We start from the raw sequence: 57,671 nt of genomic DNA, 5'->3' as shown, positions 1-57,671 counted from the left end.
TTCAATACATTCTAGAAGGAAACGGCATGATGATCGGGGCGTTTATACAAAACGAGCTCATCGCATTTCGTGCCCTACTAGTCCCTCCTATCGACGATGAACATTTAGGGCTTGATATTGGTCTACCAGAAAGTCAGCTACACCGCGTCATCTATCAAGAAATCTCAAACGTTCATCCAAACTGTCGAGGAAATGGCATGCAAAAAATATTAGCCACAGTCATCATGGATGAATTACAAAAAGAAGACAGCCAGTACGACTATGTTTGTTGCACCGTTGCACCTTTTAACATTCCGAGTTTAAAAGATAAATTTGCGCAAGGGATGGAAATTGCTGCACTGAAGGAGAAGTATAGTGGTAGTATGCGGTATGTTTTTGTGAAGGAATTGCTTGGGGATAAGGAAAGAGATTGGTCGGATGTTAAGAGCGTTCCGATGAGTGATGCTGGTGGACAGCAGGCGTTGCTTTCGGAGGGGTATCGTGGGTATGCGATGGAGAGAATAGACGATACTTTCACTGCGAAGTTTGGACGATAATCTATGTACAAAGAGAACCCTAATTCATTAGGGTTCTACTTTATTTCATTCCACAATCTAAAGTAATAACTAAACCGTCATCTTCCAACTAGATAACGCTAACCAGTTTTCCATTTCCTTATAATCAGGCATTATCTTCCCGACAAGACGCCAAAAAGAGCGATCATGATTTAAATGAACCATATGACACATTTCATGAACAACTACATAATCAATTACCCTCTGAGGTGCCATTGCTAGCTTCCAATTAAACGTTAACTGTAAATTTGAATCACAAGTTCCCCACGTACGACTACTATCTGTAATACGAATAGAACGTGGTTTTGTTTTAAAATTACTTTGATGCGCTTTAATACTCTTCTCTACTAATGCCTTGCACTGCTTATAGTAAAATCGTTTTAAAGCCTGCTGGATTTTCTCATCCTTAAGCTCATTCACATAAATGTGTAGCTTATCCCCTTCAAAAACTGCATTGTCTTGCGTAATACTTGCATCTTGAGAAATCTGTATCGGATACGTATTCCCTAAATACAGAAAGCCCTCGCCTTGATCATAATCCTTTTCCTTTGGACCAAGCGCTCGCTCCTGCATTTCCTTACGTGTTTTCTGAATCCAATCCCATTTCTCCTCTAGCAGCTGGACTAAGTATTCAACAGGTGTTCCCTTTGGAGCTTGCACTTCCACATTTCCGTACGAATCTACAAAAAGACGCACCGACTTTTTCTTCTTATAAGTTATATGAAAATTAATTGTCTCACCTAAATATGTATGTACCATTTCATCACCTAGTGTATTATTTTACAAATAAAAAAGAATAGGACACAAACGCCCTACTCTATCTATTATATCATTTACTGCTTTAACAAACTTATTATCCTCTATACTTTACAGCCAATCCCTTAATGAAATTCCTTGCGTATCTATCGCCGCACTCTTTGTAATGCTTATGGCCTTTCTTTCTTAATAAAGCGCCTAACTCTCCTTTTGTTACGATGACGCCTACGCTGTCTAATATATCAAGCACATCTTCACTCGTTAAAGATAGTGCTATTTTCATTTTCTTTAAAAGAAGGTTATTGGCACTCTCCTTGCTCTGTACAGGTGCCGGTTGCCCTGGTTTCGGATCTTGCTTCCCTCTTTTTAAAGTAATAAATCCATTTAAAAATGCCTCTAGCATCATCATGTCGCATGTTAATACGTACTCATCTTCGATTACATCATCATTTTCAGCTTCATGTTGTGGACTTCTCTTTACTTTTGTAAGCATATCAAGTACGTCCTCTTTCGTTACTTCCATCCCGCCAAGTTCAAAGATTTCTACCATATCTATATCTCTTATATCTAAAGCGTATCTTACTCTTTTTAATATATCGTTGTTGCTCATTGCCATTGTATTTCCTCCTGAAATGTTGATTATAGTAATGCTTTTAGCATGTATAAATTAATATCGTTAAGTTATTACTTTAACATTTTAGAGGTAGGTTTTGTAGTCTTAGGTGGATTAATGCTTTTGGGGATGATTTTAAAACAGCAAAAAAGGATGGGATAATCGCGCAAAATTACGGATGGGGATTTACTATTAATTAACACACTTAAAAATGGACTAACCTGATATAGGTTAGTCCATTTTTATGCAACTCTAATTTAGTGGGCAACTCAAACATGAATGTTACGCAAAATTCAGGTGAAATATATTGATTGTGTTTACTTAGGTTTTCCTTTTTATTTGTGGTACGGTTCACCGTAACTAATCTAAATGAGGTTATTGTTCATTATTTTCATAATTAAATTTAACAAAAAAGGTAGTGCCTTCCGAGCCTGTTTGAATTTCTATTTTCGCATTATGCCGGGTAGCAATAGCATAACATACGCCTAATCCCAATCCAGTTCCATTATCTTTGGTCGTGTAAAATGGAGTACCCAGTTTCTCTAATACTTCAGGCCTGATACCTTTTCCTTGATCCCGCACTGCAAGCACCACACAATTTTGACATTCCTTGTAGGTGCTAATGGTTAGAATTTTCCCTGTGCTCATCGCTTCTAAGCCATTACGGTATAGGTTTATTAATAATTGCCGTATCTCATTACGATTTAAAAGTAATTCTGGAATGTCATTTGTATCGACTTGAATATATTTATTTTGATTATACGTATCAATCTTTATTAAAGGAATAATATCGTGGATAATTGAATTTAAATCTAACATCTGCAAATCCGATTTCTTTGTATTACCCATTGAGAGAAATTCAGTAATAATAGAATTGGCACGGTCAAGTTCTTCAATCATTAATTTAAAGTACTTATTATGTTTCTCATAGGTGTGCTCTTCTTTTAATAACTGCAAAAACCCTCGTACTGTTGTCATTGGATTTCTGATCTCATGGCTGATACCTGCTGCCATTTGTCCTATTAAATCTATGTTGGATAACCTTTTCAATTCCTGCTCATATTGCTTTTTTTCCGTTATGTTTTTAAAAATACAACAAATACCATCATCATACGGGTATGCAATAACTTCGTGCCAATATTCATCAGAGATAGAAAAAAATTCGAAATGAACTGTAATTCGCTCTGACATTGCACGATGAAATTCCTTATACATAACTGCGTCGACGCTACTCGGGAAGACCTCCCATATATTCTTACCTAATACATCTTTTGCTGTTTTTCTTTGTGGAAAATATTGATGCTTATTTACGTACGTGAATTCCCATTTATTATTCAAAGTAAAGAATCCATCCGTAATAATTTCAATCACACTTGTAACTTTTTCATTAGCAGCAGCTAGTTCCCTCGTTCGCTCTTCCACCATGCTTTCAAGTTGATCCATATATAACAAGTTTGAAAACGTAGGAGCTGTGGCATCAACGATAGATTTTGCCAGTTGAATTTGGGAATTATCGTAATTGTGAGCTTTTCCCTCTTTGCCCACGACGATTACCCCTAATACTTCTCCCATTGAAACCAATGGAATCATCAGTAGACCCTTACTATCTATATTTTTTGTTTGAATAACCTCTTGGATCTTGGCTTCATAGCTTTTCTCCATCCAATCCGCTTCTGTCCAATCACAGTCCTTGCTTAACTTCGTTGTTTTAATCGTTGTTTTGTCTATCGGGTCTAAAAGGTGGGCAGCCATGTTTTTACTCTCTAAAATCTGTCCTAAGTAAAAAAAACATTTATCAAAACTCTCCTGTATCGAGGAACACATTGATAACTCACGGGTAACATCTAGTAACAGCTGCTTCTCGGCAATAAGGTTTTCCTTTTGTGTTAAATTATTTGCGTTTTGAATTGCGACCGCAGCCATATTTACATAAGCTTCAACACTTTGAATTTCTGAATCTGTTAAGTTCATTGGAGCTCCATAATCAAATAAAAAAACCAGACCAAATAACTCTTGCCCAAATGAGATAGGCAGGGCTAATAAGGACTTAATTTTGAACGCATCAACTGGTCTCGGATCCGGCCGATGATCCTTTGAGGTATCAGGGATAGAGATGGTTTTTTTGGTTTCAATAACTTCTTTTGCCAGTAAGTCTATTTCAGGATCAATTACCTGAGTATCGAGCGTTACGCCATTTATGGTCTCTGGTTTTCCTGCAAACCCTCTAAATGTTCCATCTTCCTGGGGTAAATAAATTCCAACAGCGTTGCACCTAACAATCTCCTCTGATATCGCCATTGTTACACGCTGCAATACTTCACGTAGTTCTAATTTTGTATTTATTATTTTTGTTATATTCGCGAGCCTAGAATATCTCGTCTGATCACTTAACATTCACATAGCCTCCAAGTTATAGGCATAATAAAATAAACATGATAATATCAGTGAAAATCAAGACCAACCTGCCATTTTCAATTTTCTCCTGTATTCTTTTCTTACCCTTGTTTTACATAGAATACCTCACTTACTTATGATACGGTTCACCTTAATTAAAATGGAACAAACACTCATAAAATCGCTACACCCTATCCCCTCTAACTTTCAAAAGTTACACTGTTTCACTATCTCCATCCTTATCAACACTCGCCTCAAACTTATCAAGCAACGCACGCACTTCATCAGTTGATTTCGTGTTCATCAATTGATTTCTTAGTTCAGCAGCTCCAGGGAATCCTTTTACATAAATTTTGAAGAAGCGATGAAGCCCTGTGATTGAACGTGGTAGTACTTCTGCATATTGATCTTGAAGGTCAAGCTGCAGTCTTAAAAGGTCAAGGTGTTCTTGACTGCTATGCTCTCTCGGTTCTTTTTCAAAGGCAAACGGATTTTTAAAGATTCCTCGTCCAATCATAACGCCATCAATACCGTATTTTTCAGCAAGTTCCATTCCAGTTTGACGGTCAGGAATGTCTCCATTGATTGTTATTAGCGTATTTGGTGCGATACGGTCACGTAATTTTTTAATTTCCGGAATTAGTTCCCAGTGCGCATCTACTTGGCTCATTTCTTCTCTTGTACGTAAGTGAATAGAAAGGTTCGCAATATCTTGTTTAAAAATGTGCGTTAACCAATCCTCCCACTCGCTTAACTCTTTAAAGCCAAGTCGTGTTTTTACGCTGACAGGTAGTCCGCCCGCTTTTGCTGCTTGAATAAGTTCTGCCGCAACGTCTGGACGTAGAATAAGACCACTACCTTTTCCTCTTGATGCTACGTTCGGTACAGGGCAGCCCATATTAATATCAATACCTTTAAATCCTAACTCTGCCATACCAATACTCATTTGACGGAAATATTCAGGATTATCTCCCCAAATATGCGCCACTATCGGTTGCTCATCTTCTGTAAAAATTAAACGGCCACGTACACTTTTCATACCTTCTGGATGACAATAGCTATCCGAGTTTGTAAACTCTGTGAAAAATACATCCGGTCGCCCAGCTTCACTTACTACGTGACGGAAAACAACATCTGTCACATCTTCCATTGGTGCAAGTACGAAAAATGGTCGTGGTAAATCATTCCAAAAATTATCTATCATTTCAAATTCAAATCCTCTCAATATGAATACAATTTCAAACTCTCAATTTAAAAATATAAAGCCAAATAGCAAAAGTACATTTGGACATTTATATTTTGTGAAAATCAGCAATATTCATTTTAACTAAAATCGTTGCTGAATGGTATTTTTATAAACCAAAAAGCAGATGGTATAGATTTTTCTATATCAACTGCTTTTTTATTATACCAACTTAAGCCAAGTCACACACTCTACATGAGTCGTATGCGGGAACATATCAACAGGCTGTACTTCCTGTGTTTTATATCCGCCTTCTTCTAGCACTTTTAAGTCGCGTGCTAATGTTGCTGGGTTACACGATACATATACGACGCGCTTTGGCTTCATGTCGATGATTGTGTTTAGTAATGCTTCATCACAGCCTTTACGCGGTGGGTCTACGACCATTGTGTCGGCGATTACGCCTTCTTTGTACCATTTTGGAATGACTACTTCTGCTTCTCCTACGCCAAATTCAGCGTTTGTCATGTTGTTTAGTGCTGCGTTTCGGTTTGCGTCTTCGATTGCTTCTGGGACGATTTCAACGCCGTACACTTTTTTCGCTTTTTGTGCTAGGAATAAGGAGATTGATCCAATTCCGCAATAGGCATCAATTACTGTTTCGTTACCATTTAATTTTGCGTATTCTAACGTTTTATCGTATAGCACTTTCGTTTGTTCTGGGTTTACTTGATAGAATGAACGTGCTGAAATCGCGAATTTAATGTCACCGATAAAGTCATAAATATATTCTGATCCGTACAGTACTGTCGTTTTGTCTCCGAAAATAACGTTTGTACGTTTCGTGTTTACGTTTTGAACGATTGATTTTACTTCTGGGAATTTCGCTGCGATTTCTTCAATGATTGCTTCTTTATTTGGCAATTCAGCTGTACGTGTAATAAAGACAAGCATAATTTCCCCTGTTACTTGTCCGTAGCGAGCCATTACGTGGCGAAGTGTTCCTTTGTTACGCTCTTCATTGTAAGCCGAAATACCGTGCTTTTCACAAATACGTTTTACTTCTTGAATTAATGTATCGTTTTCTTCCGCCTGAATTAAGCATGATTCCATATTAATGATGTCATGCGTTCCTTGACGATAGAAACCAGCTACAAGTCCACCTTCACGTTCTCCAATTGGCACTTGTGCTTTATTGCGGTATACCCACGGGTTTTTCATTCCAAGTACAGGATGAACAGGAACATCACTTAATCCACCGATGCGCTGCATAACGTCACGTACTTGTTTTTCTTTCGCTTTTAATTGTCCTTCATATGTTAAGTGCTGAAGTTGACAACCTCCGCACTCGTTGTACACGGGGCATTCTGCATCTTTACGATATGGACTTTCTTGATGAAGCTTCATTAAACGACCGAACGCGAAGTTTTTCTTCACTTTAATAATTTTAATTTGCGCTTCTTCACCTGGTAATCCGTTTTTTACGAAAATAGGATATCCCTTCACTTTCGCAACACCGGCACCATCATGTGTTAAATCTTCAAACACTACATCTATAAACTCGTTTTTTTCAACTGGTGGCGTCATTTTTATACTCATTTTCCGACCTCTCTTTTTCATAACACTGCGTTACATTTTATCATACTTATATGGTCTATTTCTATTGGAAGAAAAAAAGCTATTGACGATAGTTCTCTAGTAATGTTACGCTACTACTAATTTAATACGGACGATGTTACCTCATATATAGTCGATAATATGGATCGAGAGTTTCTACCCGGCAACCTTAAATTGCTGGACTATGGGGAAAACTAATGAATATTAGCCTATGTATAAAAAAGACTCCTATTGATTAGCTTTCTCTCATAGATGAAAGTGAATCCATAGGGTCTTTTTTTTATTTTTCAAAAAGGTCAGACATCTTACGTATGACATGAAACTTCCATTACTTTATTTTTAGTAATATAACGAGCGTTTTATGTAAAAACTTTATACGAACTTCTGAAAGGGGCAACTACATGCAATATGTAATGAGCATTATCGGTATTCTTGTCGTTTTAGGTTTATGCTTTGCTTTGTCAAACAACAAAAGTAAAATCAACTTCCGTGCAATTGCTATTATGATTGGTTTCCAAATTTTAATCGGTTGGTTTATGTTTGGCACAAAAATTGGTCAACAAATTATCATCTTCATTAGTAAAGTTTTCAACAAACTAATTAAACTCGGTACGACAGGTGTCGATTTTCTCTTTAATGGAATTCAAAGAGATTTTGTCTTTTTCTTAAATGTATTATTAATTATCGTATTTTTCTCAGCACTACTTTCTATCTTTAGTTATTTAGGTGTTTTACCATTCATCGTTCGCGTTGTCGGCGGTGCAATTTCAAAAATTACTGGTTTACCACGCGTTGAATCATTCCACGCAGTAAACTCTGTATTCTTCGGTTCAAGTGAAGCGTTAATCGTTATTAAAAACGATTTACAGCATTTTAATAAAAACCGTATGTTTATCATTTGTTGTTCTGCGATGAGCTCAGTTTCTGCTTCTGTTACAGCATCATACGTAATGATGTTAGATGCGAAATATGTACTAGCAGCTCTTCCACTAAACTTATTCTCAAGCTTAATCGTTTGTTCGTTATTAACACCAGTTGATACGAAAAAGGAAGATGAAGTGATTCAAAAATTTGATAGAACTCTATTCGGAGACAGCTTTATCGGCGCTATGATTAACGGTGCGCTTGATGGTTTAAAAGTAGCTGGTATCGTTGCCGCATTAATGATCGCCTTTATCGGTGTTATGGAAGTTGTAAACTATGTAATCAGCGCTGCTTCAGGTGCAATGGGATATGCTGTTACTTTACAACAAATCTTCGGTTATATACTTGCTCCATTCGCATTCTTAATGGGTATCCCAACTCATGATATTATCCCAGCTGGTGGTATTATGGGTACGAAGATTGTATTAAACGAGTTTGTAGCAATCCTTGATTTAAAAGGCGCTGCCGCAACATTAGATCCACGTACAGTTGGAATCGTTACTGTATTCTTAATTAGCTTCGCAAGTATTAGCCAAATTGGTGCAATCGTTGGTACAATCCGTGCCCTTTCTGAAAAGCAAGGAAGCATCGTATCAAAATTCGGTTGGAAAATGCTATTTGCATCAACACTTGCTTCTATTTTATCTGCAACAATCGCTGGATTGTTTATTTAATAAAAAATCACCTTCGCTTAGACAGCAAGGTGATTTTTTTATTATCATCATTTAAGAAACTGAAGAAAACTCTAATGCCTCTTCCTTATTAATAATTTCTCCCTTATATTCACCTTTCACCGAAATATCAATAATTGATTTATTTCCTGTTTCCATTTTCCCTAAAGAAAACATATATATTAAGTCATCTTTTTTTAACATCCATTGTTTTCCGTGCCAAGGACCAGTTAACTTCTGTTCTGGCGATGCCAGTATTTCTCCAAAATATTCACATTCGCCTAGAGATGTTTTTACTGTATTCTTCTCCGTATCAATAACTATATATTTAAGAAGTTTTATACTTTCACTTGAAAAAATCTCTACTTCATGGTCACTTTTTTTCTTGAATTTCAGCTTTCCATCCTTTGTATTAACCAATTTACTTTGATCAATTGCATTTAGTACAAACTCATACTCTTCTTTTGTAACACCGAAATTAGGATGATATGGAAAACTTTTTTTCTCTGCATGCTCTTCTACGTATTTTAAATACCATTCCATATTATTCACTAGATGCTCTCTCATTCTTTGACCAATATTCCCTACCTTTTTAAGAGCATCTGGATCCATCTCTAATGTCATAATATCCGCCGTCACTTCCGCATTCATAAGATGCGGCGGAATATACTCTTCCACACTATTCGCTTTACTCGTTTCACTTTGACAACCGACTATGAATAGCGATATGAGAAGGATATATACTATTTTTTTATATTTCATTTCTATTCTCCACTCCATACATCATTCTTACTTAAATTTATAGCGGTTTTATTATAGTCCAAAACCCTTATATTTTAATATAAACTACTCTACATATGCAAAATTGCATATTAATAAACCTTTCTCTTACTTTAAAATTAACTTAAATCTTTTACCAAAATATACAAATTACAAATGAACAATGTTATAATTTGTAAAAAAATACATTGGAGGATATTATGAAAGCTCACGCCCTTTTCGACTTCTTACACTTACTAGTTTTAAGCATGAAAAGCTATTATGTATGGGGAATACCTATCTATGTCTTTATTATTCCTCTCATTTTTGTAGTAGGTTATATTATTATCAATTCCAATAAGAAACGAAAGAATACATCGATTCAAAGTCATTAATCTATCGCCTAATAGCTCCTCCTAAAAATCATATTCCCCTCATTTTCTTCAAATGATATGATGAACAAGGGTATATCCCCACCTCTCTTATAGCGGTGGGGATTTTAATGTAAGCATGCAACATAATACACAATAGAAGGTGATTTTATGAGAAAATACGCAGCGATTGCTTTATGTACATCTGCCATTCTAGCAGGATGTAATACTAGCAATGTAGAGCCTAAAAAAGAAAAAAAGGTTCAAGAGGTTAAGAAACAAGAAGAGACGGTGCGGGAACAAGGTAAAATTTCTTATAATCTAATTACGCACGAATCTACAAACGCAAATATTCATATTACAGACATAAAAGATTCTTTAACCGAAGTACAATATAAAATTTGGCGCACTGCTGATGGAAAGGAAAGTGCCAAATCCTTTTCTTCTAAAGAGAAAAATCAACAATTTACACTTCCCTTTGATATAAAAGAATTTGAAGGAAAACGCGGTGAATATCAAATTGAAGCTACAGGAACAACAGAGGGCGGAAAAACTATTCCACTTACGAAATCTACTATTACTTTCGAGCAAAAAGTTCCTGTTCTTATGTACCACGCAATTGACGATTATCATGGACAAGGTATTAAAGATTTATTCGTATCACCCGCTAACTTTGAAGCACAAATGAAGTATTTAAAAGACAATGGTTATACATTATTAACATTTGAACGCTGGAGCGATATAAATAAAGTAAACAAGCCGATTTTCGTTACATTTGATGACGGTATGAAAAATAATATGAATGCATTTCGCATTTTACAAAAGCTAAAAGATGATACTTTTAAACCAACGGCAACGGAATATATGATTGTTGATAACGTTGATGTAGAAGGTGCCCTTTCTACATCTGAAATAAAAGAAATGGTTGATTCAGGTATTTTTTCTGTACAATCTCACACAGCAACACACGCAGACTTGCCGAAAATTACAAACTATGATGAAGAGTTAAAAGGATCAAAAGAAAAGCTAGAGAAAATAACAGGTAAGCCTGTTATCTCAATTGCTTATCCTTTCGGTCATGTAGATGATAAAGTTATCGCAGAAACAAAGAAACACTATCAATTTGCAACAACAACGAAGCCTGGACAATTCATTACGAAGGGTGAACCTGATGAGTTGTTAAAAATGAAGCGTGTTCGCATACACCATACAACGACTGTAGAACAATTTGCTTCTTCGATTAAATAACTATTAGAGTTCAATACATTTTGAGCTCTCTTTTTACGTTATATTTATATATATTTTTAGAATTTTCTTGTATTATATATAGTAAGAAATCTTTCAAACTAAAGGAGATTATACATATGTCATTTGAACAAACGTTAGAGAAATATGCTGCCCTTGCAGTCAATGTTGGTGTTAATATTCAACCCGGACAAACTTTATCAATCAGTGCACCTCTTGAGGCTGTACAGTTTGTACGCCTAGTTACAGAAAAAGCATATAAATCTGGTGCAAAACACGTGTATGTTGATTGGAATGATGAGACGTTAACACGCTTAAAGTTCGATCTAGCTCCTGAAGAAGCTTTCTCTGAATTCCCTTCTTGGAAAGCAAATGCTCGTGAAGAATTAGCAAAAGAAGGCGCTGCATTTATGTCCATCTATGCAGAGAATCCTGATCTATTAAAAGGTGTAGAACCAAAGAAAATTGCAACAGCTCATAAAGTAGCTGGAGAAGCGATGAAAGTATACCGTGATTATGTACAAGCAGATAAAGTAAGCTGGTGTGTAATTTCTGTTCCTACGAAAGAATGGGCTGCAAAAGTATTCCCTGACGTAGCGCCAGAAGAACAAGAAACAAAGCTATGGGATGCTATCTTCAAAGCTACTCGTGCTGATTTAGAAAATCCTGTGGAAGCATGGAAAGAACATGATGAAACACTACATACAAAAGTAGATTACTTAAACGAAAAACATTATAAAGCTCTTCACTATACAGGCCCTGGAACAGACTTAACAATCGAACTTCCAGAGAAGCATGTATGGGCTGGTGCTGGTAGCTTAAATGAAAAGAACGTAGCATTTATGGCTAACATTCCAACTGAAGAAGTATTTACAATGCCTCTTAAAACAGGTGTGAACGGCCAAGTATCTAGCACAAAACCGTTAGCATTTGCAGGTAACATTATTGATAACTTCACGTTAACATTTGAAAACGGACGTATCGTAGACTATAAAGCTGAATCTGGTGAAGAGGCTTTAAAACATTTAGTAGAAACAGATGAAGGTTCTCACTTCTTAGGCGAAGTAGCTTTAGTACCTCATGATTCACCAATTTCAAACACAAATATTTTATTCTACAATACGCTATTTGATGAAAATGCATCTTGCCACCTTGCAATCGGAAATGCTTATGCATTTAACTTAGTTGGCGGAAAAACAATGTCTAAAGAAGAACTTGCTGAAAATGGCGCAAATGCTAGTATTACACACGAAGACTTCATGATTGGATCAGCTGAGCTTGATATCGACGGCATTACAGCTGATGGAAGACATGAGCCGATCTTCCGTAAAGGTAACTGGGCGTTTTAATAAAAATAAAAGGCTATCTTCCACGCCGGAAGATAGCCTTTTATGATGCCGATGACACTTTCAGTCCAATTACTCCTAAAACAATAAAGAGAATACAAAATGCTTGGAATAAATTAATATGCTCTTTAAAAAAGTACACACTAATGATTGTAATAAGTAGCGTTCCCACACCAGACCAAATTGCATAAGCAATGCTTAAATGAATCTTTTTAACAACGATAGCAAACACGCTGAAACAAATTCCATAGAATACGAAAATAAGTACACTTGGAACAAGCTTTGTTAAACCGTTCGATAACTTCATCGCAATCGTTCCAGCTACTTCAAAAATAATTGTTACGAGTAATAATAGCCAATATACCATACTAGAATCTCCTTCTCTGTTACCTTATAGAGATTCTAGTATACTACTTATAGTCCTAACGAAATATATTTAATTTCTAAATATTCCTCGATACCGAAATGGCCTCCTTCACGGCCGATACCACTTTCTTTAAAGCCCCCAAATGGTGCTTGTGCAACTGATGGAAGGCCATCGTTTAAGCCGATAATTCCGTACTCTAACGCTTCACTAATTTGGAATGCTTGGCTAATATCTTTTGTGAAAATATAAGCAGCCAAGCCATATGGTGTATTATTTGCTCGTTCGATTACTTCTTCAACTGTTTTAAATTTCGCAACTGGTGCAACCGGTCCAAATGTTTCTTCATTCATACAAAGCATCTTGTCATTTGCCAATCCAATTACTGTTGGCTGAATGAAATAACCATCTAACTCTGCAAATTTATGGCCACCGTATAAAACTTCTCCGCCCTTTTGAATTGCATCTTCAATATGTTCTTGTACTTTCGAAACTGCATTCGCATCAATAAGTGGACCTACAGTTGTTCCTTCGCCGAATCCATCTCCGACTTTCAGCTGCTCTACAGCTGTTGTGAACTTCCCTGCAAATTCTTCATACACTTCTTCTTGAACAAAGATGCGGTTTGTACATATACACGTTTGTCCTGCGTTACGGAATTTCGAACCAATTACCGCTTCTACCGCCTTATCTAAATCAGCATCATTCATAACAATAAATGGAGCGTGACCACCTAATTCAAGCGAAACCTTTTTCATCGTTTGCGCAGCGCTAGCCATTAATTCTTTTCCAATTTCAGTTGATCCTGTAAAGGAAACTTTTCGAACGCGCTCATCTTCCATCCACGTATCAGCAATTGCTTTTGCACTACCTGTTACAATATTTATTACACCTTTTGGAATATCTGCTTCATGTGCTAATTCAACTAACTTCAATGCAGTTAATGGCGTTTGACTCGCTGGTTTCACAACTGCCGTACAGCCTGCTGCAAGTGCTGGAGCTACCTTTCTCGTAATCATAGCAGCCGGGAAATTCCAAGGCGTAATAGCTGCCATAACCCCAACTGGTTGCTTCATAACTAAAATACGCTTATTCGGATGAGAAGCAGGAATCATTTCACCGTATATTCGCTTTCCTTCTTCTGCGTACCATTCAACAAAACTATTTGCATAATTCACTTCACCAAGTGCTTCTGCAAACGGCTTCCCTTGCTCTCTCGTCATGATTGCTGCAATTTCTTCTTTATTTTCATCAATGAGCGTGAACCATTTTTTTAACTTTACTGCGCGATCCGCTGCCGTTAATTTTGACCATAATTTAAAAGCCTCATGTGCAGCATCAACTGCTTGCTTTGCCTCTGTAATCCCGCCCTTTGGTACAGTTGCAAATACTTCCTTTGTCGCTGGATTATTCACTTCGATTTGTTCTTGCAGTGTAATCCACTCACCATTTATATACATCGCTTTTTTATCTAAGTTTACGAACGTCGCTTTTTTATCCAATGTTTTCTTCCTCCTCTATAAACTTCTTAATTTTCCTAGTAGCAGCAGATTGACTTATTTGCAAAAACTCAGCCACTTTATAACTTGATCCATACGTTTTATACGCTTTAAGAATAATATTTCTCTCTACCTCTTCCAGCATTCTATAAAGACTTTGTCCAGATTGTTCAACTGTTGCCTCTTGCATAGATAGTGGCAAATCTTCTACCGTTACAAAATCATCAGCAGTGATAACAATTCGTTCAATTACATTTTCAATCTCTCTATTATTTCCTTCCCAAGGGTACCCTACAAACATTTGTAACGTACTAGGTGCTAACTTCACATCACGTCCGTACTTTTTATTAAAATGCTGTAAATAATGATAGATGAGCGGCAAAATGTCTTCTGTTCTCTCCCGAAGTGGCGGAATTGAAATTGGAATGACATTCAGACGATAGTATAAATCTTTCCGGAATGTTCCTTGTTTCACCATCGTACTTAAATCTCTATTTGTTGCCGCTACAATTCTAACGTCCACCTTTTTTAATTCTCTTCCGCCTATAGGACGAAACGTTTTTTCTTGCAATACTTGCAAAAGCTTCGCTTGAATTTCAAGCGGCATTTCACCAATTTCATCTAAGAAAAGAGTTCCTTTATGCGCTGATTCTAATAGCCCCTTTTTCCCTTCACGATTTGCACCTGTAAAAGACCCACCTGAATATCCAAAAAGCTCAGATTCGATTAAATTCGTCGGCAATGCCGCACAATTAATTTCATAGAAACTTTCATTCTTCCGGTGACTCACTTCATGCAAATGGCATACTAATCGGCTTTTCCCCACACCAGTCTCACCTAATACGAGAACAGTACTATCTACTACAGATACTTTTTTTATTGTTTCGATTATTTTTTGCATAGCGATACTTTTAAAAATAAGTCCTTCGTGTTCATATGTTTCTCTTAATTCTTTTTTATATGTTTTTAACTGATTATCCATTTCCTCTACCTTTTGACGTAATTGATAGAGTTCTGTAAGATCACGAGAATAACTAATCACTCTTCTTAAATTTCCCTCATCATCAAAAACAGGCCTTGTACGAACATGCAAATACTCTCCTGATTTCGTTGTTTGAACAAGTTCAACTGGCCTTTTCTTTTCAATTACTTCTAACGTTGCAGACGGATAAAAAATCCCTTCTTTTTGTAGTTCTTTTACATGCTTTCCTACTAATTCCTTAGCAGAGAGCTGGTAATGTCTTTCACACATGCTATTTACACGTACAACGATTCCTTTATCATCCGTAACAAAAATTTCGTCAAATGCATATTCAAATACATCTTGTAAATCCATCAACACTCGTTCCTTTTCTGCAACCATCCTAGCCACCCCTTACTTTAAATCCATCGATTCACTCCACTACCTTTATTATAAAGTGAATTTTCTGCATTTTATATAGAGTAAGCTAGAATGTTTTCAATTTGTTATTTATACAAATCTATTTATATTTTTTCAACACATAATTCGCTGCCTTGAAAAATACAGAATGCCATCGCAACCACACCCTCACTTTGTTTTAGCTTGGCATGGGGCAGGAAAAGGGGCTGACCGATTCTATGCATGGCCAGATGCTCTCTTTCGCCTAAAAAGAAAAGCTTTATGCCCTTTTTTAAGTTATCCCAATTCTTTATACACGAGCGATATTTGCTTGCTCATAACAAGCTTGCAATGATTCTTCAATTATTGTTAAACCTTCCTCAAGTTGCTCATCTGTAATCACTAATGGCATTAAAACACGAATAACATTTCCATATGTTCCTGCTGATAGTAGAAGTAATCCATGCTTATTTGCTTCTGCACATAAATTAGACGCTAATGTTTTATCAGGCGCTTTCGTTTTGCGATCTTGAACGAGCTCGAATGCACACATTGCCCCTAAGCCGCGCACATCACCGATGCAATTATATTTGTTTTTCATCTCTTGGAATCGGTTCATTACGACTTTCCCTACTTCTATCGCTCTATCATTTAATTTCTCTTTTTCTATTACATCAAGCACAGCTAATGCAGCCGCACATCCTAGTGGGCTTCCTGCATATGTTCCGCCCAGTTCTCCCGGTGCAGACTCATTCATAATTTCTTTACGTCCAATCACGCCACTTATCGGTACACCAGCACCTAATGATTTAGATACCGTAATTAAGTCTGGAACGACATCATAATGATCAATTGCAAAGTATTTTCCGGTACGACTAAAGCCTGTTTGAATTTCATCAGCTACAAATAAAATACCGTGCTCTGAACAAATGCTGCGTACTTCTTGAACGAATTTCTTACTTGGAACGATAAATCCGCCTTCCCCTTGAACAGGTTCCATTACAACTGCTGCAATTGTTTCTGGTGCTACTTCTGATATGAAGAAGTTCTTCAACTCTTCAATGATAAAGTCATCATACTGCTCTTCTGTTAAACCTTCTGGGCGACGGTATTCATATGGGAATGGCGCTTTATATACTTCTGGAGCAAATGGGCCAAATCCAAATTTATATGGTTTTACTTTACTTGTCATCGTCATTGTCATTAATGTACGCCCATGAAATCCTTTAGAAAATGCGATAATTCCAGGTCTCTTCGTATATTTACGAGCAATCTTCACTGCATTTTCAACCGCTTCTGCCCCACTATTTAAAAACAGCACTTGTTTATCGAAATTACCTGGCGCTAACGCGGCAAGCTTTTCTGCCAATTCAATATACGGCTCATACATCATCACATTAAATCCAGTATGAATATATTGATCTACTTGTTTATGAAGCGCTTCTTTAACAGCTGGATGACAGTGTCCTACATTAATTGTCCCAATTGCTCCTGCGAAATCAATGTACTGATTTCCATCCACATCTGTTACGAGTGCACCATTTGCAGACTGTACAAATGTTGGAATACCATTACTTACTCCTTTTGGTACTATATTTTGGCGGCGTTCTAATAAAGACGCTGCTTTCGGTCCAGGAATTTGTTCATTTACTTTAGCAAATTTTTTTGTGTTCATTGTGTACCCCATCCTTTTCTATACAATGTTTTCTCTTTATATTGCAAGATGTATGCCAACTTCCTCTTTCTAGTATTCATCCCATTCTCTTACTATCTCGGCATAAAAAAATAAGTCTATAAAGACTCATATAGAGTCCTTATAGACTTATTCATTTATACATTAGACTTTCCTTGTTCCCAAATAAACTCACCTGAATGAGAAATTAAATCTTCAACAGATTGTAATACTAAATCTGCAAGTGGTTCTAACGTTTGACGATCACCCGTACCAGATAGTACGCCAATCGCATAACAGTCGCCACCATTTTTCGCTAAATGTAAATCCGTCGGTGTATCCCCGATGACTGCTACTTCACATGTCTCTAAATTAAATCTCTCACAAAACGATTCTACAATTTTTTTATCTGGCTTCTGTGCTGGAAATGTATCTGAAGCTATAACACAATCAAAAAAAGCTTCCAATTGATATTGCTTTAAAAATAATTCTGTCGGCGCGAAATCATCAGCTGTAACGACACCTAGAATAAACCCTCTATCCTTTAACGCTTGTAAAACTTTCGGTAAATCTGCCGTCATTCTCATATGTGAACGATGCTCGTACATAAGAGCAAACAACTTTTCACTCACCCATTGATGCATCTCTTCTTCTCTAGATGATGCAATATACTTACAAAGCCCCTTGGCCACATCAAGACTCGTTCCAGCAGCGAGCGCACTACGCGGATGAACAAATACTCCATCTACGCCAATCTCTTTTAATAAAGCCTGCTGCATTGATTCTGGTAATTGATATAAATTTATACATTCTGCAACAAGCTCTTCAGCTACTTTTATCCAAATTGAATGAAAATCCATTAATGTCCCGTCTTTATCAAATAATATTGCTTTTACCTTCTCCATAGCATCCTACCTCTCATTTCTTATCTCTTCCAGTGTATCAATAAAATATGGATATAAAATAAACGGATTGTAAAAATACCATAAAAATCAAACTAACTTACAATTTACAATTCATCTGCACATAGAGAAACTTTAATCAGTGAGGGAATCTTATTACTCGCAAATAGTGAGGTGAAAGCAAAAAAAAGATGCCTTTACAGGGCATCCTCTTGATGTTCAGGAACAAATAGTTCCAGACAATGATATATATTTTCAAATTCCATTGGTGCATCTCCGCCATATTCACCATCTAAGTTGATCATTAATTTATCAGGTGAATGCACTTTAATACGATTCGCTTGTGTATATAGTACTTTCGGATTGTTAATATGTTCCCCACGCTGCGCTTGTGTTGCTGCTTTAATTAAATCAGCGATAGAACCTTTTTTCAGTACTAATAAATCAAATAATCCATCGTTAATAGATGCATATGGTGCTACTTTTTCGAATCCACCAACTGAACGAGTATTCGTAATTAAAAACATCGTAATTTCTTCTTGTAGCAACTTCCCATCATACTCAATTTCAACATATGTTGGATGTAATGATGGTAACATTTCGATTCCTTTTAAATAGTAAGCAAGTTGGCCTAATACCGTTTTTAGCTTGCTTGGTACTTCATATGTTAATTCTGTAATACGGCCGCCACCAGCGATATTAATGAAATATGTATCATTTGCTCTACCAAGATCTAACGGTACCGTTGTTCCTTCACAAATAATATCCGCAGCCTCTTCAATAACACGAGGTACACCGATCGCACGCGCAAAATCATTTGTCGTTCCAACTGGAATAATTCCAAACTTTGGACGATGCTCATGTCCTACTAAACCGTTCACTACTTCATTTAACGTACCATCACCACCAGCTGCGATAACAACATCAAACTTACGATCCGCAGCTTGCCTCGCTGCCACAGTCGCATCTCCAGGACCAGTTGTCGCATGACAAGACGCTTCATATCCAGCTTGTTCTAATTTTTGTAATACTTCTGGTAAGCTCTTCTTAAATAGCTCGCGCCCAGAAGTAGGATTATAAATAATTCTTGCTCGCTTCATCATTTATTAGCACAGGAAATTCCTTATTCATTGAAAAACGAATACACCGAACCCTTATTCAGTATCCCTATGCTTACCTCCTCTCATCTTCCTATCCTTCTTTAATTCCGCTCAAACAGGCAGTAAGAACCCGATTCGTGTGGCCCATCAAAAGTAACTATTCACGCCTGATAGTTTTGCTTTATTTAACCAAGAAATTTATCCCGCTATTTACGGGCAGTAAAACTCTCACATCAATTTACATATAATGAATAATAATTATCTATTATTTCATGAGATGAAAAAACTCTCTATGTCTAGATTTATCATTATTCCCACCTTTTTGCAACTATCATACCATAGTTGCTATACAAACATTTTTTCACTTTTGACAGTTAATCAAACGTTTGTTTAAATTATTTTTCACCATTTAAACAAACGTTTGATTAACTCAGAAAAAACACCCAAATACGGGTGTTTTTTCTGTTTAATCTTTAAGAACCTATACTATTTTAGCGTTCAAAAATAAGAATTCTTCTCTTTTTTTAGCGCTTATTAATCTCTTCAAGTAAGATTTTATTAACAAGCGGTGGATTTGCTTGTCCTTTTGTAGCTTTCATAATTTGACCAACTAAGAAGCCAATTGCACGGTCTTTACCGTTTTTAAAGTCTTCAATAGATTGCTCATTATTATCAAGAATTTCTGTTACAACCTTACGAAGTGTTCCTTCGTCAGAAATTTGAACCAGACCTTTCGCTTTAACGATTTCTTCTGGGTCTCCACCTTTTTCAATTAATTCATTAAATACTTTCTTCGCGATTTTAGAAGAAATTGTACCTTTTTCAATTAATTGAACCATTTTAGCTAAGCCAGCTGGCGTTAATGCAACGTCTTTTAATTCTTTTTGTTGTTTGTTTAAGTATGCAAGTACTTCACCCATTAACCAGTTTGATGTTAATTTCGCATCAGCACCGTCTGCAACTGTTGCTTCAAAGAAATCAGACATCTCTTTCGTTAATGTCAATACATGCGCATCATAAGCTGGTAAGCCAACTTCTTCAACATAGCGAGCTTTACGTGCATCTGGAAGTTCTGGAATAGAAGCACGAATTTCTTCTTTCCACTCATCGTCGATGTAAAGTTCAACTAAGTCTGGCTCTGGGAAGTAACGGTAATCGTCAGATCCTTCTTTTATACGCATTAAGATTGTTTTCTTCGTTGCTTCGTCATAACGACGTGTTTCTTGTTGGATGATACCACCAGATAATAATTCTTTTTCTTGGCGCACTTGCTCATGCTCAAGACCTTTTTGCACGTAAGTGAAAGAGTTTAAGTTTTTCAGTTCTGCTTTTGTACCGAACTTCTCTTGTCCAACTGGACGAAGTGAAATATTCGCATCACAACGAAGAGAACCTTCTTCCATCTTACAATCAGATACACCTGTATATTGAATGATTGATTTTAACTTCTCTAAGTACGCATATGCTTCTTCTGGAGTACGCATATCTGGCTCAGATACGATCTCGATTAAAGGCATACCTTGACGGTTGTAGTCTACTAATGAACCGTCAGCTGCATGCGTTGATTTACCAGCATCTTCTTCTAAATGAAGACGTGTAATACCGATACGTTTCTTTTTACCGTCTACTTCGATTTCAATCCAACCATTTTCACCAATTGGCTTATCAAATTGAGAGATTTGGTAAGCTTTCGGATTATCTGGGTAGAAATAGTTTTTACGGTCGAACTTCGTTTCCGTTGCGATTTCACAGTTTAATGCCATTGCAGCTTTCATTGCAAAGTTAACTGCTTCCTTATTTAAAGTAGGAAGTACCCCTGGGTATCCTAAGTCAATTACACTTGTTTGTGTATTTGGCTCCGCTCCGAATTCTGTTGGACTCGCAGAGAAAATTTTCGAATTTGTTTTTAACTCAACGTGAACCTCTAAACCAATAATTGTTTCTAAATTCATCTATGCTCGCCTCCTTACAGACTTGCTTTTTTTGTATGATAGTCTGTTGCTTGCTCAAACGCATGTGCAACGCGGTAAATCGTCGTTTCATCGAAGTGTTTACCAATGATTTGTAGACCAAGTGGCATGTTGTTAGCACCGAATCCACATGGAACAGAAATCGCTGGCACACCCGCTAAGTTTACTGGAATTGTTAAAATGTCATTTGCATACATTGTCATTGGATCGTCCACTTTTTCGCCCACTTTAAATGCTGGAGTTGGCGTTGTTGGTCCAATAATAACATCGTAGTTAGCAAATACATTTTCAAAGTCATTTTTAATTAATGTACGTACTTGTTGTGCTTTTTTGTAATATGCATCATAGTAACCAGAGCTAAGAGCAAATGTACCAAGCATAATACGACGTTTTACTTCATCACCGAAACCTTCGCTACGTGTATTTTTGTAAAGATCTAATAAGTTATTTACATTATCAGAACGAACACCGTAACGTACGCCATCAAAGCGTGAAAGGTTCGCAGATGCTTCAGAAGAAGATAATAAGTAATACGTTGCTAGAGCGTATTTAGAGTGCGGAAGAGATACTTCCTCCCAAGTTGCGCCCATACCTTCTAACACTTTTAAAGCAGCTAGTACTGACTCACGAGCTTCTTCGCCAACACCTTCGCCTAAGTATTCTTTCGGTACAGCAATACGTAAACCTTTAACATCGCCTGTTAAACCAGCTAAGTAGTTTCCTACTTCAACGTTTGCAGAAGTTGCATCCATACGGTCAATACCTGAAATAGCTTGTAATAAGTATGCATTATCTTCTACTGTACGTGTAATCGGTCCGATTTGGTCAAGTGAAGATGCGAATGCTACTAATCCGTAACGAGATACGCGTCCGTAAGTTGGTTTTAAACCTACAACGCCGCAATATGCAGCTGGCTGACGGATAGAACCACCCGTATCAGAACCTAGAGAGAATAATACTTCTCCTGCTGCTACTGCTGCTGCAGAACCACCACTAGATCCGCCTGGAACGTAGTCTAAGTTCCATGGATTTTTTGTAGCGTAGAAGCCTGAGTTTTCATTTGAAGAACCCATTGCGAACTCGTCCATATTTAATTTACCGATTGTAACTGTGTCAGCAGCTTTTAGCTTTTGTACAACTGTCGCATCGTAAATTGGATCGAAGTTTGCTAATATTTTGCTCGCACAAGTTGTACGAAGACCGTTAGTTACAATGTTATCTTTTACACCAATTGGCATACCGAATAATAAACCATTATCCTCAGCACCAATCTTTGCATCTAATTCTTTCGCTTTCGCGCGTGCATTTTCTTCATCTAATGTAAGAAAAGCTTTTACGTTATCTTCAACATCCGAAATACGTTTGTAAGATTCTTCTACTAAATCCGTAACGGAAATTTCTTTGTTGTTTAACTTCTTATGTAACTCTGATACAGAATGATCAAATAATGACATCGAAATTCCCTCCTCTATTCTAATACTGCTGGAACACGGATTTGATTATCTTTGTGATCCGGTGCATTTTTTAATACTTCTTCTACTGGTAAACCTTTTTCTGGTACATCTTCACGCATAACATTTTTCATAGTTAATACATGAGTTGTTGGTTTTACATCAGTTGTATCTAATTCATTTAACTGTTCTGCAAATGTAACAATTGCATCTAGTTGTTTTTGAAATTTTTCTGCTTCTTGATCAGTAATTGCAAGACGTGCTAAATGTGCTACGTGCTTTACATTCTCAACGGAAATTCTTGACACGGCTAGGCCACCTCCATAATATATCGTTCAATCTACAATACTATTGATGATACCAAATTTTCAGTACTTCAAGCAAGTCAACACACGGCACTTACGGCATTTTTACATAAAAAAAGAAAGGCAAGTGCCTTTCTTTACAATTTACTCTTTATCTAACGATTTATTTTTCGGAAATCTTTCATTATCTTCCTCATTATCACGAATTGTTTTTTGTAATACAAAACAAGACATCGTTAAAAATAATGTTCCGATTAAATAGTACCCTTTTACACTAAGCGTTTCATCTAACGTGTAAATCCCAATTAGCATTCCTGAAAGCGCACAAACAAATGAAGTCCATGCTAAAAACGTGAACGCTTGCGTATTTCGTCTTCTCATCGTTCTCCCCCTCGTTAGCTGTACACCTATTATAGATAAATATATTTATCACAATGGTTTTTTATGTAAAATCATTTTTCTATTTATTAATCTGTCACAAAAAAATTCTATTTTGAAGATAATTTTCTTTCTAATCTGAAAAAAACAGTTAAAAACATTGACATTTATTTCAATTCCACATAAAATAAAAACAAATATTACGAACCTCGAAATATACGGGAGTGGAAATAATTGTTACAATATGAACATTTTTTAGACTTACTGCTAGATAACGCCAAGAAACTTTTCTATCCTGAAGAATGGGTAAGTCTTGATTTAACACTTTCCAAGACAGAAGTATTTTGTTTACTTTGGATGGAGCGAAATACGGATATTACAATGACAAAAATTGCTGATCTTCTTGATATACCGATGAGTACAACAACGGGCGTTGTAAATCGCCTTGTAAAAAAGGGATATATTGAACGCTACCGGAATGAAAGCGATCGACGCATTGTATTAATTCGTTTAACAGAAAACGGCGTAATGCTCGTTCAAGAAGTAAAACAAAATGCGGCCCATTACTTTAGCCTAGTGACAGATGCATTGTCAGAAGAAGAAAAAGCATTCTTACTACAAATATTCCAAAAGATCATGAATCACATTGCTACGTCACAGCAAAAAACAGAAGAAAAGGTTTCTACACCTAAAATGAAAAACATTCCGATTGAATAAAGTGAAACTTTAATCAGTGGGGGTTTTTCTCATCCCTCACTGATTATTAGTTGAACCAATCGGGCATTTACGGACAGTTGACCTCCCACCTAATTTGTTTGCTCCAGTCGAATTTTTGAGCGGGAGTCTTACTGCCCGTTAATGCGGGATAAGACCCTAGTTGGGTTTTTATTCAATTAAATATTTCGACACTCGTAATATTCGAAATTCGAAACAAAGGGGATATTAATGATGAGAATTATTCTGTATACAGGTAAAGGCGGCGTTGGAAAAACTAGCATTTCAGCAGCAACAGCAATCCAAAGTGCAAAACAAGGATTAAAAACATTAGTAATGAGTACAGATCCTGCTCATAGTTTAGGGGATTCATTTGGCATAAAACTATCTTCTAAGCCACTAGAAATTCGCGAAAACTTGTGGGCACAAGAAATTAACACTATTTATGAAATGGAAAAAGGCTGGGGGAAATTGCAGAAATACATTACACTACTCTTCACTTCAAAAGCAGCTGATGATATTACAACAGAAGAATTAACGATGTTCCCTGGTATGGAAGATTTAATTAGCTTACTTCGAGTACTCGATTACTATAAACACAACACTTACGACGTCATCATTATTGATTGCGCACCGACTGGAGAAACTTTAGCAATGCTTAGCTTTCCAGACATGCTCGGCTGGTGGATGGAAAAACTCTTTCCTATTAAAAGGAAGATTTTAAAAGTTGTTCGTCCTGTAGCTCAACCAATTCTTGGTGTCCCCCTTCCAACTGATGATATTATGGACGAATTAACGAATACGCTTGAACAGCTCGGAGAAATGAGAGATATTTTATCAAACCGAAAAGTAACGAGTATTCGCGTTGTTGTAAATCCTGAAAAAATGGTCATTAAAGAAGCTCAGCGTAGTTTTACTTATTTAAACTTATACGATTATAACGTAGATGCCATTATGATTAACCGCGTCATCCCTAACACTGTTACCGACCCTTACTTTCAGGCATGGAAAGATACACAAAAGAAATATAAGGCGTTAATTAAAGATAGTTTTCAGCCACTTCCTATTTACGAAGCTCCCATGTTTGAACAAGAAGTTGTTGGTTTAGCTATGTTAGAGCGTGTAGGAAATGCTTTATTTAAATCAGACCCTTCTCCTACTGAAGTGAAATTTAATGGCCGCACACAATATGTAAAAAAAGATGGTGATGAGTATATTTTCGTTCTGTCCATTCCCTTCTCAAACAAAAGTGAACTTTCATTAAATCAAAAAGGTGATGAACTTATTATTCGAGCCGGCTCTATGAAGCGAAATATCACCTTACCAAAAACATTAACACACCTTTCTATTCAAGGAGCTAAGTTTGAAGATGATGTACTAAACATTCGGTTTGGAGGTGTAGTACATGCATGATGAATTACTAAGAAAGGTAATTCGTACAAAAATAAAAATCGGTATGCGTATATTAGAAGAGCTACCGAATCCGATTCAGCAATCAGCTAAGCACGCACTAAATATTTTGCAAGAGGAGCTCTCCTCCTATGCTGAAGAACAACCGCAACCTGAGAGTAATTTAAAAAGCATCATAATTGAATAACTATACCCTTGTAGAAAGCCTTTTCTTATAGGCTTTCTATCCCTTTATTGGAGCTGATATAAGTTGATAAAAACATCTTCAACAAGACATTTCACCACTAATACAATCTGGCTAATCCCCCTTCTATTCTTTTTTCATAACCTTGAAGAAGCTTTCCAAATGTCACAATATATCGCTAATCGATTTTCGATCCATTTTATAACTAACAAACAATTTTTCATTGCAATTTCCATATTAACAACCTTCGTCTTACTCATAGTCATTCTATATCAATTAAGCATCATATCTTCTATTTATTTGATCATTTTTATACAGGGCTGTATCTTCTTTAACGCCGTTCAGCATATTATCTTGTATTTCATTTATCGTTCTTATAATCCAGGAGTAATCTCAGCATCTATCATTATCCTATTTTCTCTTTTCTTATTTTCATCAAAGAAACTATTAATCCCTAAAAAGAAATTAGCAAGTACACTCATTTTTAGTTTAATCTCTTACCCAATCATAATTTGGATTTCCTTATTATTAGCCAGCTGCTTTAATTAAAAAAAGACCAGGAAAACTCCTGGTCCATCACTCTACTTAACAAACATTGGATTCTATGTTATACAAAATTAGAAGGTACAGAATTAGGGTTTTGTTTGTTAAGTAGATTATATGTTGAACGAGCTAACAGCGGAGGGGTTCCTACTGTTAGTCGTTAAACTCAATAATTATTTTACGATTTTTTCAAGCTCATCAAGTGAAAGATCTACTGAAATTGAACCATCATTTGTTTCTTTCTTAATTGCATCTGTTACTTCTTTTGAATGGTATAACTCAATTACTTTTTTCAGTGTTGGATCATTTTTATCTTTCGTACGAGCTGCGAAAATATTAATATAGGCCTTTGCATTTTCATTATTTGGATCTTCTAAGAAAATTGGATCCTTCGCTGGGTCTAATCCAGCTTGACCAGCAACACCGTTATTAATAACTGAAGCCGCTACATCTTTTAACACACGAGGTGTTTGCTGTGCGATAACCGGTGTAACTTTTAGCTTCTTTGGATTTTCAGCGATACCACTTGGATCCCCAAATAGACCAAAATCTTTCTTAAGCTTTAATAATCCAGCTGCATCAAGAAGTTTTAATGCACGTGCTTGGTTCGTTGGATCATTCGGAATAGCAATTTCCGAACCATCTGGGATTTCATTTGCTTTCTTATATTTTTCAGAGTATAAGCCCATCGGTGCAATTTGCGTTGTACCAACAGCTGTAATATCTAACTTATGCTCCTTTTTAAATTGCTCTAAGAAAGCAATGTGCTGGAATGAGTTTAGTTCAATATCTCCATCAGCTAACGCTTTGTTGGGTGTTGTGTAATCAGAGAACTCAACCAGTTTAATTTTAATCCCTTCTTTTTCAGCTTTTTTCTTTAAAATTTCCCAAACGTCTCCATCTGTTCCAGTTACACCGACGCGAACTACTTTCTCTTTCGCTCCTGCACCTGTGTCTCCACCTGAGCAGCCGCTTAATGCTGTAATTCCTACGATCGCTGATAATGCAAATGCTAAAATTTTCTTCATTTTCTTTTCCCCTCTTCCTTTTTATGATCTGCGTAAAAAGACTTTCGCAAAGTAGTTCCCTAAATTTTGAGCCACCTGTACAAGAATAATAAGTAAAACGACCGTTACAAACATAACTGACGTATCAAAGCGTTGATAACCATATGTCATTGCTAAGTCACCAAGACCGCCACCACCGACAAGTCCTGCGACTGCAGAAAATTCAATTAAACCGACCGTCATAAACGTGACACCTAGGATCAATGGTGCTAAAGCTTCTGGTACGAGGATTTCAAAAACAATTCTAAGTGGTGAAGCGCCCATTGCTTGTGCTGCTTCAATTACTCCTTTCGGAACAGAAACAAGATTGGTTTCAACCATTCTAGCAATACCAATTGATGCAACTAACGTCATTGGGAAGATTGCTGCAGCCGTTCCAATCGTCGTTCCAATAACACTTCTTGTTAGTGGGCTTAAAGCTACTAAAAAGATAATGAATGGAACCGGACGAATTGTATTAATTATGATATTAAGAATAGAAAAGACCCATTTATTTTCTAAAAAATTTCCTTTTCTCGTTACATACAATAGTAAACCTAGAGGTATACCAAGAATTGTAGCGAATATAAGGGTTACAATTACCATTAAGAGGGTATCCCCCGTCGCATCTAATATGCGAGGCCAAAATATACTCCAATCAACTCGCATGAGCTTCTACCTCCTTCAGCTGCACTTGCAGTCTTAGATGTTGTAATGCTTTTTGAATTTCTTTCTGTTCACCTTGTAGTTCTACAAGAAGATTTCCAAATAGCACATTTTGGAGTTCAATAATATTTCCATAAAGAACATTTACATCGACGTTATAGTTTTTCGCAATATATGATAGTACAGGCTGTCCTGTCTCTTCCCCAGTAAAAGTCAGGCGATAAATCTGACCTCCGTTTTGAATTTTCGCTAGAACACTTTCTGGTAAGTGATCATTAATAACAGAGCGTACAAAATTTTGAGTGGTCTTTGTTTTTGGTTGTGTGAAAACGTCAAACAGTTTTCCTTCCTCAATTACTTTTCCTTTTTCCATAACGGCTACACGGTGACAAATTTCTTTCACAACGTGCATTTCATGTGTAATAAGTAGGATCGTTAAATTGTACTCTCTATTTACTTTCTTTAATAAATTTAAGATTTCTGTTGTTGTTTCCGGATCTAAAGCTGATGTTGCCTCATCACATATGAGAATATCCGGTGATGTCGCAAGTGCTCTTGCAATCCCAACACGCTGCTTTTGTCCACCTGATAACTGTTCTGGATAATAGTTCGCTTTATCTTCTAAACCAACAAATTTTAGTAGTTCATTCACTCTTTCTTTTATCTCATTCTTCGGCAATTTCGCTAACCTTAATGGATAAGCAATGTTCCCAAACACCGTTCTTGAATTAAATAGATTGAAACTTTGGAAAATCATCCCAATTCCTTGTCTTAGTGTCCGTAATTCTTTCGCCGATAATGATGTAATATCTTTATCATCTATTGAAATTGTTCCTGCAGTTGGTCTTTCTAACATATTTACTAAACGTAATAGCGTACTCTTTCCAGCACCACTAAATCCGATAATGCCAAAAATTTCGCCCTTTTCAACTGACAGCGTTACATCCTCAACCGCATGAACAGATTGCCCACCTGATTCATATACTTTACTTACATTGTTAAAAGAAATCATTTTCTTCCCTCCTATATGCTGTAAAACTTGAAGTAGAGCTTTCGAGGTAAAATAAAAAGTGCTCTCCTCCTTATCAGTAATAAAAGATAAGAAGGAGAGCACTTTTATATGTACTCATTCACATCTTCTCATCTTCCAAGCCTTTATAGGCTTGCTGGAGTTAGCACGGTATTAAAAAACCCGTTGCTGAGGTATCGTAGGGCCAGTCCCTCCACCTCTCTGGATAAGAGTGTATCGATTTAATTGTCGTTTAATTAAGTCTTATTATAGAACTCAGAATAATGAGAGTCAATACATTTTTCGGAAAAATATTAATTATTTCTCTATTTAGATTTTCAAATAAAAAGTAACAATACAATAGTGATTTTTAAAGTTATGTAAAATCCTTCTCACTCATACTTTTAAAAAGGAGAATCTTCTCTATTCATTGAATAACATTATTTGAATATGAAATCGGAGGAAGATAGATATATGAAAACAGCTCTTTTGCTCGTCGACATTCAAAATGATTATTTTCCAAGCGGAATGATGGAATTACGTAATCCAGTAGAAGCAAGTGAATATGCTAGTCAGCTACTACAACATTTTAGAATAAGAAACGAACCTATTTTTCATATCCAACATGTAGCTATAAAAGATAGCGCTACTTTTTTCCTACCCAATACAGAAGGTGTCCATATTCACGAAAATGTCCGTCCACTTAGAGAGGAAACCGTTATCCTTAAACATTATCCAAATAGCTTCCGAGAAACTGTTCTTCTAGAACAATTACAACGTTCAGGAATTGAGCACGTCGTAATATGCGGGATGATGACCCATATGTGTATTGATGCTACAGTAAGAGCTGCTTTTGATTTTGGCCTTCACTGTACCGTAATACACGATGCTTGTGCTACAAAAGATCTTTCATTTAAGAATGTTACTATACCAGCTGTTTATATTCATAATACAATTTTGGCGAGTTTAAATGGAGTATACGCAAATATAATGAGTACAGAAGAATTTTTAGCGACCTAAAAAAACACTCCTTTCAGTTAGCAAAGCCGAAAGGAGTGTTCTCTTGTCTAACCATAGATTTTCTTTCAAATTGTATTATACAGGAAATCCTCAAAATGAATACTAAAAAATATGACTAATAAGTCCATTTTTCTCGCTGTTTTGTTTCTATTTTCATGTTTATCCCGATATTAATAGGGTTTAACTAATTCAAAAGAACAAATAGTAATATTTAGAAACCTTTTCTTGATTGAAATTAACTAGCTTCTATAAAATCGATTGCTTCTGCTATAGAGAGTTTCTCAAAAAGAAAAGATCTTCACAGTCTGTGAAGATCTTTTCTACTATTTCTTATAAAGTTTCAGAAGTAGTTTTTGCTTGCATGTGAAGCGCTAAGTAATCAGGGCCACCAGCTTTAGAGTCTGTACCAGACATGTTAAAGCCACCGAATGGTTGGTAACCTACGATTGCACCAGTACATCCACGGTTGAAGTATAAGTTACCAACGTGGAAGTCTTCACGTGCTTTTTCAATATGGTCACGGTTGTTAGTAACAACTGCTCCTGTTAAACCGTATTCAGTATTGTTTGCAATTGCAAGTGCATGATCAAAGTCTTTTGCTTTACAGAATGCTACTACTGGTCCGAAGATTTCTTCTTTCATTAAGCGAGCATCTTCTGCAACGTCAGCAACGATTGTTGGTTGGATGAACCAGCCTTTAGAATCGTCTCCTTCGCCACCTGATACGATTTTACCTTCTTCTTTACCAATTGCAACATAGCTCATTACTTTATCGAATGCAGCTTGGTCATTAACAGGTCCCATGTTAATATCTTTTGCATCTGGGTTACCTACTGTTAATTCTTTTGTTAATTCAACAGCACGATTTAATACATGATCGTATACATCTTCATGGATTACTGCACGAGAACATGCAGAACATTTTTGTCCTGAGAATCCGAATGCTGATGCAACGATAGATTTAGCTGCTAATTCAAGATCTGCCTCTTTATCAACAACGATTGTATCTTTACCGCCCATTTCAGCGATAACACGTTTTAACCAAATTTGTCCTGGGTTTACTTTTGCTGCACGTTCGTAAATACGAATACCTACATCGCGAGATCCAGTGAAGCTAACGAAACGTGTACGAGGGTGATCTACTAAATAGTCACCAACTTCAGAACCATTACCTGGAACGAAGTTTACTACGCCAGCTGGTAAACCAGCTTCTTCTAATACTTCCATAAATTTCGCTGCTACTACAGGAGTTGTACTAGCTGGTTTTAGTAATACTGTGTTACCAGAAACTACGGCAGCTGTTGTCATACCTGCCATAATTGCGAATGGGAAATTCCAAGGAGAAATGATAACACCTACTCCTAATGGAATGTAAGAGAAACGATTATATTCAATTGGACGGCTTTCTACTGGAATACCGTCTTTTAATTTCAACATTTGACGAGCATAATATTCCATAAAATCGATTGCTTCTGCTGTATCAGCATCTGCCTCATTCCATGGTTTACCTGCTTCTTTTACAAGAATAGCAGAGAACTCATGTTTTCTACGACGAACGATTGCTGCAGCACGGAATAAAATATCTGCACGCATTTCTGGTTTTGACTTTCTCCAAGTTTGGAATGTTGCATCCGCTACTTGCATTGCTTTTTCAGCTAATTCACGGCTTGCTTTTGAAACACGACCAACAAGTTCCTCTTTATTTGCAGGGTTTACAGAAACAATTTTATCTTCTGTAGTGATTTTTTCTCCCCCGATAATTAATGGATAGTCTTGTCCAAGATAAGATTCTACTTTCTTTAAACCCTCTTCAAACGCTAATTTGTTAGCCTCTACTGAAAAATCTGTAAATGGCTCATGTTTGTATGCTACTACCATCTTTTTAGCCTCCCCTTAGAAAAACGTTTACATTTTACAACATTATTCTACACGATAATTTAGATTTATTCAAATATTCCTAGACTTATATTTTAAAAATTAATAAATTTTTAAAATATAATAAAAAAAAGAGATTCATACATACGTATGAATCTACAAAATATGAGTATATTCCAAAACATTTTTCCCGATTAATAAAATAGTAACTAATAAAAATAAAGTCCTTACATATCCAACACCTTTTTGAACCGCAAACTTCGATCCAAAATAAGCACCTAAAATCATTGATAAGCCCATAATTATACCGTATTCAAAATGAATCACATCTAAAAATAAAAAAGTAATTAAAGATACGATATTACTAACGAAGTTCAAAAGTTTTCCAGATGCTGCCGCTTGAATAAAATCCAAACCAATTAATAAAAATGCAAAAATTAAAAAGGATCCTGTCCCTGGTCCAAAAAATCCATCATAAAATCCTATCATTAAAATAACAAAGAAAAACATTAATGTTTTTCCTTTTGTCATCTTTTTATAGGTAGATGCACTTCCCCAATCTTTTTTCGCAATAATATAAATGGCAATAAAAACCAACATTACGAGTACTAGTGGACGCAAAATATCAGGCGGAATAAACTTTACTACTAAAGCCCCTGCGACTGCTCCAATAATAGTTAACGGGATTAACTTTCCTACAATCCGAAAATTCACCTTACCTGATCGAATAAAATAAATTGTGCTCGTAAGCGTCCCCATCGTTGCAGCTAATTTATTCGTTGCGATTGCCGAAGCTGGTGATAAACCAACAAACATAAGTGCAGGAAGCGAAATTAATCCTCCCCCTCCAACAACCGAATCAATAAAAGCTGCTAAAAACCCGAATGCAACTAATAAAATAATGACTTGAAAGCTTAGTTCTTCCATGACTTTGCCCCTTACCCCTTTATTTGTAACATTTAAAATTATAACAAAATTTTTCAAGAAAAAAAGCTGTTCCTTTATGGAACAGCTCTCATCTTTAATCTAAAATTTTCACAAATGGTTCATCTTGCTTCGCTTCACGTATAATAATTGCTTCTGGACGTTCTACAGATTTAATTGTTACTTGTACTTTCATATAATTCGGGAAGTATTCCATAACAAGTCCAGCTACATATTGTGTAAAACCAATTACTTCAGCTTTCCCATTGAATTGGACAGGAATATCGAGCTTCATTTCTCTTAATTCATCATCTCTATACATTCCAGTACCGATAACAGCTGTATAATCGCCTTGGAAATACTCACTTAACTTCGCTTTAAAGTTTGACACCCTTGCAAGGTCTTCACGTTTATTATCCGCTTTTGCCTGTTCTGACGGGAACAAATAATATTTCTCATTGATTGGTTTCCAATCCTCAACCGTTTCACTACCTTTTTCTACCTTAGCATAAGAAACAAAATTCCCTGGTACAAGCGAAGACTTTGGACCTTGACGATAAATCGCAAATGTAACCGGAATATTTTTTATTTCAGGCTTTTTTTGCTGCATTACTTTCAAGATTTCTTGGGCCATCCTTTTCCCTTCAGCTAACATTTTTACATCTGGAATTGCAGCCTCACGCGGATAACCATGCTCTTCCTCATAATATTGAACAGAATTCATCGCTAATCCAACTACAATGCCACCACGTTCAACATCGTTCTCACCTTTTCTTACATAATAATCATGCTCTAAAATATTTGAGATATACATTGGACTTTTTTTATTCTTTACTTCTAGCGATTCTGATCCTTCACTTAAGGCTGGATTCAACCCTACATTCGGAAATTTAACTGCATCTTTTTTCAACTTGTCCTCTAGCTCTTTTTGTTCAGCGTCTGTACGCTTTCTTTTTACAAGCATTTGAACACTTTGAGTATCTAAAACGTCTCCGCCTTTAAAGAAATAATCTTTCGTGCTAAATGATTCTTTGGCAATACGCATTAATCCTGTTTCAAATTCATCTACATCTAGACGACTATTTAAACCTTGCACAACTAAACCACGTGCAGATCCTGCATTAAATGGAACTGTTGTCTTATAATATTCATCCGAAATCGAGTATTTTGGGATAACAGCTTGCTCTTTCGCTTTCCCCGATTTCTCAACTGTTTTTTCATCTTTATTAGAACCAATGCTACACCCACTTACAAGTAGGCTAAGACTTAATACCGCTAACGCTATTTTTTTCATCGTAAGTTTGCACCTCTTACTTATTCAGCTCTTGTAAGAACCTCTCTTCATTCCAAACTTCAACATTGTGCTTCTCTGCTTGCGCTAATTTCGAGCCTGCAGCTTCACCAGCAACAAGTAAATCCGTACTTTTACTAACACTTCCTGTTACTTTTCCGCCTAATGCCTCAATTTTCTTCTTCGCTTCACTGCGGCCCATAACTTCTAATTTCCCTGTTAAGACGACAGTTTTTCCTGCGAAGTACGATTCAACATTTTGTAAATCAGCAATTTTTATACCTTTGTATGCCATGTTCACGCCATACTCTTTAAATTGTTGTAATAGCTCTAATACGTCTTCATTATCGAAATACGTTACAACGGATTGAGCCATTTTTTCACCAATCTCATTAATTGTTTTTAATTCTTCTTCCGTCGCTTTCACAAGCTCATCCATCGTTTCGAAATGCTCAGCAAATGTACGTGCCGCTTTCGCACCGACATGACGAATACCAAGACCGAATAATAATCGCTCTAATGAGTTTTCCTTAGAATTATCAATTGCTTGGACTAAATTTGTTGCTGATTTTTCACCGAAACGTTCTAGCTCTAATAATTGCTCTTTCGTCAATGAATATAAATCAGCAAACGTACGAATATAATCCGCATCAAAGAGTTGTGTAATTACACGTTCTCCAAGTCCATCAATATTCATTGCATTTCTTGAAACGAAATGGATTAATCCTTCACGAATTTGAGCTGGGCAAGTCGGATTTATACATCGAAGTGCTACTTCTTCTTCTAAACGAACAAGTTCACTCTCACATGCTGGACAATGCGTTGGCATATGATATTCTTCTTCCTCACCAGTACGCTTATCAAAAATAACGTTCACAACTTCAGGAATGATATCTCCAGCCTTTTTCACAACAACGTAGTCACCAATTCGAATATCCTTTTCACGAATTAAATCTTCGTTATGTAAAGAAGCACGACGAACGATAGTACCAGCCACTCTAACTGGCTCGAGCTCTGCAGTTGGTGTTACAACTCCTGTGCGGCCGACACTTAATTCAATCCCTGTTAATCTCGTCACAACTTCTTCAGCTGGGAATTTATAAGCTATTGCCCATCTTGGACTCTTTGCTGTAGTTCCTAAGCTTTCTTGAATAGCAACATCGTCTACTTTTATAACGATTCCGTCAATCTCATAATCAAGATGCGGGCGTTTTTCTTGCCACTCTTCTACATAGGCTATTACGTCTTCAATTGTTTCACATGTACGACGATTTGGATTCGTCTTAAATCCAAGCTCACCTAAGAAATCCAGTGATTCACTGTGGGATGGAATTGTTTTTTCTTCTACATTAGCAAGACCATACACAAACATAGATAAGTTACGCTTCGCTGCAATTTTCGGATCAAGTTGGCGTATCGATCCTGCTGCCGCATTACGTGGATTCGCAAATACATCTTCACCATTTTGCTCTTTTTCCTCATTTAATTTAACGAATGAACGCTTCGGCATATAAGCCTCGCCTCGTGCTTCTAACGTTACTTCTTCATTTAAACGCAGCGGGATAGCTTTAATCGTTTTTAAGTTTTGGGTAATATCTTCACCCGTTATACCATCACCACGTGTTGCTCCTTGAATGAAGCGTCCTTTTTCATAATGAAGTGAAACAGCAAGTCCGTCAATTTTTAATTCGCATATATATCTTACATTCGCATCATCAATTCCCTGATGTACTCTTCGATCAAAATCACGCAAATCTCCTTCATTAAACGCGTTTCCTAAACTTAACATTGGTGATTTATGCGTTACCTTTTCAAATATATCAAGAACAGTCCCCCCAACGCGAATGGAGGGAGAGTCTTCACTCATAAACTCTGGGTTCTCTGCTTCTAATTTTATAAGCTCCTGCATATCACGGTCATATTCCGCATCAGAAACAGAAGGATTGTCTAATACGTGATATTGATAGTTAAATGTATTTAACAAATCACGCAGTTCTTCTATACGTTTTTTGGCTATCTCTTTTGACATATCCTCAGTCCTTTCCTATTGTTTCGTCACAGGTGCAAATTTTGCTAATAAACGTTTAATACCAATTGGGCTTGGGAACGCAATATCTAATTCTTTTGAATCTCCTTCACCCTTTACACTTACAACTGTACCGACTCCCCACTTTTGGTGAGCAGCTTTATCGCCTATTCCCCAGCCAATTTGCTCGCCACCTGTCGTCTTAACAGCCGGACGTGCGAAAGCTGAACGAGAACGTGTTGTAGTTGTAGTTGTAGTTGTAGTTGTAGTTGTAGTTGTCATTTTACTTGTACTTGTCGTTCTGCCTTTTGCACCAAACGAAGTTTCACGCTTCGGCGCTGTTTCATTTAACGATTCTACTAGCTCTGCCGGGATTTCTGTAATAAATCGAGAGGCAGCGTTCATACTTGTTCTACCAAATAAAGTACGCATTTGAGCATTGGATAAGTATAGCTCTTCTTCTGCACGAGTAATACCTACATAGGCAAGACGACGCTCTTCTTGCATTTCATCCTCTTCCATAAGAGAACGAGTATGCGGGAATATCCCTTCCTCTAAGCCAACAATAAAGACAACTGGGAACTCTAATCCTTTTGCTGAGTGCATCGTCATTAAAATAACTTCTTCACCAGCAGTTGGATCTTCATCTACACGATCAATATCAGCAACAAGAGCTAAGTCTGTTAAGAATGCAACAAGGCTCTTATCTTCGCTTTGGGATTCAAATGTTTGTGTAACAGATAAAAACTCGTCTAAGTTTTCTAAACGACCTTCTGCTTCTAAAGAACGCTCATTTTTCAACATATCGCGATAGCCTGTCTTCTCAATAACTTCTTCTACTAATTCTGTAACAGATAAATACTCTTGCATATTTACCCAGTTGTGTAATAAACTTGCGAATTCTTTTACTGCTTTTGTTATTTTTGCACTTACACCAACATGCTCAATCTCATCAAATACAGCAGTTAATGAGATTCCGTTTTGCACACCATAATTAATAATTTTATCGATAGAAGTCGCACCAATCCCGCGCTTTGGCATGTTTATAATACGTCCAAAACTAATCTCATCATCTGGATTCCCAATTAAACGTAAGTACGCCAAAATGTCTTTAATCTCTTTACGGTCGTAGAACTTAGTACCTCCGACAATTTTGTAAGGGATATTAGATTTCAGGAAAATCTCCTCAATCATACGAGACTGGGCATTTGTACGATATAACACTGCAAAATCAGTATATTTTCGGTTCCCCATTTGAATATCGTCACGAATTTTTTTCGCAACAAAATACGCTTCGTCCTTTTCGGTTGCAGCACGATAATACGAGATTTTGCTTCCAATTTGATTTTCTGTCCATAATTTCTTCGGTTTACGGTTTGAATTTTTTTCAATTACAGCATTAGCTGCATTTAAAATATTTTGTGATGAACGATAGTTTTGTTCTAACAGAATAACTTGTGCATTCTCATAGTCTTTTTCGAATGACAAAATGTTAGAAATGTCAGCCCCGCGCCAGCGGTAAATAGACTGATCCGAATCACCAACAACACAAAGGTTTTTAAAACGTGATGCCAAATGTTTAACAAGAAGGTACTGAGCTTTGTTCGTATCTTGATACTCATCAACGTGAATATATTGGAATTTACGCTGATAAAACTCTAGTACTTCTGGAACACGTTCAAATAGCTGAATCGTCGTCATAATTAAATCATCAAAGTCTAATGAGTTATTTTTCAAAAGACGTTTTTGATATTCTGTATATACATCGCTCGTTAATTTTTCATATGGATCAGCGGTTGTAATTTTTTTTGCATATTTATCTGCAGATAACAGTTCATTTTTCGCATTGCTAATACCCGCTAAAATAGAGCGCGGCTCAAACTTCTTCGGGTCAATATTGCGCTCCTTCATAATTTTTTTTACTACAGTTAACTGATCACCTGAATCTAAGATTGTAAAGTTACGATTAATACCAATGCGGTCAATATCACGTCGTAAAATACGTACGCACATAGAGTGGAACGTAGAAATCCAAATATCTTCTGCTTCTGGTCCAACAAGTTTATCAATACGCTCACGCATTTCACGAGCAGCTTTATTTGTAAAGGTAATTGCTAGTACATTCCATGGCGCCACACCTTTTTCACCAAGTAAATATGCAATACGGTGTGTTAACACACGTGTTTTCCCACTACCTGCGCCTGCCATTAATAGAAGTGCTCCATTTGTTGTTTGTACTGCTTTTTGTTGCTGCGGATTTAAACCATTTAATAACTTATCTGTCGTACTCATATGTGCCTGCACCTACTCTCCTTTTACTGCTTTAACTGTTTTTAATGCCGATTTTATATCATCATAAATAATATTTCCAACAACTACTGTATCAGCATACTGCGCCATTTCTTTCGCTTGTTCTGCATTAGAAATACCACCGCCATAATATAGCTTAGCTTGTTTCAATTCTGCTTTTACATTTTTAACAAGCTCAATGTCTCCATAGGTCCCGCTATATTCTAAATAGAATATCGGTAAATGTAATAGCTTGTCTGCTAAACGCGCATATGCAATAACATCATCTTCTGTTAAATCACATTTTGCATCTGTAAGCTGGGCTACTTTCGCTTCTGGGTTTAAAACACAATACCCTTCCATGTAAATTTCGTCCCAGTCCATAATATCCCCAAATTCTTTCAATGCCTCATGATGAACACCTGTTACCCATTCTACTTTTCGGCTATTTAAAACACTTGGGATGTAATAGAAATCAAATCCTGGTGTAATTGCCTCCACATCAGAAACCTCTAACACACAAGGCACTGCATATCTACGAATGCTAACTAGCATGTGTAATACGTTATCAATTGTTATACCGTCACTTCCGCCTACAATAACAGCATCCGTTCCAGATTCACAAATCATTTCTAAATGTTCGTCACTTAACTCCTTATTTGGATCAAGCTTAAATACATGTTTCCATTTGGAAATATCGTACATGAAAACACCCTTTCTTTTCTCTAGTTATATAATTTCTGTTCAAAATAACAGTTAATTTTTATCAAGATTTTTTACATTCCTTGCTATATCTTTACCAGACTGGCGTATGCAACGATGAAATGCGGCAGCTATCTTTACCGGACTTTTTGAACTTCCTTTTACGCATTCTTTCATTATAACAAAAAAAGCTACCTACACACACGCCCAATCCAACATCTTTTTCAACGTCAAATGTTGGATTACATATCAAAAAACTTATACGGAATACTAACAAATGAAATAGTATTTTCTATTTCGAAGTTAATTAAAAAGGAGTGTTTTTCTAATGAAGCAAAACATCGGCACAATTAGTGCTCTAATTCGAATTACACTCGGACTCATCCTCTTCGGTTGTAGTACAGCTAAACTCGTACGTAAACCTTGGTGCACTTGGTCTAAAGTTTTGCTATGGATTGGTGCCATGAAAATTGCGGAGGGGATCGTTCGTTTCTGCCCTATTGTTGAAGCCTGTAAGTTTGGAAAATATATGAATATGAGCGCATTTAAAATGCCTAGCATGAATTTCACTGAAAAAGGACATAATAAAGAAGAAGTTAATTCAGCTTCCAGTCATGACAAGCCAAAGGCAAAGTCAGATGGAAGTTATGACACTTCTGATAAAGAGATTGAGTCAGCGATTGAAGAATTAATCCTGGCAAAACCGCTTTGAATCATTTGTCACGATGCAAGATGCTCTCAAAGGGACTTAGCTGCTGCAGTGGGCAGCTAAGTCTTCTTTATTTTACCACGAAACAGAACGTACATTCTTGTTTTCACCCTTAAAACGTACATAAAAGATATCAAACAATAAAATTCAGAAAATTAGGTGTAACCCTCTTGCATGTAATGATATAAAAATGATATCATTTTTATATCAAGGAGGCGATCATATGAAAGAAAAACAAGTATTTTATGTTAATGGATTTCTCGGCGTTATTGGAATTTTAGTTTTAGCCGCTATCGGTGTATTTTGCCTTGTACAAGAAATGTTTGTAATAGCTATTTTAGCTCTCATATTAGCATCAGTTTTAGCTACAGGTATCGGTATCGTTCAACCGAATCAAGCGAAAGTTATTACGTTCTTCGGTAGTTATTTAGGAACAATTCGTCAAAATGGTTTATTTTTAACAATTCCATTCGCTTTTCGTCAAACTGTATCTTTACGTGTTGAAAACTTTAACAGTAAGAAATTAAAAGTAAACGATGTTGAGGGCAATCCAATTGAAATTGCAGCCGTTATCGTATATAAAGTTGTTGATTCCGCAAAAGCAATGTTTGGTGTTGAGCATTACGATCGATTCGTAGAAATTCAAAGTGAAACAGCAATCCGCCACGTTGCTACAAAATATCCTTATGATAATTTCCAAGATGAAACTTGCATCACGTTACGAGGAAATACTGAAGAGATCTCTGAAGAATTAAAGCGTGAGTTAGAAGAACGACTTGAAATCGCTGGCGTAGAAGTATTAGAAACTCGTTTAACACATTTAGCTTACGCAACAGAAATTGCCCATGCAATGCTCCAGCGTCAACAAGCAAAAGCAGTATTAGCTGCTAGAAAAGAGATTGTTGAAGGTGCTGTGAAGATGGCGAAAGATTCAATCCATATGTTAGATGAAGAAGGCGTACTGGAACTCGATGACGAGCGTAAAGCAAATATGGTGAACAATTTATTAGTTGCCATCGTTTCAGATAAAGGTGCGCAACCAGTTATTAATACAGGAAGCCTATACTAAAGGTTGTAAGTGATTATGGCCAAAAAGAAAAGCTTTCCATTACGTATTGATCCTGAATTACACGCAGTCATCGAAAAATGGGCGAATGATGAGTTTCGTAGCGTCAATGCACACATCGAGTATTTACTTCGAGAAATGGCAAAGCAAAAAGGGAAATTAAAAAAAGATAAAGATGCATAAAAAATCCCGCTGAGAAATCAGCGGGATTTTTTATATATTAGCTTCTCGTCATCTCATGCCCAATTGCACGATATCCTATATCACTTCGGTAAAATAAACCATCACTCTCAATTTTACCGATTTCTTTATAGACCTTATCTTTCGCTTCTTGTAAATTATTCGCCTTACAAGCAACAAATAATACACGGCCACCGTTTGTTACAAAGTCACCATGTTTCATCGCTGTACCCGCATGGAAAACTATTACATCTTGCAGTGCATCTAATCCGTTAATAATTTCACCTTTTTTATATGCTTCTGGATATCCTTTCGAAGCAAGTACGACACCAATAACTGCTTCCTTTGACCATTGTAACGTTAATTCACTTTCATCTAATACAGCGTTACATACATCAACTAAATCATTTTCTAAGCGTGGTAATACAACTTCCGTTTCAGGATCGCCAAAGCGTGCATTGAACTCAATTACCTTTGGACCATCATTCGTTAAAATAAGCCCCGCATATAAAATTCCTGTAAACGAACGATTTTCTTGGATCATCGCTTTAGCAGTTGGCTGTAATACTCTTTGAATCGCTTCTTGAACCGCTGATTCCGGAATTTGTGGTACTGGGGAATATGCACCCATTCCGCCTGTATTAGGACCTTTATCAGCATCAAAAGCGCGTTTATGATCTTGAGCAATTACCATCGGATGTACGGTTGTTCCATTTACGAATGCCATTAATGAAAATTCTTGTCCATCTAAAAACTCCTCAATAACGACCTTCTTGCTTGCTTCACCGAATTTCACATCTTGCAGCATTTCTTTCACAGCTTGTAATGCATCTTCAAGCGTCATTGCTACGGTTACACCTTTACCAGCAGCTAACCCATCTGCCTTAATTACGATCGGTGCACCAACTTTCTGAATGTACTTTACTGCCTCTTCATAGTCTGTAAAAGTTTCATATGCCGCAGTTGGAATATCATACTTTTTCATCAATTCTTTTGTAAAAGCTTTACTACCTTCAATAACCGCAGCCGCTTTATTAGGTCCAAATACACGAAGTCCCTCTTCCTTAAAGCGATCAACGATTCCATTCATAAGTGGAATTTCTGGTCCAACGAAAGTTAAGCCTACATTGTTTTCTTTTGCGAATAAGACTAATGCATCAAAATCATTCTCATCAATATCAACTGGTGTTGCAACGTCTCGCATACCTTCATTACCTGGCGCTACATATACTTTTTCTACCTTTTCAGATTGTGCAAATTTCCAAACTAAAGCATGCTCACGTCCACCACGGCCGATTACTAAAACATTCATATTTCATCCCCCAATAATTAAATAAGTACAAACTAGAAGCTATGCTCCTAGTTTGTTTTCATATCAATAAAAGTTTAAAAAGGAGGATCGAGAGAACCGAGCAGGTCGAGGCGCATTTGCCAGGAGGACACGGAGTGTAGCTTTCCTACATGAGTACCGCACTGGCATTGCAACGACGACATGCGACAGTTATCTTGACCGGACTTTTTAAACAACCGTATCAATAGAAAGTTAAAAAGGAGGATCAAGAGAACCGAGCAGGTCAAGGCGCATTTGCCAGGAGGACACGGAGTGTAGCTTTCCTACATGAGTACCGCACTGGCATTACAACGACGACATGCGACAGTTATCTTGACCGGACTTTTTTAACATCCTCTATTAGTGTTTGAAATGACGTACGCCAGTGAACACCATAGTAATCCCATACGCATCTGCCATTTTAATAGAATCTTCATCACGAATCGATCCGCCTGGTTGGATGATTGCTGTAATTCCAGCTTTTGCTGCTTCTTCTACTGTATCTGGCATTGGGAAGAAAGCATCAGATGCAAGTGCGCTACCTTGTGCTTTTTCGCCAGCTTGTGTAATTGCGATTTTTGCAGAACCTACACGGTTCATCTGTCCCGCGCCTACACCAACTGTCATGTTATCATTCGCTAAAACAATTGCATTTGATTTCACATGTTTTACAACTTTCCAAGCTAGTTTTAAATCTTTCCATTCTTGCTCTGATGGTTCACGTTTCGTTGGAATTGAAATTGCGTCCTCATCTAATGATAACGTATCTTCTTCTTGAACAAGAAGACCACCTTGTACAGAAGTTAGTTTTTTGCTTGCACTTGTCGCTTTTTCAATATTTACAGTTAGTAAGCGTAAGTTCTTCTTACTTTGCAACACTTCTAAAGCTTCTTGCGAGAACGAAGGAGCGATAACAATTTCTAAGAAAATTTCGTGTAACTTTTCTGCTGTAGCTTTATCAATTTCACGATTTGCTGCAATAATACCGCCGAAGATTGATACTGGATCCGCTTCATAAGCACGAGTATATGCTTCGTGAATATCAGTTCCTACTCCAACACCACATGGATTCATATGTTTTACCGCTACTACTGCTGGTTCTGTAAATTCTTTCACGATGCTAAGTGCTGCATCCGCATCGTTGATATTGTTATAAGATAATTCTTTACCGTGTAATTGTTCTGCGTATGCAACAGAAGAAGTTGCTGCGAATGGCGCTTTATAGAATGTCGCTTTTTGATGTGGATTTTCGCCATAGCGTAAATCTTGTTTTTTCTCAAATGTCACCGTTACTGTTTCAGGGCTTTCTTCGCCCATTTGCTCTGTTAAGTAGTTAGAAATTAACGCATCATATGCCGCTGTATGACGGAATACTTTCGCTGCTAATTTACGTTTCGTTTCCTCTGTTACTTCACCGTTCTCTTTCAGTTCTGCTAATACAACATCATAATCTACTGGATCTACAATTACCGATACAAATTTATGATTTTTCGCAGCAGAGCGAATCATTGTTGGGCCACCGATATCAATATTTTCAATTGCATCAGCAAATGTTACATCAGGCTTAGCGATTGTTTCTTTAAATGGGTATAAGTTAACAACAACAAAATCAATTGGTTGAATACCTAATTCATTCATTTGCGCTACATGCATTTCATTATCACGAACTGCTAATAGACCACCATGAATATTTGGATGTAATGTTTTTACACGACCATCCATAATTTCTGGGAAACCAGTTACTTCAGAAATACCAATTACTTGCAAACCGTTTTCTTCTAATAATTTTTTCGTACCACCTGTTGAAATAACTTCAATCCCTTGTTCAAGTAAACCTTTAACAAATTCTACTACTCCTGTTTTATCTGAAACACTTACTAATGCACGCTTTTTCATTTATCCTTCACCCCTGGTTGTATGTTAGTTAACAGTTGGTTTTTTCACAGACTGAACAATTTGATTCACTGTATTTACGTATAATTTATGTTCAACTTGTTGAATTTTCTTTTGTAAGCTTTCTCTCGTATCCCCTTCAGAAACAACTACTGCTCCTTGTGCAATAATTGGACCTGTATCCATACCTGCATCTACATAGTGAATCGTTACTCCGGTTACTTTCACACCCGCTTCTAACGCTTGACCAACAGCATCTTTCCCTGGAAAACTCGGTAGTAGTGATGGATGAATATTAATAATTTTCCCGCCGTACGCTTCTAGTAAAGTCGTTCCAATTAAACGCATATATCCAGCTAAAATAACATAATCAATTTCATACTCTTCTAGCTTTTTTAATATCTCTTTTTCAAATGCTTCTTTTGACTCATATGCTTTCGCTGAAAAGGAAAAACACGGAATATGGTGATAGTGTGCCCGTCCAATAGCGCGTGCCTCTGGTTTATCACATACTAATAAACTAATATCTGCATCCAATATTTTGTCTTCTACCGCATTAATGAGAGATTGAAAGTTAGAGCCGCTCCCAGAAGCAAAAACTGCTAATCTACTCATACTTCCGTTCCCTCAATAAAGGTAACATCAGACCCTTGTACAGTGTGTCCAATAATATGAGCTTTCTCGCCTTGTTCCTCAAGAAGACGAACAATATCTTTTGCCTCTTCTTCCTTTACTGCTACTACCATACCAATACCCATGTTAAAAATATTGAACATTTCTTTCTCTTCTAGTTTTCCAACTTCTTGAAGTAAACTGAAGATCGGTTGAACTTGCCAAGATCCTAATTCAATTTCCGCACCGATTCCTTCTGGCAACATACGTGGAATATTTTCAATGAACCCGCCACCTGTAATATGCGCCATACCGTATACTTCATGTTTCTTCAATAGTTCTAAAATAGGTTTGACATAAATTTTCGTTGGTTTTAATAATTCTTCACCAAGAGGTAGTTCTAGGCGGCCGTAAATACGGTCTAAAGATAGTTCTCCATCTTCTAGTAATACTTTTCGTACTAAAGAATAACCGTTACTATGAATACCGCTAGATGCTAAGCCAATTAATACGTGACCAGCTTCAATTTTTTCACCTGTTACAATTTTCTTTTTATCAACAATTCCAACTGTAAAACCAGCTAAATCGTATTCTTCTGTAGAATACATTCCTGGCATTTCAGCTGTTTCTCCACCAATTAATGCACAACCAGCTTGGCGACAGCCCTCTGATATACCTTTGACGATGTTTTCAATTTTACTAGGTTCAGCTTTACCACAAGCAATATAATCAAGGAAGAAAAGCGGCTCTGCTCCTTGGACAACAATATCATTTACACACATTGCTACTGCATCAATACCAATTGTGTCATGTTTATCTGCCATAAAAGCGAGCATCAATTTCGTTCCCACGCCATCTGTTCCAGATACTAATACAGGTTCTTCTAATGCAAATTTTGATAGATCAAACATACCTCCAAAACCGCCTAAACCGCCTAGCACTTCTTTTCTCATAGTTGTTTGTACGTGTTTTTTCATGCGAGATACCGCTTCATATCCAGCTTCAATATCTACTCCTGCTTGCTTATATGCATTCGCCATCGTTTTTTACACCTCGTCTTTTAATTTCTCCCCATCCAGGGCGGCCGTTCTAAGAAAGAAGCTAGCTTCTACATCAAAAGAAGTAGAAGCTTTTTTCTTCTTATTTCATACTTTCTAAAAGCTCTTGCTCATAATCATAAAGAGCTGTTGGATAGTCTCCATTGAAGTAAGCCATACATAGACCACCGTATTTTCCTTCATATGGGCGTCCAATTGCATCTACTAATCCATCTTCACTTAAAAATGTTAGTGAATCTGCTCCGATGATTTGACGGATTTCTTCTATTGAATTATTTGCTGCGATTAATTCTTTTCTCGTTTGAATATCAATGCCATAGAAGCATGGATACTTAAGAGGTGGTGAAGCAATTCTTACATGGACTTCTGTCGCTCCAGCCTCGCGAAGCATACGAACAATTCGTTTACTTGTCGTTCCTCTTACGATAGAATCGTCAATCATAACAACTCGTTTTCCTTCAACTACGCCTCTTACTGCTGAAAGCTTCATCTTAACCCCTTGCTCACGCAGTTCTTGAGAAGGTTGAATAAACGTACGTCCAACGTAACGATTTTTAATTAACCCTAACTCATACGGAATTCCTGTCGCCTCCGCATAACCAATTGCTGCTGAAATACTAGAGTCTGGTACACCAGTAACAACATCAGCTTCAATAGGAGCTTCCGCCGCTAAACGTTTCCCCATGTTTTTACGTGCTGCATGAACATTAATACCAGCTATATTAGAATCTGGACGTGCAAAGTAAATGTATTCCATACTGCAAATCGCATGGTCTACTTCATTTGTAAAACGATCTACGTGAATTCCTTCATCATTGATAATAAGCAATTCACCAGGTTCTACATCACGAATGTATGTTGCACCAACTACATCGAAAGCACATGTTTCCGATGCTACAACGTAAGCATCCCCCATCTTTCCAATTGAAAGAGGACGGAATCCATTTGGATCTAGCGCAACGATCATTTCATTTCCAGTTAGTAAAAGATATGCAAACGCACCTTTCACTTTATTTAGAGCCTCTTTTACACTATCAATTAAAGAATCTTTTGTACTACGCTTAATGAGGTGTAAAAGTACTTCTGTATCTGAACTTGTTTGAAAAATACTTCCCTCTGCCTCTAATTCACGACGAAGCATTTTTGCATTAATTAAATTTCCGTTATGAGCTAACGCCATGCTATGATCGGAAAAACGGAATAATAATGGTTGAACGTTAGCAACTTCACTTCCACCAGCTGTTGCATATCGTACGTGTCCAATTGCTGATTTCCCGTTTAATCCCTCTAGCTCACCTCTTGAAAACACTTCTGATATTAAACCTAACCCCTTGTGACCGATGATTTTTTCCCCATTATTTACAACAATGCCTGCGCCCTCTTGCCCACGGTGCTGCAAACTGTGCAATCCGTAGTACGAAACTTGTGCTGCATTTTCATGCCCCCAAATTCCAAAAACGCCACATTCTTCATTTAACCCCTTTATTTCAGCAAGCATGGGATTGCCCCTTTCCAAGCCTTTCTCATTTCATCTACATTTGCTGTAAGTAATACTTCATTTTCTTCATTATGAATTGTTACTTCATTTGTATTTGTCACTTCTCCAACTTGAATTGCTTCAACAACTTTCTCAAATGCTTCTTTATTTTCACGTTTTACGGTTATAACGAAGCGCGATTGTGATTCTGCAAATAATACTGCTGTTGCTTCTCCGTCTAATTTCACAGTAGCACCTAAACCGTTAGCACCAATTGCACTTTCAGTAATTGCAACTGCTAAACCACCTTCTGCAACATCATGTGCAGATTGAACAAGGCCAGCTTGAATTGCTGCTAGTACTTGCTTTTGGCGTTTTAATTCTACATCTAGATCGATGCTTGGTGATTGACCGAAAATTTTTCCGTAGATCATTTTCTGTAATTCACTTCCGCCAAACTCAGCTTTCGTCTCTCCGATTACATAAACTAAATCGCCAGCTTGTTTAAATTCTTGTGTTGTTACGTGTTTTAAATCGTGTACAAGTCCAACCATCCCAACAGTTGGTGTTGGATATACAGCTTCACCACTACGCTCGTTATACATTGATACATTCCCGCCGATAACTGGCGTTTGTAACTTGCGGCAAGCTTCACTCATACCGTCTACTGATTTCTCAATTTGCCAGAAGATCTCTGGTTTTTCTGGGTTACCGAAGTTTAAGCAATCTGTAATTGCAAGTGGCTCTCCGCCAGAACATACGATATTACGTGCTGCCTCTGCTACTGCAATTTTACCGCCCACTTCTGGATCTAAATAAATGTAGCGAGAGTTACAATCTGTCGTCATTGCTAATCCTTTTTCTGTACCGCGTACACGTATAACCGCTGCATCTGAACCTGGTGTAACGATTGTGCTAGTGCGCACTTGATAATCATATTGATCATATACCCACTCTTTACTTGCAATCGTTGGTTGTTGTAATAAAGATAATAACGTTTCTTTATAATCTTCTACTTTTGGTGTTTCCATTTTCATCTGCTGGAACTCAGCAAAGTATGCTGCTTCTTTTGACGGTTTATGATAAATTGGTGCTTCTTCTGCAAGAGCATCCGCTGGTACTTCAGCTACCATTTCATCTTTATGGAATAATCGAAGCATTTTATCTTCAGTTACTTTCCCCATCGTAACTGCTGCAAGACCATACTTCTCAAATAAATCTACTATTTCTTGCTCTCTACCTTTTTTCACAACGATTAACATACGCTCTTGTGATTCAGATAACATCATTTCATATGGAGTCATTCCAGTTTCACGCTGCGGTACATCATCTAAGTACATTTCAATACCCATACCTGCTTTACTTGCCATTTCTGCAGAAGATGATGTTAAACCAGCAGCTCCCATATCTTGAATTCCAACAAGTGCATCAGACTGAATAAGTTCTAAACATGCTTCAATAAGAAGTTTCTCCATAAATGGATCCCCTACTTGAACTGCCGGACGCTTCGCTTCTGAGCTTTCAGATAACTCTTCAGATGCGAATGTTGCACCGTGAATACCATCACGACCAGTTGATGCTCCTACGTACATTACTGTATTACCAGCACCATGTGCTTGCCCTTTTTTAATATCTTCATGATTAATTAGGCCTACACACATTGCATTTACAAGTGGATTTCCTTCATAACATGGATCAAACTGTACTTCGCCGCCAACAGTAGGAATACCAATGCAGTTACCGTATCCTGCGATTCCTGCTACTACTTCTTCAAATAAATATTTCACGCGTGGTGATTGTAATTCACCGAAGCGAAGTGAGTTTAATAGAGCTACCGGACGTGCTCCCATAGAGAATACATCGCGAATAATACCACCGACACCTGTCGCTGCCCCTTGATATGGCTCAATTGCAGAAGGATGGTTATGACTTTCCATTTTAAATACAACCGCTTGATTATCACCGATATCTACAATTCCAGCGCCTTCTCCAGGTCCTTGTAAGACACGCTCACCTGTCGTTGGAAACTTACGAAGAACTGGCTTTGAATTTTTATAACTACAATGTTCAGACCACATAACAGAGAATAGTCCCGTTTCTGTATAATTCGGCAAACGGCCTAAAATCTTTTCAACCATGGCAAACTCTTCGTCTGTTAGCCCCATTTCCGCATATATACGCTCTTCTTTAATTTGTGTTGGATTTGGCTCAAGCATTAACGACATATGTTTCCCTCCACTGTTTTAAGATAGATTGAAAGACTTTTAACCCTTCAGCACCGCCAAGTAATTCATCTACAGCACGCTCTGGGTGTGGCATCATACCAAGAACATTTCCTTTTTCATTTACAATACCTGCAATATCTGAAACGCTTCCATTCGGATTTTCTACGTAACGGAATGCGATTTGATTATTCTCTTCTAATTGTTTAAGAGTTGCTTCATCACAATAGTAATTCCCCTCACCATGTGCAATTGGAATATTGATTACTTCATTTTTTTCATATTGTGATGTAAACATAGTTTCATTATTTTCAACACGTAACTGAACCGTACGGCACATAAACTTTAAGTTTTCGTTTCTCATTAATGCTCCTGGTAGTAATCCTGATTCAACAAGAATCTGGAATCCATTACACACTCCTAAAATTGGCTTTCCTTGCTCAGCAGCCTTTTGCACCGCTTTCATTGCGTTAGCAAAGCGAGAGATAGCACCACAACGTAAATAGTCACCGTAAGAGAATCCACCTGGTAGTAAAATTGCATCATATTCATCTAAATTCTCTCTATCGTGCCAAACATAATCTACTTCTTCACCAAGCTCATCTTTAATTGCATGGAACATATCGACATCACAGTTCGAACCTGGGAATACTATGACTGCAAATTTCACTGTGCGACAACCTCCTCAACTTCATAACGGAAGTCTTCCATTACAACGTTTGCTAATAATTTTTCACACATTTCTTTTACCTTGCTATCCAGATCAGATACTGATTTATCAATTGTTAATTCCATATATTTTCCGATTCGAACGTCTTGTACTTCTGTAAATGAAAGACTATGAAGCGCTCCCTTTACCGCAGTTCCTTGTGGATCTAATACACTTTCTCTTAACGTTACATATACCTTAACTTTATACATGTGAAGCTCCCCCTAAACGTTTTAAAATTTCTTCATATGCTTCTGTTAAATTCCCAAGATCACGACGGAATACATCTTTATCAAATTTTTCATTGCTCGTTTCATCCCATAAACGGCAAGTATCTGGTGAAATTTCATCTGCTAATATGATTTCCCCTTCTTCTGTTACGCCAAACTCTAATTTAAAATCTACTAATCTTACACGACAGCTTGCGAAATGCTCAATCATCACTTGATTGATTTGTAGAGCTGCATCTCGTAATACGCTTACTTGCTCTGGTGTTGCAACATTTAACAAACGAATATGATCTTCCGTTACAAGTGGATCTCCTAAATCATCATCTTTGTAGTAAAATTCTACGATTGGTGTTGTAAGAGCAGTTCCTTCTTCCATTCCTAGTCTTTTTGAAAGACTACCTGCAATTACGTTTCTTGTGACAACTTCTAATGGAATAATACTCACCTTTTTGACAAGTTGTTCTGTATCAGATAACTTCTCCACAAAGTGTGTTTTAATTCCAACTTCTTGTAACTTTCTGAACAATAAAGTTGTAATCTCATTGTTCAAACGACCTTTTCCTGTAATTGTCGCTTTTTTCTCCCCATTGAAAGCAGTCGCACTATCTTTGTACTCTACCCAAACCATATCTGCTGCTTCTGTACGATAAATTCTTTTTGCCTTACCTTCATACAGCAATTCTAGCTTTTGCATTTCGCAAGCCCCCTGTAGTTTGAAAAATGTGAATAATATTTTTATAAAGAATGGCACAGAATGACTCTATTCTGTGCCATATGAAATTTTACGCTTCGTTTAATCCAAGGCGTTCAAAGATTGTATCAACGTGTTGCATATGATGTTCATAATTGAAACATTCGTTAATTTCTTCTTGCGTTAACTTACTTGTAATACGCTCGTCAGATTCTACAAGCTCTTTAAATTGTACTTGTGTTTCCCAAGCTTCCATTGCTTTAGGCTGTACGATATCATAAGCTTCTTCACGTACCAGACCTTTGTCAATTAGTGTAAGCATTACGCGCTGAGAGTAAATTAAGCCGTATGTTCTTGTCATATTGCGTTTCATATTCTCTGGGAATACAGTTAAGTTTTTAACGATATTACCAAAGCGATTTAACATGTAATTTAACGCGATTGTAGCATCTGGTAAAATTACGCGTTCTGCAGAAGAGTGAGAGATATCACGCTCATGCCATAACGGAACATTCTCGTAAGCTGTCATCATATAACCGCGGATAACACGAGCTAAACCAGTCATATTTTCAGATCCAATTGGATTACGTTTATGTGGCATTGCAGAAGAACCTTTTTGACCTTTTGCAAAAGCCTCTTCAACTTCACGTGTTTCACTCTTTTGTAAACCACGAATCTCAACTGCCATCTTTTCAACAGATGTTGCGATTAGTGCAAGTGTTGACATGTAATGTGCATGACGATCACGTTGCAATGTTTGTGTTGAAATTGGTGCTGCTTCTAATCCTAAGTTTTCACAAACATACTTTTCTACGAATGGATCAATATTTGCATATGTACCAACCGCACCAGATAATTTACCAACGCGAACTGTATCAGCAGCTTGTTTGAAACGCTCTACGTTACGTTTCATTTCTTCATACCAAAGACCAAGTTTTAAACCAAATGTTGTTGGCTCTGCATGTACACCGTGTGTTCTTCCCATCATGATCGTGTATTTATGCTCTTTCGCTTTATTAGCTAAAATACTAACAAAGTTTTCTAAGTCTTTTAACAAGATTTCATTTGCTTGTTTTAAGATATAAGATAACGCTGTATCTACTACGTCTGTAGATGTTAAACCGTAATGAACCCATTTACGTTCCTCGCCTAATGTTGGTGTTTCTGATACAGCACGAGTGAAAGCAACTACGTCATGACGTGTTTCTTTTTCAATTTCATAAATACGATCAATATCAAATGATGCATGTTCACGAATTTTTTTCACATCTTCTTTTGGAATATCGCCAAGCTCAGCCCATGCTTCACACGCTAAAATCTCAACTTCTAACCACGCTTTAAATTTGTTCTCTTCCGTCCAAATCGCACCCATTTCAGGGCGTGTATAACGATTAATCATCTTTTTCCCTCCAACAGTTGTTCTTGATGGTCCCAAATATGCAAACTCTTCGCTTTTTCTAGAGCGACTTCAATATTATCATTTAAAATATTAACATGCCCCATTTTTCGCTGTGCTTTTGCTTCTTCTTTTCCATACAAGTGTAAATAGCACCCGGTTAGTCTATTCACTTGTCCTAGGACCCCTTCTATATGTTCGCCTAAAATGTTAACCATGACAACTGGTTTTAACAAATTTGTTTCTCCAAGAGGTAAATTACAGATTGCTCGAATATGTTGACCAAATTGACTCGTTTCACATGCATCCTGTGTATAGTGTCCTGAATTGTGAGGTCTTGGTGCTAATTCATTAATGTAAATCTCACCGTCAGCTGTAGCAAACATCTCTACCGCTAGTGTTCCCACAAGTTCTAGTTCATCCGCAAGTACCTTTGCGTAAGCAATTGCTTTTTGAGAAAGTTCTTCTGTAATGCGGGCTGGAACGATAGATTCATGCAAAATGTTATTTACATGAATATTTTCCGCTACCGGAAATACTTTCGTTTCACCACTTACACTACGAATTACAATAACTGATACTTCTTTTTCAAAGGGCACCCATTTTTCTAGAATGCACTCTGCTTTATTAGTAAGTTCTTTTGCTCTCAAAACATCAGCTTCACTCTTTAAAACCACTTGCCCTTTACCATCGTATCCACCTGTCGTTGTTTTTAAGACAGAAGGGAAAGATAACTCTTTAATTGCTTCTGTAAGTTGATCTTGATTTTGAACCAATCTATACGATGCTACTGGTAACCCAGCTTTTTCAATTGCATTCTTTTCTGTAAAACGATTTTGCGTTTTATTTAACAACTGACTACCTTGTGGTAAGTAAGCATGTTTTTCAAGCCATTGTAAACATCTATAATCAATATTCTCAAATTCATATGTGACAACGTCGCTTATCTCTGCTAAATGCTGAATTGCTTTTAAATCGTCATATGGTGCAACGACTTCAACATCAGCAACTTGTGCACATGGTGAATGCTTTGTAGGATCTAAAACAGCAATTTTATAACCCATTTCCTTAGCTGCCAACGCCATCATTCTTCCAAGCTGGCCGCCTCCAATAATGCCGATTGTTTTTCCAGGTAAAATGATTCTCGTCATACTAGCTCACTACCTTCACGCACAGTTTTCTCAATAGCTTCTCGTCTCAACTCTAATGCATCATGTATATCATCATGAAATGATCCAAGTATTTGTGCAGCAAGTAATCCAGCATTCGTTGAACCAGCCTTACCAATTGCAACAGTTGCAACTGGAACCCCTCCTGGCATTTGGACAATGGATAATAACGAATCTAGGCCGTTTAACGCCTTTGATTGAACTGGAACACCAATTACAGGAAGATTTGTCTTCGCTGCAACCATTCCTGGTAAATGCGCTGCTCCACCAGCTCCAGCAATAATAACTTTTACTCCACGTTCACGAGCTGTTTCTGCATATTCAAACATATAATCCGGAGTCCGATGAGCGGATACAACTTTTTTCTCATACGGTATATTTAATTCATCTAAAATGTCACAAGCATATTTCATTGTTTCCCAGTCTGACGTGCTTCCCATTATGACTCCAACTAGTGATTTCATATTAGAATCCCCCCGATTCAAATAAAAAAAGCCTGAAATAGAACAGTTTCTCTTTTACTATGAGAGAAAGTGCTCTACTCAGGCATACGTATCCCTTGTGAATAGAAAAATACCGAGTGACTTTCCCTCATAGTCTAACGAATAACGGTCGTTAGGTAGAGACTTGCAGGCCATATCCCCGCGATTATATGAGGTCTTATATATTATTGTTTCTATGGCTATATTAACAATATTTCATAAACAATGTCAATAAATAATCGAATGTTTTTTTATTAGTCATCGATAACGTTCGTGTTTTAGTTATATTCAAAAGAAGAATTGCAACTATATGCAAGAAGGAAAGGGAATTAGAATATATATTTCTAGAGATCTATTTTACGTATAACTATTTATATAATACTTCAGTATGTTTTAATCAATATATATACTCTCTTGTGTTCTATACATCGATAGAACTTATATTATAACGATTTAATTTCAAAGGAGGAATAACCGTGAAAAAAAATAACTGTGCTATTATCCTATTTGTTTTTCTCTATTGCAGTAATTGCTGTAATTATTGAATGCTTATTTATATCATCCCATTTTTTCTACTCTCATTATTATGATAGAAATAATCTTTCCTATTCTTAGGGATTATTTTAGGAGCATTCGAAAAATCCGGAGCACAAAAAATCATTACCATTATTTTAAACTGCCTCTATTTCATTCTTTTTTCGTCTTTAGGATTATTAAATTTATGGATTTTAACCTTCGGTAAATAAAAATAAACACAAAAAAACCTAAGTCGAAACGACTTAGGTTTTTGCTTGGCGACGTCCTACTCTCACAGGGACAAGGTCCCAACTACCATCGGCGCTAGAGAGCTTAACTTCCGTGTTCGGTATGGGAACGGGTGTGACCTCTCTGCCATCATCACCAAACTGATGAAGGTATATTCCTTCAAAACTAGATAACATTGCTTCATATTATATGGTTAAGTCCTCGATCTATTAGTATTCGTCAGCTCCACATGTCACCATGCTTCCACCTCGAACCTATCAACCTGATCATCTTTCAGGGATCTTACTAGCTTACGCTATGGGAAATCTCATCTTGAGGGGGGCTTCATGCTTAGATGCTTTCAGCACTTATCCCTTCCGCACATAGCTACCCAGCTATGCCCTTGGCAGAACAACTGGTACACCAGCGGTGCGTCCATCCCGGTCCTCTCGTACTAAGGACAGCTCCTCTCAAATTTCCTGCGCCCACGACGGATAGGGACCGAACTGTCTCACGACGTTCTGAACCCAGCTCGCGTACCGCTTTAATGGGCGAACAGCCCAACCCTTGGGACCGACTACAGCCCCAGGATGCGATGAGCCGACATCGAGGTGCCAAACCTCCCCGTCGATGTGGACTCTTGGGGGAGATAAGCCTGTTATCCCCGGGGTAGCTTTTATCCGTTGAGCGATGGCCCTTCCATGCGGAACCACCGGATCACTAAGCCCGACTTTCGTCCCTGCTCGACTTGTAGGTCTCGCAGTCAAGCTCCCTTATGCCTTTGCACTCTACGAATGATTTCCAACCATTCTGAGGGAACCTTTGGGCGCCTCCGTTACACTTTAGGAGGCGACCGCCCCAGTCAAACTGCCCACCTGACACTGTCTCCCGGGTCGATAAGACCCGTAGGTTAGAATTTCAATACAGTCAGGGCGGTATCCCACCAGCGCCTCCACCGAAGCTAGCGCTCCGGTTTCAATGGCTCCCGCCTATCCTGTACAAACTGTACCAAAATTCAATATCAGGCTACAGTAAAGCTCCACGGGGTCTTTCCGTCCTGTCGCGGGTAACCTGCATCTTCACAGGTACTATAATTTCACCGAGTCTCTGGTTGAGACAGTGCCCAAATCGTTACACCTTTCGTGCGGGTCGGAACTTACCCGACAAGGAATTTCGCTACCTTAGGACCGTTATAGTTACGGCCGCCGTTTACTGGGGCTTCAGTTCAGAGCTTCGCTTACGCTAACCCCTCTCCTTAACCTTCCAGCACCGGGCAGGTGTCAGCCCCTATACTTCGCCTTACGGCTTCGCAGAGACCTGTGTTTTTGCTAAACAGTCGCTTGGGCCTATTCACTGCGGCTTTCCGTTAAGAAAGCACCCCTTCTCCCGAAGTTACGGGGTCATTTTGCCGAGTTCCTTAACCAGAGTTCTCTCGCACACCTTAGGATTCTCTCCTCGCCTACCTGTGTCGGTTTGCGGTACAGGCACCTTTTATCTCGCTAGAAGCTTTTCTTGGCAGCGGGGAATCAAAGACTTCGCTCCATAAGGAGCTTCCCCATCACAGCTCAGCCTTCACGATAAGCGGATTTGCCTACTTATCAGCCTAACTGCTTGGACGTGCACAACCAATCGCACGCTTCTTCTATCCTTCTGCGTCCCTCCATTGCTCAAACGATAAAGAGGTGGTACAGGAATATCAACCTGTTGTCCATCGCCTACGCCTGTCGGCCTCGGCTTAGGTCCTGACTAACCCTGAGCGGACGAGCCTTCCTCAGGAAACCTTAGGCATTCGGTGGACGGGATTCTCACCCGTCTTTCGCTACTCATACCGGCATTCTCACTTCTAAGCGCTCCACCAGTCCTTCCGGTCTGACTTCACTGCACTTAGAACGCTCCCCTACCACTGATACCATTGGTATCAATTCGCAGCTTCGGTGGTGTATTTAGCCCCGGTACATTTTCGGCGCAGAGTCACTCGACTAGTGAGCTATTACGCACTCTTTAAATGGTGGCTGCTTCTGAGCCAACATCCTAGTTGTCTAAGCAACTCCACATCCTTTTCCACTTAATACACACTTTGGGACCTTAGCTGGCGATCTGGGCTGTTTCCCTCTTGACTACGGATCTTATCACTCGCAGTCTGACTCCTAAGGATAAGTCATTGGCATTCGGAGTTTGACTGAATTCGGTAATCCGATGAGGACCCCTAGTTCAATCAGTGCTCTACCTCCAAGACTCTTACACTTAAGGCTAGCCCTAAAGCTATTTCGGGGAGAACCAGCTATCTCCAGGTTCGATTGGAATTTCTCCGCTACCCACACCTCATCCCCGCACTTTTCAACGTGCGTGGGTTCGGGCCTCCATTCAGTGTTACCTGAACTTCACCCTGGACATGGGTAGATCACCTGGTTTCGGGTCTACGACCACGTACTAAACGCCCTATTCAGACTCGCTTTCGCTGCGGCTCCGCCTCTTCAGCTTAACCTCGCACGGGATCGTAACTCGCCGGTTCATTCTACAAAAGGCACGCCATCACCCATTAACGGGCTCTGACTATTTGTAGGCACACG

At 37.6% G+C, this 57,671-nt stretch carries 49 protein-coding genes, 2 rRNA genes, 1 pseudogene and 3 riboswitches (2 of these 55 running past the window's edge); of the genes and pseudogenes, 13 read left to right on the top strand and 39 right to left on the bottom strand.

Annotation, left to right across the window (positions count from 1 at the left end; translation table 11 throughout):
* On the top strand, positions 1–536 hold the 3' portion of the coding sequence (locus tag MKY90_RS01950) for an N-acetyltransferase (RefSeq protein ID WP_078178035.1). It extends 160 nt beyond the left edge of the window; 536 of the gene's 696 nt are visible here — the last part of the coding sequence; the start codon falls outside the window, past its left edge; the stop codon is at positions 534–536.
* Positions 537–605: 69 nt separating this feature from the next.
* Here MKY90_RS01950 and MKY90_RS01945 read toward each other — a convergent pair whose 3' ends face one another.
* From MKY90_RS01945 to rlmD, 5 genes are all read right to left on the bottom strand, one after another.
* Positions 606–1,313: a M48 family metallopeptidase gene (locus MKY90_RS01945; protein WP_078178034.1), complete on the bottom strand. Its 708-nt coding sequence runs from the start codon at positions 1,311–1,313 to the stop codon at positions 606–608.
* 94 nt (positions 1,314–1,407) lie between these two features.
* On the bottom strand, positions 1,408–1,926 hold the full coding sequence (locus tag MKY90_RS01940; RefSeq protein WP_003187106.1) for a YehS family protein: 519 nt from the start codon (positions 1,924–1,926) through the stop codon (positions 1,408–1,410).
* Between the two features lie 372 nt (positions 1,927–2,298).
* Positions 2,299–4,317 (bottom strand): GAF domain-containing sensor histidine kinase, encoded by a 2,019-nt coding sequence (locus MKY90_RS01935; RefSeq protein ID WP_002124915.1) that lies wholly within the window; start codon positions 4,315–4,317, stop codon positions 2,299–2,301.
* Between the two features lie 214 nt (positions 4,318–4,531).
* Positions 4,532–5,521, bottom strand: coding sequence for a tRNA dihydrouridine synthase (locus MKY90_RS01930; protein WP_341090177.1), 990 nt, complete (start codon positions 5,519–5,521; stop codon positions 4,532–4,534).
* Positions 5,522–5,722: 201 nt separating this feature from the next.
* On the bottom strand, positions 5,723–7,099 hold the full coding sequence (rlmD, locus tag MKY90_RS01925; RefSeq protein WP_002124913.1) for a 23S rRNA (uracil(1939)-C(5))-methyltransferase RlmD: 1,377 nt from the start codon (positions 7,097–7,099) through the stop codon (positions 5,723–5,725).
* Positions 7,100–7,220: 121 nt separating this feature from the next.
* Positions 7,221–7,322, top strand: a riboswitch (purine riboswitch).
* A 196-nt stretch (positions 7,323–7,518) separates the two neighbouring features.
* Here rlmD and MKY90_RS01920 point away from each other — a divergent pair.
* Entirely contained in the window at positions 7,519–8,715 is a 1,197-nt protein-coding gene (locus MKY90_RS01920; protein WP_002063580.1) for a NupC/NupG family nucleoside CNT transporter, read from the top strand.
* Positions 8,716–8,766: 51 nt separating this feature from the next.
* Here the strand turns inward: MKY90_RS01920 and MKY90_RS01915 are convergent, their stop codons facing one another.
* Positions 8,767–9,474 carry a hypothetical protein gene (locus MKY90_RS01915; protein ID WP_002140208.1) on the bottom strand — a complete coding sequence of 236 codons (708 nt, stop codon included), beginning with the start codon at positions 9,472–9,474 and terminating at the stop codon, positions 8,767–8,769.
* Positions 9,475–10,013: 539 nt separating this feature from the next.
* Between MKY90_RS01915 and MKY90_RS01910 the strand changes: the two genes are divergently transcribed.
* Positions 10,014–11,090 carry a polysaccharide deacetylase family protein gene (locus MKY90_RS01910; RefSeq protein WP_215599089.1) on the top strand — a complete coding sequence of 359 codons (1,077 nt, stop codon included), beginning with the start codon at positions 10,014–10,016 and terminating at the stop codon, positions 11,088–11,090.
* Between the two features lie 116 nt (positions 11,091–11,206).
* Positions 11,207–12,436 (top strand): aminopeptidase, encoded by a 1,230-nt coding sequence (locus MKY90_RS01905; protein ID WP_002029496.1) that lies wholly within the window; start codon positions 11,207–11,209, stop codon positions 12,434–12,436.
* A 40-nt stretch (positions 12,437–12,476) separates the two neighbouring features.
* Here MKY90_RS01905 and MKY90_RS01900 read toward each other — a convergent pair whose 3' ends face one another.
* From MKY90_RS01900 to MKY90_RS01855, 10 genes are all read right to left on the bottom strand, one after another.
* The gene (locus MKY90_RS01900) at positions 12,477–12,800 is read right to left on the bottom strand and encodes a DMT family transporter (RefSeq protein ID WP_000263259.1); all 324 of its coding nucleotides are present in this window, start codon (positions 12,798–12,800) and stop codon (positions 12,477–12,479) included.
* Between the two features lie 47 nt (positions 12,801–12,847).
* Positions 12,848–14,299, bottom strand: a complete 1,452-nt coding sequence (gene gabD, locus MKY90_RS01895; RefSeq protein ID WP_002124905.1) for an NADP-dependent succinate-semialdehyde dehydrogenase — start codon at positions 14,297–14,299, stop codon at positions 12,848–12,850.
* The gene (locus MKY90_RS01890; protein ID WP_098167874.1) at positions 14,292–15,659 is read right to left on the bottom strand and encodes a sigma-54 interaction domain-containing protein; all 1,368 of its coding nucleotides are present in this window, start codon (positions 15,657–15,659) and stop codon (positions 14,292–14,294) included. Before MKY90_RS01890 ends, gabD begins: the two co-directional genes overlap by 8 nt.
* Positions 15,660–15,966: 307 nt before the next feature.
* On the bottom strand, positions 15,967–17,331 hold the full coding sequence (gabT, locus tag MKY90_RS01885; protein WP_176523424.1) for a 4-aminobutyrate--2-oxoglutarate transaminase: 1,365 nt from the start codon (positions 17,329–17,331) through the stop codon (positions 15,967–15,969).
* 155 nt (positions 17,332–17,486) lie between these two features.
* Positions 17,487–18,233 (bottom strand): HAD family hydrolase, encoded by a 747-nt coding sequence (locus MKY90_RS01880; RefSeq protein ID WP_098167876.1) that lies wholly within the window; start codon positions 18,231–18,233, stop codon positions 17,487–17,489.
* 194 nt (positions 18,234–18,427) lie between these two features.
* Entirely contained in the window at positions 18,428–19,333 is a 906-nt protein-coding gene (locus MKY90_RS01875; RefSeq protein WP_002010051.1) for a diacylglycerol kinase, read from the bottom strand.
* Positions 19,334–19,854: 521 nt separating this feature from the next.
* Positions 19,855–21,282 carry an Asp-tRNA(Asn)/Glu-tRNA(Gln) amidotransferase subunit GatB gene (gene gatB / locus MKY90_RS01870; protein WP_002010050.1) on the bottom strand — a complete coding sequence of 476 codons (1,428 nt, stop codon included), beginning with the start codon at positions 21,280–21,282 and terminating at the stop codon, positions 19,855–19,857.
* A 14-nt stretch (positions 21,283–21,296) separates the two neighbouring features.
* A complete protein-coding gene (gene gatA / locus MKY90_RS01865; RefSeq protein ID WP_002010048.1) occupies positions 21,297–22,754 on the bottom strand; it encodes an Asp-tRNA(Asn)/Glu-tRNA(Gln) amidotransferase subunit GatA in 1,458 nt (485 codons plus the stop codon).
* A 14-nt stretch (positions 22,755–22,768) separates the two neighbouring features.
* Positions 22,769–23,059, bottom strand: coding sequence for an Asp-tRNA(Asn)/Glu-tRNA(Gln) amidotransferase subunit GatC (gene gatC / locus MKY90_RS01860; protein ID WP_000086999.1), 291 nt, complete (start codon positions 23,057–23,059; stop codon positions 22,769–22,771).
* Between the two features lie 141 nt (positions 23,060–23,200).
* Entirely contained in the window at positions 23,201–23,437 is a 237-nt protein-coding gene (locus MKY90_RS01855) for a YiaA/YiaB family inner membrane protein (RefSeq protein WP_002029490.1), read from the bottom strand.
* Positions 23,438–23,668: 231 nt separating this feature from the next.
* On the opposite strand from MKY90_RS01855, the gene MKY90_RS01850 reads away from it, so the two are divergent.
* The 4 genes from MKY90_RS01850 (at position 23,669) to MKY90_RS01835 (ending at position 26,291) form a co-directional block, all read left to right on the top strand.
* Entirely contained in the window at positions 23,669–24,151 is a 483-nt protein-coding gene (locus MKY90_RS01850; RefSeq protein WP_000942491.1) for a MarR family winged helix-turn-helix transcriptional regulator, read from the top strand.
* Positions 24,152–24,379: 228 nt separating this feature from the next.
* Positions 24,380–25,561 (top strand): ArsA family ATPase, encoded by a 1,182-nt coding sequence (locus tag MKY90_RS01845; RefSeq protein ID WP_098167877.1) that lies wholly within the window; start codon positions 24,380–24,382, stop codon positions 25,559–25,561.
* Positions 25,554–25,745: a DUF3926 domain-containing protein gene (locus MKY90_RS01840; RefSeq protein WP_002091335.1), complete on the top strand. Its 192-nt coding sequence runs from the start codon at positions 25,554–25,556 to the stop codon at positions 25,743–25,745. Before MKY90_RS01845 ends, MKY90_RS01840 begins: the two co-directional genes overlap by 8 nt.
* Positions 25,746–25,808: 63 nt before the next feature.
* Positions 25,809–26,291 (top strand): HXXEE domain-containing protein, encoded by a 483-nt coding sequence (locus MKY90_RS01835; protein ID WP_098167878.1) that lies wholly within the window; start codon positions 25,809–25,811, stop codon positions 26,289–26,291.
* Positions 26,292–26,458: 167 nt separating this feature from the next.
* Here the strand turns inward: MKY90_RS01835 and MKY90_RS01830 are convergent, their stop codons facing one another.
* From MKY90_RS01830 to MKY90_RS01820, 3 genes are read right to left on the bottom strand one after another with little or no spacing between them, the layout of a single operon-like run.
* Positions 26,459–27,313, bottom strand: a complete 855-nt coding sequence (locus MKY90_RS01830; RefSeq protein WP_002029488.1) for a MetQ/NlpA family ABC transporter substrate-binding protein — start codon at positions 27,311–27,313, stop codon at positions 26,459–26,461.
* Positions 27,314–27,334: 21 nt separating this feature from the next.
* Positions 27,335–28,000 carry a methionine ABC transporter permease gene (locus MKY90_RS01825; RefSeq protein ID WP_002091343.1) on the bottom strand — a complete coding sequence of 222 codons (666 nt, stop codon included), beginning with the start codon at positions 27,998–28,000 and terminating at the stop codon, positions 27,335–27,337.
* Positions 27,990–29,009, bottom strand: a complete 1,020-nt coding sequence (locus MKY90_RS01820; protein ID WP_341090170.1) for a methionine ABC transporter ATP-binding protein — start codon at positions 29,007–29,009, stop codon at positions 27,990–27,992. Before MKY90_RS01820 ends, MKY90_RS01825 begins: the two co-directional genes overlap by 11 nt.
* Positions 29,010–29,134: 125 nt before the next feature.
* A riboswitch (SAM riboswitch) is annotated at positions 29,135–29,239 on the bottom strand.
* A 241-nt stretch (positions 29,240–29,480) separates the two neighbouring features.
* On the opposite strand from MKY90_RS01820, the gene MKY90_RS01815 reads away from it, so the two are divergent.
* Positions 29,481–30,026, top strand: a complete 546-nt coding sequence (locus tag MKY90_RS01815; protein ID WP_002124889.1) for a cysteine hydrolase family protein — start codon at positions 29,481–29,483, stop codon at positions 30,024–30,026.
* A gap of 330 nt (positions 30,027–30,356) precedes the next feature.
* On the opposite strand, the gene pruA is transcribed toward MKY90_RS01815, so the two are convergent.
* The 6 genes from pruA to MKY90_RS01785 form a co-directional block, all read right to left on the bottom strand.
* On the bottom strand, positions 30,357–31,904 hold the full coding sequence (gene pruA / locus MKY90_RS01810) for an L-glutamate gamma-semialdehyde dehydrogenase (RefSeq protein WP_002124887.1): 1,548 nt from the start codon (positions 31,902–31,904) through the stop codon (positions 30,357–30,359).
* Between the two features lie 153 nt (positions 31,905–32,057).
* The gene (locus MKY90_RS01805) at positions 32,058–32,828 is read right to left on the bottom strand and encodes a TSUP family transporter (RefSeq protein WP_341090167.1); all 771 of its coding nucleotides are present in this window, start codon (positions 32,826–32,828) and stop codon (positions 32,058–32,060) included.
* Positions 32,829–32,922: 94 nt separating this feature from the next.
* Positions 32,923–34,119 carry a CamS family sex pheromone protein gene (locus tag MKY90_RS01800; protein ID WP_063217654.1) on the bottom strand — a complete coding sequence of 399 codons (1,197 nt, stop codon included), beginning with the start codon at positions 34,117–34,119 and terminating at the stop codon, positions 32,923–32,925.
* Between the two features lie 16 nt (positions 34,120–34,135).
* Positions 34,136–36,145 carry an NAD-dependent DNA ligase LigA gene (gene ligA, locus MKY90_RS01795; protein WP_063217653.1) on the bottom strand — a complete coding sequence of 670 codons (2,010 nt, stop codon included), beginning with the start codon at positions 36,143–36,145 and terminating at the stop codon, positions 34,136–34,138.
* Positions 36,146–36,160: 15 nt separating this feature from the next.
* A complete protein-coding gene (pcrA, locus tag MKY90_RS01790) occupies positions 36,161–38,434 on the bottom strand; it encodes a DNA helicase PcrA (RefSeq protein WP_341090165.1) in 2,274 nt (757 codons plus the stop codon).
* A 12-nt stretch (positions 38,435–38,446) separates the two neighbouring features.
* Positions 38,447–39,136, bottom strand: coding sequence for a heptaprenylglyceryl phosphate synthase (locus MKY90_RS01785; protein ID WP_002029470.1), 690 nt, complete (start codon positions 39,134–39,136; stop codon positions 38,447–38,449).
* Positions 39,137–39,461: 325 nt separating this feature from the next.
* Between MKY90_RS01785 and MKY90_RS01780 the strand changes: the two genes are divergently transcribed.
* From MKY90_RS01780 to MKY90_RS01770, 3 genes are all read left to right on the top strand, one after another.
* Positions 39,462–39,845, top strand: coding sequence for a YgaP family membrane protein (locus tag MKY90_RS01780; RefSeq protein WP_002167052.1), 384 nt, complete (start codon positions 39,462–39,464; stop codon positions 39,843–39,845).
* Positions 39,846–40,065: 220 nt separating this feature from the next.
* On the top strand, positions 40,066–40,911 hold the full coding sequence (locus MKY90_RS01775; RefSeq protein ID WP_341090163.1) for an SPFH domain-containing protein: 846 nt from the start codon (positions 40,066–40,068) through the stop codon (positions 40,909–40,911).
* A 15-nt stretch (positions 40,912–40,926) separates the two neighbouring features.
* On the top strand, positions 40,927–41,091 hold the full coding sequence (locus MKY90_RS01770; protein WP_001085171.1) for a toxin-antitoxin system HicB family antitoxin: 165 nt from the start codon (positions 40,927–40,929) through the stop codon (positions 41,089–41,091).
* A 37-nt stretch (positions 41,092–41,128) separates the two neighbouring features.
* Here MKY90_RS01770 and purD read toward each other — a convergent pair whose 3' ends face one another.
* From purD to purE, 12 genes are all read right to left on the bottom strand, one after another.
* Positions 41,129–42,400: a phosphoribosylamine--glycine ligase gene (gene purD, locus MKY90_RS01765; RefSeq protein WP_341090161.1), complete on the bottom strand. Its 1,272-nt coding sequence runs from the start codon at positions 42,398–42,400 to the stop codon at positions 41,129–41,131.
* 378 nt (positions 42,401–42,778) lie between these two features.
* Positions 42,779–44,314 (bottom strand): bifunctional phosphoribosylaminoimidazolecarboxamide formyltransferase/IMP cyclohydrolase, encoded by a 1,536-nt coding sequence (purH, locus tag MKY90_RS01760; RefSeq protein ID WP_002167054.1) that lies wholly within the window; start codon positions 44,312–44,314, stop codon positions 42,779–42,781.
* A gap of 24 nt (positions 44,315–44,338) precedes the next feature.
* Positions 44,339–44,926 (bottom strand): phosphoribosylglycinamide formyltransferase, encoded by a 588-nt coding sequence (gene purN, locus MKY90_RS01755; protein WP_098168790.1) that lies wholly within the window; start codon positions 44,924–44,926, stop codon positions 44,339–44,341.
* Complete coding sequence (gene purM / locus MKY90_RS01750) at positions 44,923–45,963, bottom strand: phosphoribosylformylglycinamidine cyclo-ligase (protein ID WP_063217649.1); 1,041 nt, start codon at positions 45,961–45,963, stop codon at positions 44,923–44,925. Before purM ends, purN begins: the two co-directional genes overlap by 4 nt.
* 100 nt (positions 45,964–46,063) lie before the next feature.
* Positions 46,064–47,479, bottom strand: coding sequence for an amidophosphoribosyltransferase (purF, locus tag MKY90_RS01745; protein ID WP_002124870.1), 1,416 nt, complete (start codon positions 47,477–47,479; stop codon positions 46,064–46,066).
* The gene (gene purL / locus MKY90_RS01740) at positions 47,464–49,683 is read right to left on the bottom strand and encodes a phosphoribosylformylglycinamidine synthase II (RefSeq protein ID WP_002124868.1); all 2,220 of its coding nucleotides are present in this window, start codon (positions 49,681–49,683) and stop codon (positions 47,464–47,466) included. Before purL ends, purF begins: the two co-directional genes overlap by 16 nt.
* Complete coding sequence (gene purQ / locus MKY90_RS01735) at positions 49,667–50,350, bottom strand: phosphoribosylformylglycinamidine synthase subunit PurQ (RefSeq protein WP_002140189.1); 684 nt, start codon at positions 50,348–50,350, stop codon at positions 49,667–49,669. The genes purL and purQ overlap by 17 nt, the downstream gene beginning before the upstream one ends.
* Positions 50,347–50,601, bottom strand: coding sequence for a phosphoribosylformylglycinamidine synthase subunit PurS (purS, locus tag MKY90_RS01730; protein WP_000278823.1), 255 nt, complete (start codon positions 50,599–50,601; stop codon positions 50,347–50,349). Before purS ends, purQ begins: the two co-directional genes overlap by 4 nt.
* A complete protein-coding gene (gene purC / locus MKY90_RS01725) occupies positions 50,594–51,313 on the bottom strand; it encodes a phosphoribosylaminoimidazolesuccinocarboxamide synthase (protein ID WP_002029482.1) in 720 nt (239 codons plus the stop codon). The genes purS and purC overlap by 8 nt, the downstream gene beginning before the upstream one ends.
* Before the next feature lie 88 nt (positions 51,314–51,401).
* Positions 51,402–52,709 carry an adenylosuccinate lyase gene (gene purB, locus MKY90_RS01720; protein ID WP_002139387.1) on the bottom strand — a complete coding sequence of 436 codons (1,308 nt, stop codon included), beginning with the start codon at positions 52,707–52,709 and terminating at the stop codon, positions 51,402–51,404.
* Positions 52,706–53,857, bottom strand: coding sequence for a 5-(carboxyamino)imidazole ribonucleotide synthase (gene purK, locus MKY90_RS01715; protein WP_341090157.1), 1,152 nt, complete (start codon positions 53,855–53,857; stop codon positions 52,706–52,708). The genes purB and purK overlap by 4 nt, the downstream gene beginning before the upstream one ends.
* Positions 53,854–54,339 (bottom strand): 5-(carboxyamino)imidazole ribonucleotide mutase, encoded by a 486-nt coding sequence (gene purE, locus MKY90_RS01710; RefSeq protein WP_002167058.1) that lies wholly within the window; start codon positions 54,337–54,339, stop codon positions 53,854–53,856. The genes purK and purE overlap by 4 nt, the downstream gene beginning before the upstream one ends.
* Positions 54,340–54,449: 110 nt before the next feature.
* A riboswitch (purine riboswitch) is annotated at positions 54,450–54,551 on the bottom strand.
* 298 nt (positions 54,552–54,849) lie between these two features.
* Here purE and MKY90_RS01705 point away from each other — a divergent pair.
* Positions 54,850–55,103: pseudogene (locus MKY90_RS01705) on the top strand (hypothetical protein).
* 43 nt (positions 55,104–55,146) lie between these two features.
* Here MKY90_RS01705 and rrf read toward each other — a convergent pair.
* Positions 55,147–55,262: ribosomal RNA gene (gene rrf, locus MKY90_RS01700) — 5S ribosomal RNA — on the bottom strand.
* Between the two features lie 49 nt (positions 55,263–55,311).
* Positions 55,312–57,671: ribosomal RNA gene (locus MKY90_RS01695) — 23S ribosomal RNA — on the bottom strand (it continues 562 nt past the right edge of the window).

This window comes from Bacillus sp. FSL P2-0099 (genome assembly GCF_038007445.1).
In the GTDB taxonomy this organism is placed as follows: Bacteria; Bacillota; Bacilli; order Bacillales; family Bacillaceae_G; genus Bacillus_A; species Bacillus_A mycoides.
Note: the sequence above shows the minus strand (reverse complement) of the source record. Positions and strands in the feature narration are given on the sequence as shown.

Bases quoted from the DNA above. Each gene is read 5' to 3' on its own strand.
- MKY90_RS01945 (WP_078178034.1), bottom strand. From the start codon at position 1,313: ATGGTACATACATATTTAGGTGAGACAATTAATTTTCATATAACTTAT.
- MKY90_RS01940 (WP_003187106.1), bottom strand. From the start codon at position 1,926: ATGGCAATGAGCAACAACGATATATTAAAAAGAGTAAGATACGCTTTA.
- MKY90_RS01935 (WP_002124915.1), bottom strand. From the start codon at position 4,317: ATGTTAAGTGATCAGACGAGATATTCTAGGCTCGCGAATATAACAAAA.
- MKY90_RS01930 (WP_341090177.1), bottom strand. From the start codon at position 5,521: ATGATAGATAATTTTTGGAATGATTTACCACGACCATTTTTCGTACTT.
- rlmD (WP_002124913.1), bottom strand. From the start codon at position 7,099: ATGAGTATAAAAATGACGCCACCAGTTGAAAAAAACGAGTTTATAGAT.
- MKY90_RS01920 (WP_002063580.1), top strand. From the start codon at position 7,519: ATGCAATATGTAATGAGCATTATCGGTATTCTTGTCGTTTTAGGTTTA.
- MKY90_RS01915 (WP_002140208.1), bottom strand. From the start codon at position 9,474: ATGAAATATAAAAAAATAGTATATATCCTTCTCATATCGCTATTCATA.
- MKY90_RS01910 (WP_215599089.1), top strand. From the start codon at position 10,014: ATGAGAAAATACGCAGCGATTGCTTTATGTACATCTGCCATTCTAGCA.
- MKY90_RS01905 (WP_002029496.1), top strand. From the start codon at position 11,207: ATGTCATTTGAACAAACGTTAGAGAAATATGCTGCCCTTGCAGTCAAT.
- MKY90_RS01900 (WP_000263259.1), bottom strand. From the start codon at position 12,800: ATGGTATATTGGCTATTATTACTCGTAACAATTATTTTTGAAGTAGCT.
- MKY90_RS01890 (WP_098167874.1), bottom strand. From the start codon at position 15,659: ATGGTTGCAGAAAAGGAACGAGTGTTGATGGATTTACAAGATGTATTT.
- gabT (WP_176523424.1), bottom strand. From the start codon at position 17,331: ATGAACACAAAAAAATTTGCTAAAGTAAATGAACAAATTCCTGGACCG.
- MKY90_RS01880 (WP_098167876.1), bottom strand. From the start codon at position 18,233: ATGGAGAAGGTAAAAGCAATATTATTTGATAAAGACGGGACATTAATG.
- MKY90_RS01875 (WP_002010051.1), bottom strand. From the start codon at position 19,333: ATGATGAAGCGAGCAAGAATTATTTATAATCCTACTTCTGGGCGCGAG.
- gatB (WP_002010050.1), bottom strand. From the start codon at position 21,282: ATGAATTTAGAAACAATTATTGGTTTAGAGGTTCACGTTGAGTTAAAA.
- gatA (WP_002010048.1), bottom strand. From the start codon at position 22,754: ATGTCATTATTTGATCATTCTGTATCAGAGTTACATAAGAAGTTAAAC.
- MKY90_RS01855 (WP_002029490.1), bottom strand. From the start codon at position 23,437: ATGAGAAGACGAAATACGCAAGCGTTCACGTTTTTAGCATGGACTTCA.
- MKY90_RS01845 (WP_098167877.1), top strand. From the start codon at position 24,380: ATGATGAGAATTATTCTGTATACAGGTAAAGGCGGCGTTGGAAAAACT.
- MKY90_RS01840 (WP_002091335.1), top strand. From the start codon at position 25,554: ATGCATGATGAATTACTAAGAAAGGTAATTCGTACAAAAATAAAAATC.
- MKY90_RS01830 (WP_002029488.1), bottom strand. From the start codon at position 27,313: ATGAAGAAAATTTTAGCATTTGCATTATCAGCGATCGTAGGAATTACA.
- MKY90_RS01825 (WP_002091343.1), bottom strand. From the start codon at position 28,000: ATGCGAGTTGATTGGAGTATATTTTGGCCTCGCATATTAGATGCGACG.
- MKY90_RS01820 (WP_341090170.1), bottom strand. From the start codon at position 29,009: ATGATTTCTTTTAACAATGTAAGTAAAGTATATGAATCAGGTGGGCAA.
- MKY90_RS01815 (WP_002124889.1), top strand. From the start codon at position 29,481: ATGAAAACAGCTCTTTTGCTCGTCGACATTCAAAATGATTATTTTCCA.
- pruA (WP_002124887.1), bottom strand. From the start codon at position 31,904: ATGGTAGTAGCATACAAACATGAGCCATTTACAGATTTTTCAGTAGAG.
- MKY90_RS01805 (WP_341090167.1), bottom strand. From the start codon at position 32,828: ATGGAAGAACTAAGCTTTCAAGTCATTATTTTATTAGTTGCATTCGGG.
- MKY90_RS01800 (WP_063217654.1), bottom strand. From the start codon at position 34,119: ATGAAAAAAATAGCGTTAGCGGTATTAAGTCTTAGCCTACTTGTAAGT.
- ligA (WP_063217653.1), bottom strand. From the start codon at position 36,145: ATGTCAAAAGAGATAGCCAAAAAACGTATAGAAGAACTGCGTGATTTG.
- pcrA (WP_341090165.1), bottom strand. From the start codon at position 38,434: ATGAGTACGACAGATAAGTTATTAAATGGTTTAAATCCGCAGCAACAA.
- MKY90_RS01785 (WP_002029470.1), bottom strand. From the start codon at position 39,136: ATGTACGATATTTCCAAATGGAAACATGTATTTAAGCTTGATCCAAAT.
- MKY90_RS01780 (WP_002167052.1), top strand. From the start codon at position 39,462: ATGAAGCAAAACATCGGCACAATTAGTGCTCTAATTCGAATTACACTC.
- MKY90_RS01775 (WP_341090163.1), top strand. From the start codon at position 40,066: ATGAAAGAAAAACAAGTATTTTATGTTAATGGATTTCTCGGCGTTATT.
- MKY90_RS01770 (WP_001085171.1), top strand. From the start codon at position 40,927: ATGGCCAAAAAGAAAAGCTTTCCATTACGTATTGATCCTGAATTACAC.
- purD (WP_341090161.1), bottom strand. From the start codon at position 42,400: ATGAATGTTTTAGTAATCGGCCGTGGTGGACGTGAGCATGCTTTAGTT.
- purH (WP_002167054.1), bottom strand. From the start codon at position 44,314: ATGAAAAAGCGTGCATTAGTAAGTGTTTCAGATAAAACAGGAGTAGTA.
- purN (WP_098168790.1), bottom strand. From the start codon at position 44,926: ATGAGTAGATTAGCAGTTTTTGCTTCTGGGAGCGGCTCTAACTTTCAA.
- purM (WP_063217649.1), bottom strand. From the start codon at position 45,963: ATGGCGAATGCATATAAGCAAGCAGGAGTAGATATTGAAGCTGGATAT.
- purF (WP_002124870.1), bottom strand. From the start codon at position 47,479: ATGCTTGCTGAAATAAAGGGGTTAAATGAAGAATGTGGCGTTTTTGGA.
- purL (WP_002124868.1), bottom strand. From the start codon at position 49,683: ATGTCGTTAATGCTTGAGCCAAATCCAACACAAATTAAAGAAGAGCGT.
- purS (WP_000278823.1), bottom strand. From the start codon at position 50,601: ATGTATAAAGTTAAGGTATATGTAACGTTAAGAGAAAGTGTATTAGAT.
- purC (WP_002029482.1), bottom strand. From the start codon at position 51,313: ATGCAAAAGCTAGAATTGCTGTATGAAGGTAAGGCAAAAAGAATTTAT.
- purB (WP_002139387.1), bottom strand. From the start codon at position 52,709: ATGATTAATCGTTATACACGCCCTGAAATGGGTGCGATTTGGACGGAA.
- purK (WP_341090157.1), bottom strand. From the start codon at position 53,857: ATGACGAGAATCATTTTACCTGGAAAAACAATCGGCATTATTGGAGGC.
- purE (WP_002167058.1), bottom strand. From the start codon at position 54,339: ATGAAATCACTAGTTGGAGTCATAATGGGAAGCACGTCAGACTGGGAA.